This window comes from Pradoshia sp. Z4_20 (genome assembly GCF_058216035.1).
Map to the genome: position 1 here is coordinate 57,672 of NZ_JBZAJD010000009.1, position 55,905 is coordinate 113,576.

Sequence of the window (55,905 nt, forward strand, 5' to 3'; positions counted from 1 at the left end):
CTATGTTAAACAAGAGCATTGGAAGGAATGGCTATCCAAATACGGATTAGAGCTCACTGAAGACCTTAAGTTAAGGATGAAATGGCATGTGCTTGCACAGGTTATACAAAATATAGTCTTGCACAAACGAAAAAACCGGTTGCATGAAATGAACCGGTATATCGAATATTTAAAATTTGCTCAGGAATATTGATCAATGTCTCGAACCCAGCCAGAGAGTTGCTGCTGGTGTGCTTCTATATGACTTTCCAGGTTGGCGGCATGTATACCGCTTTGGCTGTATTGGTAAATCTCATCAAGTACAGCTTTTGTATTTACATCAAGACCGGGTTGAACCATCAGGGATTTAACAGTTCTCTCAAGCTGTTCAACTTCTGATTGTGAACCGCAGCAATCTTCTTGATGATTATTTAAAATATCTTTTACTAACATCCAATGATGATTTTGTGATAATGGCAAATTATCCACAACCCTTCTCTTCATATTCAATTTTAGGTTGTGAAAGTTTAGCCAAATTTATTCATATTTAACCGGCATATGCCGGTTTTTATTATGTTTTAACTAATAAGCATGGTATTTTATGAAATGTTATGCTACTCTTTTTTTACGTATTTTAGCGGAGGTGCACAAATTTGAGACAACGTTATAAACCATGGGCTAAGGATAAGCTAATGGCCAATCCTTATTATTGCATTCAGGAGCCGACTACTAAAAAGGGTTCATGGAATGAAGTGTTTGGGAATAATAATCCGATTCATATAGAAGTAGGTACTGGTAAAGGACAATTTATTAATGGTATGGCTGCACAAAATCCGGATATTAATTATATCGGTATTGAATTGGCAGAGCGTGTGATTGTTACAGCACTTGATCGATTGCTGGAATCTAATCTTCCAAATGTGAAGTTGCTGAATGTGAATGCCGAAGAGCTTCCAAATATTTTTGCAGAGGGAGAAGTTTCCCGTGTTTATCTGAATTTCTCTGATCCATGGCCTAAGAAACGTCATGAAAAGAGAAGATTGACGTATAAGACATTCCTTGATCTATATAAAGGAATTTTGCCGGAGCATGGCGAAATTCATTTTAAGACAGATAACAGAGGATTATTTGAATACTCACTTGTAAGCTTCTCGCATTATGGGATGACATTAAATGAAGTGAGCTTGGATTTACACAACAGTGATATGGAAGGCAATATTATGACTGAATATGAACAAAAATTTTCAGCAAAGGGCAATCCAATTTATCGTTGTGAAGTCTCCTTTTAATCCTATGGTTTTTTGATCTGTCAACACACTTATAAAAAGGGGCTTATAGATTATGGAAACTTTGCAATTTGGTAAGTTTACATTAACCTGGTTGAATGGCGGAGATACTCATATGGATGGTGGAGCCATGTTTGGAGTGGTTCCGAAACCATTATGGTCAAAACGTTATCCTGTTAATGAATTGAACCAAATAGAGTTAAGGTCGGACCCCATCTTAGTACAGACAGATCATAAAAATTATTTAATCGAAGCTGGCCTCGGCAAAGGGAAGCTGTCGGAAAAACAAATTAGAAATTATGGTGTCAGTGAAGAGTCCAAGCTCGAGGAATCCTTGAGCAGGCTCGGAATGACCTATTCGGATATCGATGCAATTCTGATGACTCATATGCATTTTGATCATGCCTGTGGGCTGACTGGTTATCAGGAAGGCGAATTGATCAGCCTATTTCCTGAGGCAACGATTTATACCTCGAAAATTGAATGGGAAGAACTTCAGAATCCCAATATTCGTTCCCGTAATACCTACTGGGAAGAAAATTGGAAGCCAATTGTTACACAGGTCGAAACATTTGAAGGTGAAGTATTAATCACTGAAGGACTGAGGATGATTCATACAGGCGGCCACAGTGACGGTCACAGCATTATCGTGCTCGAGGACAATAATCAACAATTAATTCATATGGGAGACCTTATGCCAACGCATGCCCATCAGAATCCTCTATGGGTGCTGGCTTATGATGATTACCCGATGGATTCCATACATGCAAAAGAGAAATGGATTAAACAAGGAATTGAAAATAAAGCATGGTTCACTTTTTATCATGATTATGCTTACCGTGCCATCAAATGGGATGCAGACGGAAAAGGAATAATCGAAAAAGTTGAGCGAAATCGACCAGAATAAAGGCTGTCCGGTAGGTCACTTGTTGGTGACTTATCGGCGCTTTTTTTTACGGGCTATTAGTTTAATGTGGTGGTATGCTGCGGTTATGAGGCATCCAATATCTAAAATTCCCGCTCAATCAATATCTTTTTCGCTCATAAGAGGGGAAATTCGCTCGATAAATTCTGCTTTCGCGCATAAAATAGGGGAAATCGCTCAATAAACCTTGCTTTCGCTCATAAAAAGGGGAAATCGCTCAATAATTCCTGATTTCGCGCATAAAATAGGGAAAACATATAATTCTCCTTCAAAATTACTACTATCTTATTGAAACGCCTAATGAAATAAAAAAATAGAAGGGGGAAAAGTGATTTTCCTCCTTCTACCATTTTTAATTAATGTACTTGTTCGTAAAAATCGATGATTGTTCCTGTTGTTGCATCCGCTATAAATTCATACTGCGTAGATTCAAGGCCTTCTTGCTTTGTAAGCCCACCTTTGTATACATCATAATCCAATTCATTTTTTGTATACTTTTCAGGCTTCATCATAATCCATGAGCCTCTGATGGTCTCTCCGCCTTGTCCAAGTGTACTTTTAATAGTGGACAAAATCTTTTCAGGAGAAGTAATATTGCTTTGATTTGTTAATTCTTTAACGACATAACCTGCTGCAAATCCTGCTGCAACACCTGAAATAAATGTTTTCCAATTCACTTATATTCCTCCAATCAAATGGGTAATAGCTGTTATTTAACATTTGCTTGGTTAATCTATTCCCGTTCATTATACATTTTAAGCTTAAATAGTGCCATCTTTTAACCAACAAACTCCATGTATGTGGTATTTGGAAGTATGATTCTGTAGAATGAGAATAGAGATTATAGAAAATAACATGGTAAAGGGGATACATATATGAAGCAATCTACTCTAGATTTATTTAAGACTCTTACCGAGATTCCAGGAGCACCTGGATTTGAACATGAAGTTCGTTCGTTTATGAAAAAGGAATTATCCAAATACACAGATGAAATCATTCAGGACGGCCTTGGCAGTATTTTTGGTGTGAAACGCGGAAATGACCAAGGACCAAAAATTATGGTTGCCGGACATATGGATGAGGTTGGTTTTATGGTAACCTCTATTACTCCTGAGGGGTTACTTCGTTTTCAAACGCTTGGAGGCTGGTGGGGTCAGGTGTTGCTGGCACAAAGAGTGCAGGTATATACTGAATCAGGCCCTATTATCGGTGTTGTCAGTTCGATTCCGCCACATTTGCTGAGTGAGGCCCAAAGGTCCAAACCTATGGAAATCGGTAATATGCTGATTGATATTGGTGCTGATGATAAAGAGGATGCAATTGCAATGGGAGTGAAACCAGGTCAGCAAATCATCCCATATAGTGAATTCACTCAAATGGCCAATCCTAAAAAAATTCTGGCAAAAGCATGGGACAATCGGTATGGCTGCGGATTGGCGATTGAACTACTGGAAGAGCTTCAAAATGAGACATTGCCTAATATCCTATACAGCGGTGCTACTGTTATGGAAGAAGTCGGTACGAGAGGCGCGGGTACAGCGGCGACGATGATTGATCCTGATATCTTCTTTGCATGTGATGCAAGTCCTGCAAATGATATGTCAGGCAGTAAATCTGTATTCGGTTATCTCGGAAATGGTCCATTACTTAGAATATATGACCGTACAATGGTCATGCATAAAGGGATGAGAGAATTTATCTTGGATACTGCGGAATCGAATCATATTCCATATCAATATTTTGTTGCTCCAAATGGGGGGACAGATGCAGGGAAAGTACATATTACAAATCGCGGTATACCAAGTGCCGTAATTGGTATATGTTCACGGTATATCCATACGCATGCCTCCATTATTCATATTGATGACTATGCTGCAGCAAAAGAATTATTGGTTAAATTAGTTAGAAGCTGTGATAAAACAACCGTTGAAACGATTAAACAAAACGGTTAATAAAAGAGTTGAGAAGGCAGAGGCATCTATCTGTCTTCTTTTTTAAAGAAAGGATGCAGATTAATGGTTAAAATTGCTTTGGGCACTAAAAATCCGGCGAAAATTAAGGCTGGAGAATTAGCGGGCCGGGAGTTATCAGCTGAGCTTGTTCCGGTTAATGTATCATCTGAGGTAAATGAACAGCCATTCTCGGATGAAGAAACAATTGAGGGTGCTTTAAATAGAGCAAGAAATGCGATGAAGGAAGTTCAGGCTGAATTTGGGCTGGGTCTTGAAGGCGGAGTGGTGAAAACGCCTTATGGATTGTTTATATGCAATTGGGGAGCACTAGTCACGAAAGAAGGCAAAAGCTTTGTCAGTGGCGGTGCACGTATCAAATTACCGGAAAGTATTGCTGAGGAGTTATACTCGGGCAGAGAGCTTGGGCCGGTTATGGATGAATATACAAAGAAACAGGATATCAGGAAGTCAGAAGGAGCTGTTGGTGTATTCTCAAACGGCCGTATAACAAGAGATCGTATGTTTGAGCACATTATTGAATTATTAGTTGGTCAGTATGAGTATCATTTAACAGTAAAGAAGTCGTGATGAGGAGAGTTTAGGAGTCTTAGTATTTTTCATCTTCTGATAGACGCTGAATTTCTTCATGTTTCTTTATTTTGGAAGAGAAGAGCTTCGAAATAATAAACCCGACGAGGGAGATAATACTATTTTTCATGTAATTTCTCACCTTTATCTATGATTTTACTAGTATGATAACATAGGTGATAAAAAAATACTGCTAAAAACGTTGAGGACTGCCGAATTTTGTCAAATAAGGGTAGTTGCTTGTTTTTATCCTTTCTAAGGGCTATTAAGAGCTGGGAATATACTATATGATCTCTCATAGCTACTAAGAGTCAAAAGCCAAATCACCTTTTGATTGAAGAAGGTGATTCTACAACTCAGCGGGCTTTCGCATGATTGCTGCTCCTGGATAAAAGTTACGGATGTACAGCCACTTCCTTTCTGGAGGCAGTTGTTTCCATATAAATCCTTACGAAAACAGCCATATAAAAAGAGGAGAGATAATTTCTCCTCTTTTCTTGTCTTATGTTTTCTCAATTACAATTAAACAGGTGCTGTCCGGTAGCGGTACAATCTCTTTTTTTTCATTCATAATTTTTACTTTAGGTAAAAGAAATTCTTCGTATCCGTTTTGTAAATAATGATGAAGTTTTATAATTTTTGCCTCTTGACCTAAAGATACATGAATAACTTCTTCATATTCACTTGGAGTAAAATACCCAAATTGTTCTTGTACCTCATGTGGATAAGCCTCTTCTCCCCAAGTATACGTATAGAGGAATTCCATTAAATCATTAACAGGCAGTTTGATAAGAAGACTCTCCAGTCTTTCATAATTGATAGTCCTTCCCCTAAAGTCATGAACATATCTCATAAAGAAGTCCATGCCCTTTGGGTCTTCAAATTCGAGTAGTCTCCATTGGTCTATAGGCTCAGTCATAATTCCGTCTCGAATAATGATTCTTCCGCCTTTGTTTAATACTTCAAAAGAACTTTTCAGTGCTTGGATAACTACATCTCGATTGAATTTCCTGCCTTTGTACGGAATATAAGAATACATTTCATGTAAGATAGAAGAAAACACAATGGTATCCACGCTTCCTGGCTCATAATAGTCTTTTAATTCCAAGGCGTTTGCCTGTTTTACGTGCCATGATTTATTTTCCCTGAATTTTCGCCTGTTTAATTCCTCTACTACATTAATTGAGATATCAATTCCGATTACAGTTGCTTCTGGGTGATTTTCAGATAGGATATCAAGCATCACACCGCCGCCGGCTCCAATGTCCAGCATTACCTTCCCTACAGCAAAATCAGATATGACCTTTTTATGATCTTGACCATTATTCATATCGGTTAAATAGTTTTCTTCATTCTGCAAGCGATCAAAGGCATCTTTCCTGAAACCAAAAAAGTCATAAAGTAAGATAATTGCTCTTTCATAGATCGGAGACTTTTCGGCTTCCTGGCAAAATTCAATTAATTTCTGACCGGCACTTGAATAACTAAAATAAACCCCTACAATTTGACCTAGTAAGTCTGAGGGTTCAATTTGAATTTGAACGTGTTCGTTTACAGGCATCTTTCCTTTTAGTAAATCATCAATTGTAAACTCATTCAGGAATGTCTCGATAATTCTTTTTTTGTATAGATTGATTACTTTTTGCCCCTTGTAATCATAGTAAATATCCATCATAAAAGACTCAAAGCTAACCTGTTGTATAGTAAGGGGATTAATTTTCTGGAATATCAATAAGAAAATTTTCAAAAACTCTTCTAAAGAAAACTCTTGTAAAGCAGATTCAAGATACCACATATCTATTTTACTGAAGAACAACTCTATGTATCTCTCTAATTGTTTGTTTTCAAAATACTGATTGTATAAATCATCGAAGTTTTCCCCGCGCTGGATTGAAGATCTTCTTAATCTTCTCATCCGCTCTTTTAGGGGAAGCTCTTTTGCCTGTTCACCTTTGTTTATCCAGGATAGTACTTCTTCTACTTCCTTATGGACGTTGTTCCACAACTGATCTGAAACCGCTTGAATAACACACTGATTTAGGGAATAGAGAATCCTTTCTATGTTATATTCTAAGTTTTTATGTTCCTCAATCCAATAAATTAAGGGACGGAATTGAGAATAATGGATTTCTCCTCTGATAAATTGACCGGCTAACCCATGTGTTAATATGAGAAGATAAACAAGTTCCTCTCTATCTAAATTGCGGGAGTGTAACGGCAGGTTCATTTGTTCATCAGCATAAATTTGAGCTGAGCCAATATTATGAATGGCCAATTGGAATCCTTTTTTCTCCCACTCTCTACGTTTGTGCTTCAACCCGCCTTTTGATACCTCAGACCAAATCAAGACATCTTCAATAATTGACCTTTCATTAATGGGAAGATTCATCTCGTTCAATAACCAAAGGGTTCGTTCTACATAGGATAGAACCGGATTTGGCGGCAATTTCTCTAAAGATTCTACTTGCTCTAAATTTACGTGTTGTTCTTTTGTAAGGTAGAGAAAGTGTATCCACTTATGATTTCTTAATACCTTTGTATTTCCTATCTTTACTTCTTGAATACATTTTAGTGAGTTTAACAAATAAATCCGCCTTTCTAATAAAGCAGAATAATGGGGTGAAAACCATTCTGTTAGGATTATATCTTTATGCATGTTGTAGTTACTTCCATATTAATTCTTCAATGAACGGTGTATATCCTTTTCAGAATGGAAGATATTTGTGGTGAGGATAAAGGGGATTTCTTTATAAATTATAACTATTTTTCTCCCAGCTTATTTGTATTCAATAGCCGTTTATCCTATTAGAGAATGTCTATTGGATGTTTTCGTAAAGATTGTTGCTAATGCCATAAAAAGAGGCAGTGTTTTTGCTATCTCGGATATTCAACTAAAACCCCCTTAGTCAATAAGAACTAACTTCTCTTTCTCAACAATAAATAGAATATAAATCCACTAAGAGTAAATATAACCGTACCAACAAACACCTTTACTAATGAGACACCTATTTGAACAGTATCATCAGTTGCGTGTTTTATCACATTTACTGTCCACCAGTTATAAATTGAAGATTCATATATAGCGAAGTATAGCCACAATAAATAACAGAAGAAAACAAATAAAAAAACACGGATTTTTCTATTCATAACATTCCCCTTCTACAATAAATGTCTTTATAAAACATTAACACTGCCCTTAGTTAAGAAGCTATCTTTATTCTGGCGATATCACAGAATGGTGATTAACTTATTTATTCAGGAGGAACAATCTATGAGATAACAGCCTTGTAGAATCAAAGAGACTTAGACGAGTATTATTCTTTAGAAAATAATTTAAATAGTTGTTTACACCTGTCAAGACAGAAGTTAATATACAAATTAGAGATTTCATTTTAATAGTTTTCATTGAGATTGTGATGGGGAGGGTCAATGAATGGGGAAGGGAAAGGTAAAAGAACGGAAACTATTGGGGATTGCCGGGGTCGCTTGGCTATTCGATGCTATGGATGTTGGAATGCTTTCGTTTATTATCGCGGCTCTGCAGAAGGAGTGGAATTTAACCTCAGAACAAATGGGGTGGATAGGAAGTGTGAACTCTATCGGCATGGCAGTAGGTGCTTTAGTGTTTGGGATTTGGGCTGATCGTATCGGCCGAAAAAATGTATTAATTATTACGCTATTATTATTTTCCTTAGGAAGCGGATTTTCTGCTTTGACGACAAGCTTATCTATTTTTCTGGTTTTCAGATTTTTAATTGGAATGGGGCTTGGCGGTGAATTGCCAGTTGCTTCTACGTTGGTGTCGGAAAGTGTGCCTGCAGAGAGAAGAGGCAGAGTCGTAGTGCTGCTTGAAAGTTTTTGGGCTGCAGGCTGGCTGATTGCGGCGCTTATTTCATACTTTGTCATTCCAACTTATGGCTGGCAAATTGCTTTACTAATCAGTGCACTTCCTGCTTTTTATGCGATTTATTTAAGAATACATCTACCTGATTCTGAGAAGTTTCAAATGGTTAAGGAAAAGAAATCCATCTCAATCGTAAATTCGCTTAAGACACTATGGACTAAAGATTATGCGGTAAAGACTTTGATGCTCTGGATTCTGTGGTTCTGTGTTGTCTTTTCCTATTACGGGATGTTTCTGTGGCTTCCCAGTGTTATGATTTTGAAAGGTTTTACACTCATAAAAAGTTTCCAATATGTTGTTATGATGACCTTGGCGCAATTGCCTGGGTATTTCACGGCTGCCTGGTTTATAGAGAAATTTGGACGTAAATTTGTATTGGTTACATATTTGTTTGGAACAGCTGTAAGTGCTTATTTCTTCGGTAATGCAGAAACATTAACAGCCTTAATGATTTCAGGGTGTTTTCTTTCCTTTTTTAACCTGGGAGCTTGGGGAGCGCTCTATGCCTACTCGCCTGAACAATATCCGACTATTATAAGAGGGACTGGCACAGGAATGGCAGCAGCTGTGGGGAGAATAGGAGGTATCCTTGGCCCGCTTGCCGTCGGAAACTTACTGGCTTCTCATACATCTATTGATAAAATCTTCTTACTTTTTAGCATTGCCATTATAATTGGGATGCTGTCTGTATTGATTCTTGGCAAGGAAACTAAAAATGTGACGTTAGAATAGCAATCCTCTGTAGATTTGGGTATGATAACTCATACAAGAGGCTACTCGAGAGGATGATTTTGATATGAAAAAATTAGAAAGTATGGAACATTATAATGAATTGATGTCAAATGGGAAAGTGATGCTTTTATTTTCTGCAAATTGGTGCCCGGATTGCAGATTCATCGAACCATTTATAGGTGACATTGAGGCCGCAAATAAAGAGTATACCTTTATCTATGTGGACCGCGATCAATTTCTTGATCTGTGCATAAAGCTGGATGTCTTTGGAATACCGAGCTTTATTGCATTTGAAGATGGAAAAGAGCTCGGCCGATATGTAAATAAGGACCGGAAGACTCAAGAGCAAATTGAAGATTTCATTGCTTCATTATGATAAACTATTATACTCCCCCCTATTCGGGGGATTTTTTTATTCCGTTCTTACTTCAAAAAAAGCAGAAAAAAGAACGATTAAGTGGAGATAATCGCCCGTATGAACCCGATTGACTCCGTTGGTGCTCTTTGGAATGAAGGAACCCAACCAACAAAGTTACACTTTATTTAGCAGCATGAGTTTAATTAAGCTATAGTAATGTTAAGGAGGAATCCCTATGAAAATGACGACTACTAAAATGAAATCTTTACTTATGGAAAGCTTAGCTGATACAAATTCAAAATTTAATTATAATCGTGATAAAGAGGAATTAAGAATTGAAAATGAAGAAACTGGCAAGGGAATAACAATTGGATTGGCGCCGCTTGTATCGAAGTATGAGCAATCTGGTCAAAAAGCGATTGATGAAGTCCTTTATTATATAAAAGAATCAACGAAAGTAATGGGTACGGAACAATCTTTGAAGGGAAATGAAAAATTAATTTACCCTGTTATCCGTTCGACTTCCTTCCCAATGGAGTCCCGTGAAAATACACCGTTTATTACAGATGAGCATACAGCCGAAACGAGAGTTTATTATGCTCTTGATTTGGGTAATACGTATAGGTTGATTGATGAGGAGCTAATGAGGAAAGAAGGCTGGGATCAAGATTCCATACGTTCAATGGCTATGTTTAATGTCAGGTCATTGCCGATTAAGTCTAAAAAAGACAGTGTACGCGGAAATGACTTTTATTTTATTAATCATAACGATGGATACGATGCTTCAAGAGTCCTGATTGATTCACAAATGAAAACATGGAAGGAAGATATGAAAGGGACAATGGCAGTGGCCATTCCACATCAGGATGTCTTAATCATTGCAGACATACAAAATGATGCAGGTTATGACATTTTAGCACAAATGAATATGCACTTTTTTACAAATGGAAATGTTCCGGTCACCGCTCTGCCATTCCTTTATGAAAATGGAGAATTGGAGCCAATCTTTATTTTAGCAAAGAATCGACCGGTAGAAGACCAATAATATAATAGGAAATTGATACCATTTACAAGGAATATGTCTTAAATGAGTAAATTTTTTGATAAAATAGATACTTGTAATACTAATTTATAACAACCATAGAAAGTGTGAGGAAGGCTATGAGCTTTTTCAAAAAAATCATTGATTGGTTCTATGAGGATGTAGAAGAGGAAGTAGAAGTAGAACCTCGTAATAGCCATGAAAACATTCAAAAAGTACCTAAACAAGTAAAAAGACAAAAAGAAAATCAAATTGAAATTGAAGCAAGAATTCAATATAGATACCCAAAGGATAATTTCAAATTCCCATTAATCTCAGATGAAGAGTTAATAAGATTAAAAGAACAAAAAAAGAAGCAAAATGAGTTGGGTGTGAAGAAGGAAGTGCACGTGAGGAGATTTGAGAAATCCCCGGCTGCTGTTCCTAAATTGAAAGTGTCTAATCAAAGAATAATACCTAAGCCAGAACCAAAACAGAACGAAGTTGTTCCGAATAAAAAGCCGTTTAGAAGAACAGAAATACCTTCGCCTATTTATGGATTTCAAAATCGACAGACCGGCACTAAAAATCAAAAAATAGTCGAATACGAATTACCACCTGAAACGACCTTAGATTCCGTTCTTGCTTTAATGCATGGAAAGAAAGTGAATCCACCGAGTGTCAATCAAGAACCATCATTTGAAATGGAAAGACAGAATGAGTTGCCGCTGAATTCCGATTTTAAGCATTCAGATGAAGAGATAAAAGAGGAACAGCAAAAAGTCTCGACTAATGATGGAAATAGACATACGGAGGATATCGAGAGTGTGATTGCTCCGCTATTACCTGATACTGTTTCAGCAGAAGATACAGAGGTTGCAGCCACAAGTGAAATAGCATGGAATCCAGTCAGCGAGAATCAGATAATTGAGGAAATGAATGAAGCAATTTTGAACGCTGATTACGAAGATGAAATAACTCAAGAAGAAGGAATCGTGGAAAAAGATACGCTGATCATGCACTCTGGCTCACAGATGGAGCAGGAGGAATTTCAGTCGATTCCAATGATTCATCAGAATCTTGACGAACAAGCTGATGATGAAAATCTGGAGAACAACTTTGGATTACAACCGGAGGAACCAGTTGAAGATTACTACCATTCCCCTTCAGGCAGTGAGGTATATGAGGATATTGAGGAAGCTGATTCTGATATGGAGGAAGACCAACCATACAAGAGAGATGAAATTCAGCAAGCTCATGATTTAATCACGCAGACCCATGAATCTGCAATGAATATAGAAGAAAATCATCAGGTAAGCGGAAATGATGAGAAAAATATAGACATCAGTCACAATGAGAAAAATGGGCAGGATATCATTTTGCTTGACGGAACTGAGGATGAGTTTTCAATCAAGGACATTCAAACGAATGAGCCAGTTTCGAATGAATCTATAGCTTCGTTCGAAACGCAGTCAATCGATCGAACTAATGGTTTGGAGAAATCCGCGCAACTGGATGATACGGAGAACCATATAGATAGAGAAGTCTCTTTATCAGAGCCGAACAGTCCAATGGAAGCAACAGTGACAAGCGATGCTATGGATGAAGAAGAGAGACGAAAAATAGAAAGAGAAAAGCGCATTAGGGAGCGCAGAAAACACATTCCTTTTAACGTTTTAATGCTTAAGAATGATAAAGATCATATTGCAGCAAATCGCAATCAAAAAACGATTGCCGGCAAAGAGGAAAAGCCTTCGGAGCAACCTAAAAAAAAACTGAATGATTCCTATCAATATCCGGATATTTCAATTTTGAAGCCACGAGTGGACATTAGAGAAGATGCTGATTGGCTTGCAGAACAAGCAGCATTGCTAGATGATACACTTGAACAATTCAATGTTAAGGCTAGAGTACATACGTATTCTCAAGGACCTTCTGTAACAAGATTTGAGGTTCAGCCAGATCCTGGTGTTAAGGTTAGTAAAATCACAAATTTAAATGATGATCTAAAACTAAGCCTGGCTGCTAAAGATATTCGTATAGAAGCACCGATTCCCGGGAAACGAATGATTGGAATTGAAATTCCCAATATAAATACACGTCCTGTTTATCTGCGTGAGGTTTTGGAGGAAAAAGTTTTTGCTGAGAATACCTCACCGCTTTCAGTGGCAGTTGGGTTGGACATTTCAGGAAACCCGATTGTAACAGATTTAAAGAAAATGCCGCATGGTTTGGTGGCAGGCTCTACAGGTTCTGGAAAAAGTGTATTTATTAACTCTGTTTTAATCAGTTTATTATATAAATCACACCCATCTGATGTCAGACTCTTATTAATTGATCCGAAAATGGTTGAACTTGCGCCATATAACAATATTCCGCATTTGGCAGCACCGGTTATTACTGATGTAAAAGCTGCAACAGCTGCACTGAAATGGGCAGTAGAAGAGATGGAACGGAGATATGAGTTGTTTGCCCATTCAGGAGTGAGAGATATTGTCAGATATAATGAAAAGGCACTATCATCCGGGCAAATGGAGCATAAGCTGCCTTATTTAGTTATCGTGATTGATGAGCTGGCTGATTTAATGATGATGTCTCCTGCTGACGTAGAGGAAGCGATCTGCCGTATTGCGCAGAAAGCCAGAGCATGCGGGATTCATTTACTGGTGGCAACACAAAGACCATCTGTAGATGTCATTACCGGGTTAATCAAAGCAAATATTCCTACAAGAATTGCTTTTTCCGTTTCTTCACAGGTAGATTCACGTACGATTTTGGACCAAAGTGGAGCTGAAAAATTACTTGGACGGGGAGATATGCTGTTTTTGGAAAATGGAACTTCTAAAACAGTTCGCCTGCAGGGAACTTTTGTAACTGATGATGAGATTGAGGATGTCGTAAAACATGTAATGGCTCAGGCTAAACCGTCCTTTATGTTTGAGCCAAATGAATTGGTAAAAACAAGTGAACATATAGAAGAAAAGGATGAACTCTATTACGAAGTGTGTGAATTTGCGGTTGAGATGGGAGGAGCATCCATATCCAGTCTGCAAAGGCGCTTTAGGATTGGTTATAACAGGGCAGCGAGGCTGATTGATATGCTGGAGAAAGAAGGTATTTTATCAGAATCAAAAGGAAGTAAACCTCGTGATGTGCTTATATCTGAATCTGATTTAGAGGCTATACATGAATCTCAATCCCCTTTTTGAACAGAGGAAAAATTTTTGTATAATAATTTAATTATGAGTATTTCCCAGAAAAGGTAATACTATATTTATGAGAAAATCAGTTAGAAAAATTGTACGAAATCGATTTATAGGTTTATAATCATACAAGTTATATCTTTAACGCAATGAAGATATTGATTGCATGTGCTCGTTATAATAGTAATCTAACTGGTTTTAAATACTTATATTGTTTCAATTAGTAAAGCCTAAACAGGCATAGCAGGCAAATTGCAATTAGCAAAAAAAAGAGACCGTCATATACTGTTTTACAGCATTGACGTATGTTGGAGGTTCATTCTATGACAGTTTATCACTTCGTAGGTATAAAAGGATCCGGGATGAGCGCGTTAGCCCAAATCCTAAATGATATGGGATATCAGGTACAGGGTTCAGATTATGAAAAAAGATTTTTTACCCAAATCGCACTTGAAAATGCCGGTATAAAAATATTGCCATTTAATAAAGAAAATATTAAACCAGGTATGACAATCATTGCAGGAAATGCTTTTCCTGATAGTCATGATGAGATTGTTCAAGCTTTAGAACTTGGTTTGCCAGTCATTCGCTATCCACGATTTCTTGGAGATTTCCTTAAAAAGTTCGTGAGCATAGCTGTTACAGGCGCGCATGGAAAAACATCGACTACCGGCTTAATGTCTCATGTAATCAGCGGAGCTGAGCCAACGTCATTTTTAATTGGAGATGGAACGGGTAAGGGAGAAGCAGATTCTAAATACTTTGTATTCGAAGCTTGCGAATACCGAAGACACTTTTTATCCTACGATCCGGATTATGCCATTATGACCAATATTGATTTTGACCATCCGGATTATTTTGCAAATCTTGATGATGTGTTCTCTGCCTTTCAAGAGATGGCACTGCAAGTAAATAAAGGAATTATTGCCTGTGGTGATGATGAGCAGCTACAAAAAATCCAGGCGAAAGTACCGGTCATATTTTATGGGTTTAACGAAGAAAATGATTTCCAGGCTAAAAATATTGTCACTTCAGAAGCTGGAACTACATTCGATGTGCATGTAAGAAATAATTATTATGAGACATTTACGATTCCAATGTTTGGGCGCCATACAGTTTTAAATGCGCTAGCTGTTATTGCACTTTGTCAATATGAGGATATTGATGTGGAGATCATTAAGGAACGCCTAATGTCATTTACTGGCGTTAAGAGACGTTTCTCTGAAAAACAACTTGATCATCAAATCTTAATTGATGATTATGCCCATCATCCAACAGAGATAAAGGCAACAATTGATTCAGCTCGACAAAAGTATCCTGATCGGGAGATTGTAGCTGTATTTCAGCCGCATACCTTCTCTAGAACTCAGAAGTTTTTGGATGATTTTGCTGAAAGCTTAAAAGAAGCAGATAAAGTATACTTATGTGAAATTTTCGGATCAGCAAGAGAGTTGAATGGGAAATTAACAGTTAAAGATCTTTGTAATAAGGTGGACGGTGCTCAAATTATTCAGGAGGAAGATCCGTCTATCCTTAAAAATCATCACAATGGTGTATTATTATTTATGGGTGCTGGAGATATTCAAAAAGTGCAAGCAGCCTATGAGAGCTTTATAACGAAATAAATGCACATAAAGACCCTTCGAGAGTAATCAGTAAGTACTCTTGAAGGGTTTTTTATTTATTTTAGATTTTCAGGATTTAATTTCTCTAATTCTGGGAGAACGAATCTGCCGTCTTTTCTAATTAGTCGATCATCAAAATATATTTCGCCGCCTCCATAATCTTTACGTTGGATATTAACCAAATCCCAATGAATGCTGGAGTGATTACCATTTGGCGCCTCATCATAGCTTTGACCCGGTGTAAAGTGAAAGCTTCCATCAATTTTTTCATCAAATAGAATATCCTGCATTGGATTGGTTATATATGGATTAACCCCTATCGCAAATTCGCCGATATAACGTGCGCCTTCATCACTATCAAATACCTTATTGATTCTTTCTGTGTCATTCGCTGTTGCCTTAACGATTTTTCCGTTTTCGAATGTTAGACATACATTTTCATATGTAAATCAAATCCCTGATATGGAGATGGGGTATTATACGTAATGGTGCCATTTACAGAATCACGTACAGGTGCGGTATACACTTCACCATCTGGGATATTACGCTCCCCTGCACATTTAATGGCAGGAATGCCTTTAATAGAAAAATGTAAATCTGTTCCTGGACCTGTAATGCGTACTTTGTCCGTTTGATTCATTAACTCGACTAGGCTGTCCATCGCCTCAGACATTTTGGCATAATCAAGATTACATACATTAAAATAAAAATCTTCAAATCCTTCTGTACTCATTTTTGCCAGCTGAGCCATTGAATTGGTTGGGTAACGAAGGACCACCCATTTCGTTTTTGGAACTCGGATGTCTCTATGTACTTTATTTTGTACGGTCTGTCCATAGATTTTCATTTTATTAGCAGGGACATCAGAATGTTCTGAAATATTATCGCCTGCACGAAGACCTATGTATGCATCCATTTTACTCATAACCTGTGATTCAAATTCGGCGATTAATCTATAGTGTTCTTCAGTTGCACCTAATAGTAACTGTCTTTCAATGGTTTGATCCTTTGTTGAAACGAATGGATATCCACCTGCCTCATATGCTTCACTTACCAATGCTTTAACCAATTCTGGTTGTATACCGAAATTTTCTATAAGTACTTTTTCACCTTTTTGTAATTTTACAGAATAGTTAATTAGATTATGAGCTAATTGCTGAATTCTTGGATCCCTCATAAAAAAAATCTCCTTTCATCTCTAAACTTTAATTTAATTGTATCTTACTTTAGTAATAATATTAAGGTGGAAGGAACATTGTGGATCAGAATAAATTCCTATATAGTTTAAATAAGGAGATAAAGGGTAAAAACTAATTATAATTTAGAGATGGAGTGAAGACGATGGAAATTATCTTATATTTAAGCGTGGCATTGATTGCCATAGCGTTCCTGGTTCTTGTTATTTATCTTTCAAGAACATTAAAATCCCTTCAAACAACAATGGAGAGTGTATCTAGCACATTAACAGGCCTAGAAACTCAGATGCAAGGTATAACAACCGAGACAACACTGCTGCTACATAAGACGAATGCTTTGGCTGAAGATATTCAGCATAAATCTGAGAATCTAAATACGGTTGTTGATGCAGTTAAAGGTGTGGGAGGATCGATTCAACGTGTGAATCAAACCATTGACCAGATTACAAACCGAGTTCAATTAGCAGCGAGTCAAAATGACGAAAAAATTACCCAAGTAGTTCAATGGGGAAATGCATGCATTGAGCTTGTGAATAAGTGGAAAAAGCATAAAGCTGAACAGAGTACAGCAATCTATACCGAATCTGAAGCAGGCAGAGATGTTACTTTACCTTCACAAGAAACCAGATATCAACGTTCTCAATCTTAATCAACCATAAAAAAGGAGATGTTTAAGAATGAATAATAAAAATGATAATTTTAATCAAGATAATGGTATGTCAACAAAAGATTTTGTAGTAGGAGCAATAGTAGGCGGGCTTGTTGGAGCAGCTACTGCACTGTTTTTAGCACCTAAGTCCGGTAAAGAACTTCGTCATGATTTATCTGAACAAGGCAGCGTTTTAATGGAAAAAGGAACTCCATTGATTGAAAAGGGTTCTGCTTTAAAACAAACGGCTACAGAAAAGGGATCTGCTTTAAAACAAACAGCCACTGAAAAAGGAATTGCTCTAAAACAAACAGCTCAAGAAAAAGGAACAGAATGGATTTCTGTCGCAAGAGAAAAAGGTGCACCATTAACAGAAGCGGTTAAGAAAAAGTTTGGAAGCACGACAAATGAAGAAAGCAACAGTCAATCATCTGATACAAAGGAAAATCAAACAGATAAGAAGATGGATAGTAATGTTGTAGTTGATTCCCCAGATGACGTTTATGTTGGAGAAGAAAACATAGACAGTAAAAATACTGCTAAAGAAGAAACGTATGCTTCTGAAAAAACTGGTTTCAATTCTACAGCCAGCGGAAATACATCTTCAGGTAAAACACCGTCCAATAGCTCGAATAATACAATAAAAGTTGATTTAGGTTCTAATTCTTCTAATTCAACTGGAAATAAAAATAATTCAGCAACCAATTCGAAAAACACAACGAATAAAAAATAAAAGTGGTTTGGAATAAACACAAATGGGGGGATATGGATGAAAAAGATTACTAACGAAGAGGAATTACAGCAACTTTTAGAGCATGATGTTTTTCTGCTTCTGAAGCATAGCCTTACATGTCCAATTAGTGGTGCAGCTTTTGATGAGTATTCCCAGTTTGTCGCTGAGCATCCTGCTATAGCTACAGCTTATCTAGCTGTACAGGAAGCCAAACCACTATCAGAGCATGTTCGAGATTTAACCGGAATTAAACATGAGTCACCGCAAGCTATATTATTTAAAAATAGTGAGGCTGTGTGGAATACATCTCATGGAAGAATTACAGCACAAAATCTAGAACAGGCACTTAAAGAATATATCTAAATAGAAACCGGTAAGGAATTTAATTCCTTACCGGTTTACTTTGGTCGGATAATTCTGTGAGTTGAACCAAACAATTTCAAGTTGATCACCATCTTGGATTTCATTGTAAAATGTGACTTCCTGTTTATTCCGCATAAGGTGAAAGCCGCCCGGATTATTCTTGGGAAGTTCTATTTCTATGTACCGAAATAGATCCTGGAATATAAAAGCGGATTCTTTATTAAAGTTTATTTTTAGTTGCTCCCCGTTAAAAAGGATATCTGTATCACTTAAGGACTTATCTTCTCGATAGACTGTATAGCTGTTATTTGTCAACGTAAGTGGTTGACCATTAAACGTAACAGATATTTGATTAATCTCTTCAGCCTTATAGACACCTATTAAATCTTTGACTGTGATTGCTTTTCTACGAACTAAGGTGAGGCGATCATGATCGGCTATCCGATGGTTAAAAGATACACCTTTTCCGTTAACATATATGGCACCTGAAAACGAGACGAAGCTTTCCAGCCGGCCATTGATAACTAGATTAAACGGGACAAGTTCGTCCAGTATAGAATTCAAGCCAGCGAACAATAGTGCATCCTGCACAGTCTCTGGCATTTTAAAAGCAATCCGATCACCATCATGAATATCTTCGTGGCCATCAGCAGGAAAACCATTCATAAATAGGGTACAAGGAATTTCATATTTCTCTTCGTTTATATAAATCTCCCTCATAGGCAGTTCATCAAGTAATTCTCTTAATATCACAGATGTTTCAGAACCGTCTTTTCCCTTATCTATCCATAGCTGATCTCCAGGGGTTAATGGGGAATCAAGAGAGCAAGACACATTATTTCTTTTGATTTGCGGAGGCTCTCCGTGTGTACCTGGTATGGTAATATTTCTGCCGTTAATACTAACAATCTTCGCATTTCCAGGTTTACCGTATAGCTTTGTTAAATGAAGTCCTGCTGCAAGCAAGGCATCTCCTATAGTCAGTTGCTTAAGATCAAATAAACGAACTGGGGTCCCATTTACTTCAACAGAAACATAATGAATTGGATTAACATCTGATGAAATGGCTATTCCAATGGGCGTAACGAGTTCGGGCCCTTTAATGTAATCTGACTCAATCACTAAATTTTTGATAGCGTCTATTCCGCGTATAGCAACTCTATTGGCAGGCAGATTTAATTTCTTTGCCAAAATATCTGGTAAGCGCGGTGTTAAGCTACCTCCGCCAATAAGCATAACGGCTTGCGGAGGCTTAGCATTATTCAGTTGCAAAATTTCTCGGCTAATGGAATCTGCTAATTTTTCAATGGCGGGATAGATGGCTGTAATCATTTCTTCTTTTGGGATCTCTGATTCGAAACCAAGAATATCACTGATTTTGACAAACTCCTGTTCATTTATGGATCTCTTGGTATCTTCCGCATTCGGGAAATCAAGTAAATACTGATCACTGATTTCCTCTGTTATCTCATCTCCAGCAACAGGGACCATTCCGTAGGCAATAACGGTTCGTTCATCTGTAATCGCTATATCAGAAGTACCAGCTCCAATGTCAACAAGGCATACGTTGAGCCTTCTCATAGAGGGTGGAATAAGGACATGAATTGCAGCAATTGGTTCAAGAGTAAGTGCTTCTAGCTCAAGATTTACTCTTTTGAGTGCAGCAAACAGTGATTCAACGACCACTCGCGGCAGAAAAGTAGCGATAATTTCTGCTTCTGCTTCATCCCCTTTTTGGTCAAGTAAATTTCCGATTTCCTGGCCATCAAGATAGTAATGGAGAACAGAATAGCCTACACAATAATAATGATAATTACTTTGGATGTCTTCTTTTTCAGCTACCTGAAACTGTGCTTGTTGTACAGCAGCTAATTCCAGATGAATGCGGTCATCGGCAGACAGGAGAGGCTTGCCGGATATGGGAATAGATGATCTCCCAATCTCTGTACGCAAAGCACGTCCTGCAGCTGCTACACATACTTTAGTAAGAGGACCGTGCTTTTTTTCAAGTGTAAGCTTAATATCGAGTATAACGTTGGAAACAGCTACGACATCATGAATCTGGCCATCCAGCATGGCACGCTCAGTATGTTCTCTAATGATGACGTCTGTAACGACATATTGATCGAGGCGTATTTCTAATATGATTCCTACAACTGAGCGAGTGCCAATATCGAGAGCAAAAATTTTTTTGGTCAAGAATTCGTCTCTCCTTTTATGCTTTAACACTTAAAAGCGGTTTATTGATAAAGGTTTAATAGTGACAATACCGAATTAATCCGTTATAATAGTTTCAATTATATACTGAAATGTAAAATATTTTACTAAGTGATTTAGAAATTTTTAAAATATATGAAACCCAGGCTAAAACATGCAATGCAGAACAGAGAGGATGAGTGATATTGAGTAATATGGAACTGGATGTATTAAGAGAACAACTGGATAATTTGAATTTGCAATTATTAAAGCTTATTAACGAACGAGGAAAAGTTGTACAACAAATCGGTGAATTAAAAGGTAAGCAAAGCCAGTATCGTTTTGATCCTGTTAGAGAAAGAGAAATGCTTAATACACTTATCCAAAATAATGATGGTCCATTTGAAAAATCAACCATTGAACATATTTTCAAGGAAATATTTAAAGCAAGCCTTGAACTACAGGAAGATGATCATCGTAAAGCATTGCTTGTTTCCCGTAAAAAGCATCCTGATGATACTATAATTGATTTGAAGGGTGAGAAAGTGGGAAATGGACAACCGTCCTTTGTGTTTGGCCCATGTGCGGTAGAATCCTATGAACAAGTAGCGACTGTAGCAAAAGCTGTTAAGGATAAAGGATATAAATTACTTCGAGGCGGAGCTTATAAACCGAGAACATCCCCTTATGATTTCCAAGGGTTGGGTGAAGAAGGATTAAAAATCCTGAAAAGGGTTGCTGATGAATTCGATTTGGCTGTTATAAGCGAAATTGTAAACCCGGCGGATATTGAGACTGCGGTTAAGTATATTGATGTGATCCAGATTGGTGCTCGTAATATGCAGAACTTTGAGTTGTTAAAAGCAGCGGGAGCGGTCAATAAACCCGTTCTGCTAAAAAGAGGGCTGGCAGCGACAATTGAAGAGTTCATTAACGCAGCTGAATATATAATGGCGCAGGGAAATGGAAATATCATATTATGTGAACGCGGAATTCGTACGTATGAAAAAGCTACACGGAATACATTGGATATTTCAGCTGTACCTATACTGAAAAAGGAAACGCATTTACCGGTAATGGTGGATGTTACGCATTCGACTGGCCGAAGAGATCTGCTAATTCCAACTGCTAAAGCTGCATTGGCAATCGGTGCTGATGGGGTTATGGCTGAAGTTCATCCGGATCCGGCAGTTGCTCTTTCCGATTCCGCACAACAGATGGATCTAAACCAATTTGATACGTTTGTAAACGAGATTAATCAATTTACCAAGCAGACAGGTATCAGAATTTAATAAATATGGAGTTGCTATTTGGCAACTCTTTTTCATTTTTCTCCAATAGATTAACGAATCAATAGTCCCTGAATTTTTCAGTGGAATTTTTATAATTTATTATTCAAATGCTATCATTTTAAAGAAGTACTGAGTTAGTCTTAGTGAAAATTGGATTTGTTATGTATACAATAGTAAGAAAATAGATAAAGTGTTTATTTGCACGAATTTAGAGGGTAGAGTATTATTATAATAACATACTAAATGGTACTTAATTGAATACTATTAGGATTAGAATAGAGAAATTTGGGCGGTGTAAAAAATGAATATTACAATTTATGATGTAGCTCGTGAAGCAAATGTTTCCATGGCAACTGTATCACGTGTTGTCAATGGTAATCCAAACGTTAAACCGGCAACACGTAAAAAAGTAAATGAAGTAATTGAAAGACTTGGCTACAGACCGAATGCTGTGGCACGCGGATTAGCAAGTAAGAAAACAACAACAGTCGGAGTTATTATCCCAGATATCTCCAGTATCTTCTATGCTGAATTAGCAAGAGGGATTGAAGATATTGCCACCATGTATAAATATAATATTATTTTAAGTAACTCGGATTCAAATGAAGAAAAAGAAAGCCGACTAATCCAAACGATGCTTGGCAAACAAGTCGATGGACTTGTCTTTATGAGTTCAAATATTACGGATGAGCATATTGAAGAATTCAAGAAATCACCGGTTCCTGTTGTATTGGCAGGTACAATTGAAGATTCTGCTCAAATTCCATCTGTGAATATTGATTATGAACAAGCAGTGATGGATGCGATTAAATCTTTTGCTGATCGTGGACATAAGAATATTGCCATGGTATCAGGATCTTTTCAAAATGCAATTATAGAGAAAAAAATGGTGCCGGGATACCGAAAAGCATTGGAGGCAGCTAATATTCCTTATAATGAAGAATATCTAGTAGAAACAGATGCATCCTATGATGACGGAATCGAAGCCTTGAACCAGCTAATGGAATTGGATAATAAACCGACAGCTATTTTTGTATGTTCAGATGAGGCAGCTCTTGGTATCATTCATGCAGCACAAGATAAAGGTATCTCCATACCGGAGGATCTTGAAGTAATCAGTTCGGATAGCACGAGATTATCTTTAATGGTGCGACCTCGCCTAACGTCGGTTGTTCAGCCATTATATGATATTGGTGCTGTTTCCATGCGCTTGCTGACAAAGCTTATGAACAAAGAAGAGGTAGATGAATCCTCCGTAATTCTGCCGTACAGAATTGAAGAGAGAGATTCAACAAAATAAAAAATAAAAAAAGCTGAGCCATTTTGTGAATAGTTCTACAAATGGTTCAGCTTTTTATTTTAGTAAAACAGGTAGTATACATTATATCCAGTCCTCATCTTTTTAGTGTGTAACTTGGTGTCTGTGACCAGTTATATAAGAAATTTAAATAATCAGGTATTTGAAATTCAGCAGATTCATAGGGTTAGGATAGAATCGTGTATAATGCCTTTTCTAGAGTTTTTGCATTTTTTTCAGTAATCTCAGCCTTACGTGGGATGGGCTTGTACATATCAGGTGGATCTTCCCATGTAGTGGGTAATGTAACGGGTGCTAATGCTGACCAATGATTGACCCAATCAACAGGCAACTCACCTGAACAATTCGAATTATTAGTCATTTCTAGCCATATTAGGGACCAGGCACGCGGAACCACTCTCCAGATATCATATCCACCGCCACCAACTGCTATCCACTTACCTTGACAGTACTGGTGTGCAAGCTTATGGGCCAGTTTTGGGATGGATTGATAGATTGCAGTGGTAGCAGAAAGGTGCGTTAATGGATCATAGTAATGAGCGTCAGCGCCGTTTTGAGTTAAAATAACGTCTGGGCGAAAAAATTCTATGACAGATTTAAAGGATTTTTCATAGCACTCGAGCCATGATTCATCCTCCGTAAAGGCATCGAGGGGGATATTAAATGAATAACCATATCCTTTTCCATTTCCACGTTCAGTAATATTGCCAGTTCCAGGGAATAGGTAGCGACCTGTTTCGTGAATGGACAGTGTACAAACAGAAGGATCATCATAAAAAGTCCACTGAACACCATCTCCATGATGGGCATCCGTATCTACGTAGAGAACTCTGGCATTATATTTTTTTTGCATATATTTAATGGCAACAGAGCTGTCATTATAGATACAGAATCCGGAGGCTTTCCCTCTAAAGCCATGATGCAAACCACCGCCCAGGTTTATGGCATGCTGAGCACGCCCTTCCATTACTTCATCAACGGCAGACAATGTTCCTCCCACAAGCCAGGCGCTTGCCTCATGCATTCCAGAGAAAATGGGGGTGTCTTCGGTCCCAATTCCATAATTTAATGCTTTATCCTGGTCAAGCTTTCCTTGTCCGGCTAATCTAATCGCACTGATGTAATCGGGATCATGCACCAGGCTTAATTCCTCATCTGTTGCCATTCGTGGTTTGATGCAGTCATCCTCTTTCAGGGCATTCATTTTATTTAATAAGTCTACTGTTATTTGCAGCCGTTTTTGGTTAAAAGGATGGTTATCATTAAATTTGTAGGAAAGTAGATCGGTTGAATAAACAAATGAGGCTTCCTTCATAGAGTGCTCTCCGGTATATCTGGCCATAATACCTCATATCCGGATGACCGTAGGTCCTGTACGATTTTCAGCGGGTTCATTGTTTGAATCCTTAGTACCAAGACTTTAAATGCCGGGTCTTCTTTATATGGATAAATGAAAATGCTATTTACATTGGAATTGTGGCCTTTGATGACTTCGGCTATTTCACTGAGCGTACCTGATTTATTAGTGACCTTTACCTCTATTTGGGATGCAGGCTGATTTGAGCCAGTAAGTTCTATATATGTATGCAGAAGATCTGTTTCAGTAATAATCCCGACTAATATGTTGTCGCTGATCACAGGCATACAAGATATCTTTTGTTCATAGAATACAAATGCAATCTCTTCAACGAAATCAAGTGGGTGTGCTGTATAAATATCGGTAATCATGATATCGCTTATTGGCTTTAGAAGGTCTTCCTTATATTCATCAAGATGGAAGATAGATGGAGTTGCAGAGCGGATATCGACATCACATAACAGGCCGATTAACCGTTGTTCATCATCTACTATTGGTATATGCCTGATTTTTTTTTGTTTTACTAAATCAATTGCCTGCTGGAGTGTAGCATTTTTTTGAAGCGTAATAACATCCTTGATCATGATATCCTCAATAATCACAAGTAGCCCTCCTCAAAAATCAGTTCGTTCAATACATATATCGATTCATGAATCGTAATTGATCGAATTTTTGAATACTCTCTTTTTTAACGTTTTTCCCGATTCTGGCCATTAAACAATTGGCTGGATGGGAGCAAATTTCAGGGTCATCAGTGGCATACCATTCCAAGCCACCGGCACTCATCATTTTCTCCATCATTTTTCGATATTCCCATACATTTAATCCGCTGCCTTTTAAATCCCAATGCCAATAATATTCTGTGGTAATAATAATGTAATTTTCCATCCACTCATCCATCATAGCCACGCGGATCAAGTTTTTCCCGACCGCACATCCGCGATATTCACGGATTACTTCAATAGCACCCAATTCCAGTAAGTCATCCATTTTCCCTTCAGACCATCTTTCAAGAGGATCTGGGTATAAATAAGTGACATATCCGACAATGACATCGCCGGCCCTCGCAATAATAATTCGGCCTTCAGGAAGGCTGCTGATTTGAATTAAAGCCTTATGCTGCTTCTCAGGAACCCTAAAGGCAACGAGACCCTCATGAAATTCAAGATTTTCTAATTGATCTCGAGATACCGGGCCCTCGATAACTAACGGCCCACATGGGGTTTGCAATTCCTTCAAATTATACGTTTTTTTATGCTCCATCCATACACCACCCAGGTCACATTTTAAAGCTATTATACAGCACTTTAAATCCATAAATGCTTCATGATATGAACTTTTTAAGTCATATGTAGTGGAAATTAAGAAGCTTACTGGCATAATTCTCTTAAACACTTAATGGGGATGTTATCTTAAAAACACTACAATTATAAAAATTGTAACATATTAGCGTAACTTATTAAATATTTTAAAAATTGAGATAAAGTGGATTTTGTACTATACTATCAATATATTATCTTTGATCAGGGGGGAATAATTATGAAACTGGAAGCGCTTTCTGTTGTGCAAGGGGATTATAATTTAGCAAACTATGAGGAAATCTACAGATCATTTGACTGGAAGGATGTAGAGCAGGAATTCTCTTGGAATGAAACGGGTAAAGTGAATGCGGCATACGAATGTATTGACAGGCATACTGAAAATTTCAGGCGCAATAAGGTAGCATTATATTATAAGGACCCTAATCGCTATGAGAAGTATACATATAGTGATATGAAAGATTTATCGAATAAAGCAGGAAATGTTCTGAAGGAATATGGGAATGTAACAAAAGGTGACAGGGTATTTATTTTTATGCCTAGATCACCGGAATTGTATTTCACAGTGCTGGGTGCGATAAAATTGGGAGCTATTGTCGGCCCGTTATTTGAGGCATTTATGGAAGGGGCGGTTAAGGATCGATTGGAAGATAGTGAAGCCAGTGTAATCGTCACTACCCCTGAATTATTGTCTAGAATTCCTGCAGATGACCTGCCAGCATTGAAACATATTTTTGTAGTAGGAGATAATGTAGAGGAAACTGGTAAATATATAGATTTTAACAGCAAATATGAAAATGCATCTAAAAAATTAGATATAGAATGGGTAGATCGGGAAGACGGTCTGATTCTACATTATACTTCCGGTTCAACCGGTAAGCCAAAGGGTGTTCTGCATGCGCATAATTCAATGATTCAGCATCTGAAAACCGGACAATGGGTACTCGACCTAAAAGAAGAGGATGTATATTGGTGTACAGCGGATCCAGGCTGGGTCACAGGAACGTCTTATGGGATATTTGCTCCGTGGCTAAATGGAGCCTCTTCTGTGGTCACAGGTGGACGATTTAGCCCGGAAGCTTGGTATCAAACCATTGAAGATTTCCATGTAACCGTGTGGTACAGTGCCCCTACTGCATTCCGTATGCTGATGGGTGCAGGGGATGAGGTAGTAAAACAATTTGATTTATCCAGCCTTCGCCACTTACTAAGTGTAGGTGAACCTTTAAATCCTGAAGTTATTAAATGGGGACAAAAAGTATTCTCCAAACGTATCCATGATACATGGTGGATGACAGAGACCGGTGCACAACTAATCTGTAACTATCCAAGTATGGAGATTAAACCGGGTTCTATGGGTAAGCCAATTCCTGGAGTCGAGGCTGCCATCGTAGATGACCAAGGGAATGAAGTACCGCCTTATCGTATGGGCAATTTAGCAATTAAAAAAGGATGGCCATCCATGATGAGGCAAATCTGGAATAATCCACAAAAGTATGAATCCTATTTTATGCCATCAGGATGGTATGTTTCAGGCGATTCAGCTTATATGGATGAAGATGGGTACTTCTGGTTCCAGGGCAGAATTGATGATGTTATTATGACATCCGGAGAACGGGTAGGACCTTTTGAGGTTGAAAGCAAGCTGGTAGAACATCCGGCGGTTGCTGAAGCGGGTGTAATAGGCAAACCGGATCCTGTACGGGGTGAAATCATTAAAGCATTTATTGCCCTCAGGTCTGGATACGAGCCTTCGGATGAGCTGAAAGAGGATATCAGGCTATTTGTTAAACAAGGGCTTGCTGCACATGCTTCACCAAGAGAGATTGAGTTCAAGGATAAACTGCCGAAAACGCGCAGTGGTAAAATTATGCGCAGGGTATTAAAAGCTTGGGAGCTTGAATTGCCAACAGGCGACTTATCAACGATGGAAGATTAAAACAGGGGTGTTTATAAGGTGATTTAACCCTTATAAACACCCCTTTTTTTGGTTTTTACAAAGGATATGAGCAAATGGAATACATATCATTCCATTTAGCAGGAAGAGTGGGGGAAATGAAGAATATTAACCTAATGAAGTTTCAAGAAACCGATTTTAAGGATTATTATAGTTTGGTAAGTAATGAGAAGGTTATGGCCCAAATAACAGAACGGGCTCTGCCTTTAGAGGAGGCAAGGTTGAACTATCAAAAGATATTGCAACGTAATAAGAAACATGAAAACTTTGGGACTTTTAAAATTTTTGATGCTTCCGTTCAGAGATTCATTGGACTCGGATCTTTAATTTTAAATGAAAAACTTACTGACGAAGCTGAAATTGGCTATATGATTCTACCTGAACATTGGGGGCAACGGTATGGGACAGATATTGCCGAAGTATTAATTGGAAAAGTGAGGAAATCGGAATTGAAGAAATTAGTGGCGATAATAGACCCTAATAATATTCCTTCGAGAAAAATATTAGCTAATCTTGGATTCAAATCTGAAAAGGTCTGTGCGATAGATGGGTTACCAGGGGAAATTATGAGTAAACTTTTATAAAAAATCATTTACCAATTACATAAGTTTTTCAATTTTAATAGGATAGTAAAAATAGATAAATTGATAATTGATTAGCCAGAAAAGAAATGGAGTGATGCCGATGAAACTATTGAACAAATTACCTAAAAGCAATTGCATATAAATTGTTGAGTTATTTTTATTAAATGATGAAGAAAAGTAACATCATTTTGCTATATAGAAATTAAAGATTGTAGTTTAAAAGGGGCTTGATAAAGTGAAAGAATGGTTTGGTTCTTCAGGTCTATGTATCAATGACAATGGTCAATTGTTAATGGTTCTGCAGGGGAAACCTGAAGAGAAAAATTATGGTCTATTCCATCGGGCGGTAAAGAAGTAGATGAAAGTTTTGAACAGTGCTGTACTAGAGAGATGGAAGAAGAAACGGGATATTTAACAGAAATTGTTGAAGAAGTTAAGGTAAAAAGGGTAATATATGAAACACACTATATTACTGCTGAAGTTCGCTACTATATAGTGAGGATTATGGGTGGTGAAAGAAATATTCGGAATCCGGACGGTCTTATTTATGATATTGCCTGGAAAGACCTTGAGGAATTAAAAACACTGAAGTTAACATATCCTGAGGACAGAGATTTTCTTATTCAATATATAAAAAGGGATTCAAGTAATCCTATATATATTGGGGATTGCAAAAAAAGTTGTTTGATAGATATAGAGAAAGGCTGTTCCGATAGTCGAGTGTGATACCGACCTGGAACAGCCTCTTTTTTATTCCTCTGTATTTTCATCATGCTCTTGTTCTTCGGCATGAACTGGTTTTTCATCTTCTTTTGGATCTTTCTTCTCTTCTTTTTTATCTTCTATGTCTTCTTTTTTATCTTCTGCCTTCTCTTTTTTTACTTCTTTAGGCTTAGGTTCCGGCTTAGGAGCTGGTTTATATTCGATAATAGAGGATGGAGCAGATTCATTACCAGCTATATCCACTGCAGTAATGTAGTACTTTCCATTTCCATCTGTTTTAAAGCTGAGTGTATTGTCAGCTTTGATACTGGCTACTTTAGCACCATTTCTATAAACACGATATCCAACTATGTCAGAGTCACCAGAAGATTTCCAGTTGATGACTTTCTCCTTTGAAGTAACTGCCGGTGCTCCAGGTACTTTCCCGTTATCATTCATTTTCGAAGCTCCGATAGCTGCCCCTTCAAATTCAGAGCCTTTTGGCGTAATAGATGATTTATCAATAAGGTATTTTGCTCCTGTAATGTTAGAAAAGTCGGCATTGATCACAAGACCGGTTTCTGTGAATTCCTCTGGAGTAGACCCCAGTGCCACATATTTCTTACCATTTATGAACACATATCTTTCGCTTGATGTTGCCAAATTGCCGTTCTCAGATGAAGGAAGATATTTGGCATTGAAATAATCGGATTTTGCGAGTCCTGCATCTATACATGATTTGGATGCCAGGGAACCGGTCAATGTGCAATAGGATCTGGATACAATTCCACCTGGCATTTGGTGTCGCTTCGAAGTCCCGACTAAGTTTGGTGCAACATCATAAGCTGAATTAATTAATTGTGCCCATAATGTTTGATTTCGCTGTGAATAACTCATTCCATATGTATCCACAGATGCATTTGAATCATATCCCATCCAAACTCCAAATGTGACATTTGGATTGGTCGCGACCATCCAGGCATCATGAAAGTTCTGGCTAGTGCCGGTTTTGCCGGCCCAGTCGGCTGAAAACTTCAATTTACTGTTTAAACCTGCTGCTGTTCCAGAGGTGATGACATCCCTCATCATATCAATTGTTAAATAAGCTGTTTGTGGACTGAATACATCCGTCTTCGCTTTTTTATGTTGGTAAATGGTCTTTCCATTAGAATCTACTATTTTTTCGATCATATAGCTATCTACGAATTGTCCACCATTTGCAAATGTTGCATAGGCATTCGTATTCTCTTCTACGGTTACGCCTCTGGCTAATGCACCCAAAGACGTGGAAAGGTTTGTATAATCTTGCTTTTCTAAAGAGGTGAAGCCCATTTTTTCAAGATATTTTACTGGGTTGCGATTTATAATTTCCGCATATTGAACCGCTGCCGGTATATTATAGGATCTCTTTAATGCTTCACGTGCAGAGGTTATACCGGTAATTCCGCCGCCAGCATAGTTTCCTGGACTCCAACCGCGAATGTTCACAGGTGCATTGACCAAAGTTTTGCCTGGATAGGAAACTCCGTACTCCATTGCTGGTGCATATACAAGTAGTGGCTTCATTGTTGAACCATTTGAACGTACAGCTGATGTAGCATGATTAAGCTGCTCCCGTTTAAAATCACGGCCTCCAACGAAGCTGAGTATTTTTCCGGTAGAGTTTTCAATTAGCATGGCGCCAACTTCAATTGGTTCATTCTCTATATAGGTTTCTCCTGTATCCGGATTCTTTTTCTCCACCTGGCGGGTACCCTGATAATAAGGGTAATTTTTAGTGACTTTTTGCATATTGTCATACATTTTTTTGTTTATGGTTGTATGAATTTGATAGCCATTTTGTCGGATGGCCTGATCAGCCAGAGTATAGTATTGCTTATATAGGTCATCGTCTTTTTCTAAATCCTTGCTTGAAAGCCCATCGTTCTTTGCCAATATTGGCATCATGATTTCAATTGCTCTTTTTTCTACTTCATATGTTAAGTATGGATACTTTTCAGTAGGATATGTTTGTTTCTTTGCAAGGTCTTTCTTAATATCATATTTTAATGCTTTGTCATATTCTTCCTTTGTAATGGCATCGTTGGTATACATTCTTTTAAGAACTGTTTTCATACGATTGATACCTGGGGAAAGGTCCTCCTTCACTTCACCGGATTGTGTAAATGGTGTATAAAGGTATGGATTCTTTGGTAATCCCGCAATAAAGGCAGCCTGTGGCAGAGTTAAATCTTTGGCATCTACCCCGAAAATGCCATCCGCTGCAGCCTGGACACCGGCAATATTACGGCCGGAGGAATTTCTGCCAAACGGTGAGACATTCAGATAAGCTTCTAAAATCTCATCTTTTTTCATGAATTTTTCAAGGCGTAATGCCAGCAGGATTTCCTTCGCCTTACGATCAAAGGAAACCTCATTCGTTAAGATTTGTTGTTTTATTAATTGTTGTGTCAGTGTGCTTCCTCCTGATTGGACAGAAGAATTTGTCACTTCCTGAAGTAAAGCTCGAATGATGGCTTTTGGTACAACACCCTTATGCTCATAAAAATAGGAATCTTCTGTGGAAATTAATGCTGTCTTAACGTAATCCGAAACATTTTCCAGTTTCACTGCTTTACGTTCAAGATCAGAACGCATTTTCCCCATATATACATTGCTTGCAAAATAAATCTCAGATGTTTCTTCATAACTGGACACACTTGATTTAAGCTGTTCCTTGCTCCTGATTGGTTCGTCTTTTACCATAGATGCAAAGTAACCAGCTCCAACTCCGCCAGCAAATGCCATCCCGATGACAGATACAATTAAGAAGATTAATAGATTATTCCAGATAACCTGATAGGAAATACGTGCTCTTCGCTGTACAACGGGTTTGTTTACAAAGTCCCACAATGGCGCAAGCCTTTCTTTAAGTTTTATAAAAATATCTTTCATTCATTCACTCCCCCAACAAATCACATACATTATAGCATAAGCAAGTGTTTCAGGTAGGTATAGTTTCTCTATATTAGCGAAACAATACAATTATTGGGTTTGACAAACAGTTTGTTATTATGGTAAAAAAAAGCATAACCAATATTATATATTTGATGCGATAACAGGATTTCAGTAGTTAGTTCGCCAATGTTTAAGAGAGCCGGTGGGTGGTGTAAACCGGTACAAGCGAAATGATGAATTACCTCCTCGAGCAGCATTCGGGAATGCTTTATGTAAAGCTGTGTAGCGAATGCCGGAACCTTTCCGTTAAAAGGATAAGCGGCGAGACAGTTATATGTTTCGCAAGTTGGGTGGTACCGCGATAGTAATCGTCCCTTCATTTAGATGAAGGGGCGTTTTTTATTTTAATCTAATCTAAATAGTAAGAGGTGGAGAAGGATGAATATTTTAGATGATTTACGTTTTAGAGGTCTCGTGAATCAATTTACAGATGAAGAGGGATTGGAAAAATTATTACAGGAAGAAAGCGTGAAACTATATGCTGGCTTCGATCCCACTGCCGATAGCTTGCATATTGGCCACTTGTTACCTATTTTAATCCTGAAACGATTCCAGTTAGCAGGACATCAGCCAATCCCATTAGTCGGCGGAGCGACAGGTATGATAGGAGACCCAAGTGGTAAAAAAGCTGAGCGGACGTTAAATACAGAGGATGTTGTTCACCAATGGACTGCACGTATTAAAGATCAGCTTTCCCGTTTCCTCGACTTCGAAACTGGTGAGAATAAAGCAATCATGGCTAATAACTATGACTGGATTGGCAACATGAACTTAATTACGTTCCTTCGGGATATTGGGAAACATTTTGGACTCAACTACATGCTTGCTAAAGATTCTGTACAATCCCGTATTGAGTCTGGTATCTCGTTTACTGAATTCAGTTACATGATCATGCAATCTCTTGATTTCCTGAAGTTATACGAAACTCAAGGCTGCCGTTTACAAATCGGCGGAAGTGATCAATGGGGAAATATTACCGCAGGTCTGGAATTAATTCGTAAAACGAAGGAAGATGCAAAAGCCTTTGGTTTAACGGTTCCATTAGTTACAAAATCAGATGGAACTAAGTTTGGTAAAACAGAAGGCGGAGCGGTATGGTTAGATCGTGAAAAAACGTCTCCATATGAGTTCTACCAGTTCTGGATTAATACAGATGACCGTGATGTTATTAAATACATTAAATACTTTACATTCTTAAGCAAAGAAGAAATCGAAGCGCTTGAGAAAGAGGTTGCTGAAGCTCCGGAAAAACGGGCAGCTCAGAAGGCGCTTGCTGAGGAAGTAACGAAACTTGTTCATGGTAAAGAAGCTTTACAACAAGCAATCAATATTTCTAAAGCTTTATTCAGCGGTGATATTAAGCAATTATCTGTAGAAGAAATTCGCCAGGGCTTCAAGGATGTACCAAGCTTTGAAGTGGGCAGCAATGAGGAACTGCTCTTGGTAGATTTACTAGTAAATGCAAAAATTTCTCCTTCTAAACGTCAGGCGCGTGAGGATATCACAAATGGTGCGATCTACATCAACGGTGAAAGAGTCACAGACCTCGCTCATACGATGACAGAGGATGATAAGCTAGAAGGACAATTCACGGTAATTCGCCGCGGTAAAAAGAAATACACGCTTATTAAGTACGCATGATAGAAAGAAGAAAGGGCTGTCTCGGTTAGGCAGCCCTTTTAATGTATAGTAAGATATTTTTCTTATTGTGCTTTATTATAAATGGTTGAAAGAAATAAAATTGAAATGAATATTAAGTATTTTTACTTACTGTTTTAAAAATAATTGTGTCCAATAATGTTTCCATGAACCACCTTCGGCATACCCAATTCCGATATGGGTATAACGTGCATCGAGAATATTCGCTTTGTGCCCTGGGCTATTCATCCAACTGTTCACTACAGATGCAGGAGTAATTTGTCCAGCTGCAATATTTTCACCAAGCATCGTGAAAGAAATATTGGATTTTTTTACCATTTCTCCCGGAGACCCGTATGTGGGGCTTGTATGATTGAAATAATTGTTATCACGCATATCTTTTGATTTAACTTCGGCAACTTTCGAAAGACTATTTAAATTTTTCAAAGGTGCTATATTTACTTTTGCGCGTTCTTGGTTAACCAATCGAAGAACCTCGGTTGCATAATTAGATGCTTTAGTTTCTTTAGTACCTACTTTAATAAATTGATTCACTGCTTTTTTTGTTACTTTAGACGATATTTTTTTTGTGCTAATTAGCTTTCCATTTTTAAACGTTTTCTTGTATATGATCGTTTGATTTCCGTTGCTTCCTTTTTGGACGACTTTCGTAGTGCCTTTTGCTAAAGTATTGTCATTTTGTTTAATTGTTTTATATTTTATTGCTGCTTTTGAAGTTGTTGTAACTGTCTTCGAATCTTTCACTTTAGATTTTAAAATCCATCCCGTTTTTCCACCGTACTTTGCTTTGGCATATTTATCGGAAGTAGTTGAATAAACAATTATTGTTGCCTCTTTGTTAATCGTTTTCAGCGTGCCGGAGTTATTTTTTGCTAGCTTTTTCAGGGTTGTTTTTTCAGTAGTGTACATTGTTTTATTTGTTACGGGAGCCTTGGATGTTAAATAATTTATTGATACCCATCCATTTTTTTTGTTAACTTTGACATATCCCCAGTTACCGCTCTTTTTAGTTACAATCAATTTTGTATTTTTCTTTACGGCCGTAATAATTTTTGACGATGATGATGCTTTCTCCCTCACATTTAAATTGTCTGCAGTTACGTACATCGTTTTGGAAGCAGCCTCAACCTGATTACTATTCGTTAAAAATAGTACAGTAAAACTTAAGAAAACAGTTAAAATTCCAGCAATATATTTTTTCATCTTAGTTGTTGGTATTCCTCATTAAAATTAAGAAGCCAACAAATTCCCCTCCTCTTTGTTAGTAATAATTTACACAATTCACTATATTATCACAATTTTTGATTAGTTTGTTAATGAAATATTAAATAAACTATTATATTTTTTCTGATTTTTATTTTTTTCATTTTTCATTTTCTCGCCTACTACAATATGTATAGATTGGTATAAGTATCAGTTACTCTAATAGTTGGGATAGTCTTGAAATGAAGGAGGTAACAAACCGTTATTCTACTGTACTGTCTAATAAGTGAATGATAAATTTGATCCACAATATAGTTCTTTTATAATACATCTGAAGAGGTGACTAATTTCTATTTGTAGATAAAGTTAGAGGGGATTTAATTTCCGATTTTTAGTGAGTTTGATGCTGGCTTTTACTTTAGGTGATTGAAAAGTATTCCAAAAGAAATTGATTTAATAGATATGTCCACAGCTATGTTAAGTACACCAAAACAGATCTTGTTAGGATGAAAAACCTAAGATCCGTTTTTGGTTTGGAGTCCCGTTTAATGGTGTTTACAGATGATGTCATGGTAAATTTTTAAGGTATTGCCTGGTCTTCGTTTTTCCAAAAACAAAGAGAGAATTAAGTGTCATTTGCTTCATAATTCCTATAAATAATATTTCGAGTCTGATTATAAGTTTAGTAATTATATTTTCTACACAAATAAAAACCCTGGAAACAAGGTTTCCAGGGTTTTTGAATACGCTATTTACAAAGCGTATTAATTAACGAGAGTAGAACTCAACGATAAGAGCTTCGTTAATTTCAGCTGGTAATTCAGAACGCTCAGGTAAGCGAGTGAATGTACCTTCTAACTTGTCAGCATCGAAAGTTAGGTAGTCAGGTACGAAGTTGTTTACTTCCATAGCTTCCTTGATGATATCAAGGTTACGGGATTTTTCACGTACTCCGATTACTTGACCAGGAGCTAAACGGTAAGATGGGATGTCAACGCGACGTCCATCAACCAAGATGTGTCCGTGGTTTACAAGCTGACGAGCTTGACGACGAGTACGAGCTAAACCTAAACGGTAAACAATGTTATCAAGGCGAGAATCAAGAAGAATCATGAAGTTTTCACCTTGTTTACCAGGCATTTTAGCAGCACGATCGAACATTGTGCGGAATTGACGTTCGTTCACACCGTACATGTGACGAAGTTTTTGTTTTTCTTGCAATTGCAAACCGTATTCGGAAAGCTTTTTGCGTTGGTTAGGACCGTGTTGTCCTGGTGCGTAAGGACGCTTTTCTAATTCTTTACCTGTACCGCTTAGGGAAATTCCTAAACGACGGGATAGTTTCCAGCTTGGACCTGTATAACGAGCCATAAGAAGACTCCTCCTTGAATGTTTTTATTTTTGTAAAATAAAAACTGATGTTTACAAACATTACTGCCATTTCATTTTCATGTACCTTCGCCCTAGCAGCAGCGGGTTACAAGATACACCTCATGGTAGAGGAATGAAATGAACGAATAAAGATGTGAACATAAGCTGCGATATTTTACACAAAGAATATTGTATAATTTATTGTTACATAAGTCAAGGGATTCTCTTAAATGGAATCGTTACAATATGATGCTTCCTTCACAGGTTTAAATAAAAAATGTAATTATATTGAAAGAAAGTAATGATTATTTTAGCATATATTGGTAAAATGCAGGTATAAAGTATTATTTTTTTTAAAATCAATCTAAATTTATAAAAAATACGAAATAAAATATGACAACAGGTGTTGATTAATGTGATGGTAGATAATCAATTAAATCTGAGCTGGGAAACAAATTTAAAAAGTCTATTTGTTGAATGTATGATTAAAGATGATAATGAACTCTTTTTAGATAGATTTACAGATAAAATGGTCGACTTCTTATTGGAATTATTAAGGGTGGATGAGATTGCCTGTTATTATAATGATCCTTGGAAACAAAAGCTCTATCTGGAAAAAGCGGCTTCGAAAACAGAACTCCAAAATCAGTTTGCTAGCACCATTTCACTTGATGCTTTACTAAACTCCTCAATGAAAGATTTATGTACGGAAGCCTGTGTATCATTAACTGATACATTATACCCCTTGGGAATTCCTTTATATCATGAAGGAGAATTACTGGGACTATTTGTAGTTCTTTCTGAAAATAAAGAGTTGAAAAATGATAATAGAATTGATTTATCTGAATTGAGGACAGTGATAGGAGAATTACTGCACAAGGCAATTGCAATTTCAGAACGAAAAAAGGAAGAGAAACGATATAAACTATTGCAACGGATTACGACAGAGTTTCATTCCTCTATGAATATGCATTCCGTTTTGGCGGAGGTAATAGAAACCCTGCGTGAAGTATATCCGTCCTTTGTTTACTATTTGCTAATGTCTCAGGATAGCGATAACACATTAAATCTTCCAATTAAAAGTTTGGAAATGGATGGGGAAAATTTATCTGCCATGCAGGCATATGTTTCCGGTCGTGTTCAATTTGAGGATTCAATGGAAGTGAAAAATTCTGTGTTGTATGCGCCTTTATTAGGCAAGCAGGGTGTTTATGGGGTTTTACAAGTTATTGCACCTGAAGCAGTCATATTTCCTGATACGGAAATCGAATTCATCTCTCTCCTCGCGAATACGGCAGGCGGGGCACTGGAGAATGCCCAATTATATGAACAATCCAAACGCTTAATTGCGGATTTACGTCTGATTAATGAAACATCGCATCGTCTAAATTCTACCTTGAGGCTTAGTGAAACAGTTAGTTATATGAAGCAACAAATAAATAAATCATTCCTCGCAGACGAAGTAGGCTTTTTTATGATTAGGAATGGACAGACAAAACTTGTCCCGGGAAGTTCACCTTTTTTCACTGAAGAGACATCTAAACACTACATCCAATATGTCAAAGGCAGCTTAGAGCAGGATCGGGAGGCTTTATATATTGGGGATATGGATTCGGATAAAGTCGGGCAGGATGGCCCTTATAAATCCCTTATGGCTTTCCCTATGATACATAGTGGAAAGATGGATGGTTTTTGTATTGTTCTTCATCGAGTACCGTATCATTTTACATTTGATATGTTTAAATTAATGCAGTCTCTTATTCATCATTCTTCGATGGCATTTGTGAACTCAATATTAAGAGAAGAGCTTGAAAAGATGGTCATAACTGATTATTTAACAGGTCTATATTCGAGAAATTATCTTGAAGGAAGAATGCTTGAACTGATAAATTCTGAAACTGAGGGAACGTTTATATTAATAGATATAGATAATTTCAAGCTGACAAATGATACATATGGGCACCAAAAGGGAGACGAGGTCCTTATTCAGGTAGCTGATTTAATTAAAAATAGTATTAGAGACACCGATATAGGTACAAGGTGGGGCGGGGAAGAACTGGCTATTTTCCTTCCAAAGGCACCGATAGAGGCTGGTAAAGCAGTTGCGGAAAGACTTGTTGAAAAAGTAAGAAAAGAAACAAATCCTCCGGTTACCATTTCTTGCGGTGTATCGTATTGGGAATCCAATCAGAAAAATAACAATACGATTAAAAACCTTTTCAAGCGGGCAGATGATGCCCTGTATACAGCTAAGCGATCAGGTAAAAATCAGATGATTGTATCCTGTTAATACAAAAGGGCTAAGCTCATTTTTGGCTTAGCCTTTTGTTTTTTAAATTGATTGGACAAGTATATCAACAAATTGTTTTAATCCATGTTCATCTTCTTTGTCAAAACGATTCTTTGATGGACTGTCTATATCAAGTACACCAATCAGACGGCCATCCTTCAGAATCGGCAAAACGATTTCTGATTGAGTGGCAGCATCACAGGCGATGTGTCCAGGGAATTGATGTACGTCCATTACCCTGATTATTTCTCTTTTTTCTGCCGCTGTTCCGCATACTCCCTTGCCTAAAGGAATTCGAATGCAGGCTGGGAGACCTTGAAATGGTCCAAGTATCAGTTGCTCCTCTTCATATAGGTAGAATCCTACCCAGTTCACGTCGTCCAAAAATTGATTTAAAAGGGCAGAAGCATTGCTCAAATTGGCAATTAAATTTGTTTCACCATCTATTAGGGCTTCCAGCTGTTTGCTAACCATTTGATAGTTTTCTGGTTTCGTTTTTTTATATTTTCCGACTTGAAACATCATCATTCTCCTTTCATTGTTACCCTCAATAGAGAATAACCTCTAACCATAGTCAGTACTGTCTTTTTTGTCGAGAAGTTATAGAAGGATAAGTCTCTAAAAAGAAGAACTACTTCATGTATAAGAGAAAATCCATGTGAACGCACAGCTTATGCTAGAACGGCTTTTATTCCTTTCAAATTAGCACGAAGACTTCACTTCTATTACGGTTCTGTGTAGGTCTTAGCGCAATATCCCCGATTGGTTCAACGAATACTCGGTGTTGGATGAAAGAACTCCCCGCCGAGCAAGGTTTCACTTTGTCATCTGACATTCCTAGAGAATGTTAATCATAAAGGGGGAAGATAAATTTATGGATAAACTATCGAATAAAAAAGATGATATTTTTGAAGCTGCTGTCTATTTATTCTATATGAAAGGTTATTCAGCAACTTCAATCAGAGATATCGCTGGCCGTGCCGGAGGTAATTCAGCAAATATAGCTTATCACTTTCAGCATAAGCAAGGTCTCCTTGAATATTGTTTTACAGATTTCTTCGAAGGCTATATAAGCGGTATTGAAAATATCGCTGAACAACTCCCACTCATTGGTCCGAAAGAATGTGTCTTAAAGTATACCAAATTTTGCTTGCATTATTACAGAGAAAAGTTCCTATTAACACGTCTTGTATTAAGAGAAATATCAGTAGACTCAAGCCTGAACAGAGAAATCTATACAACCTATTTATCGAAAGAAAAATTTTATATTAATTTATTCCTTGATGCTGGTATGGATTGCGGTGAATTAAAAAAGATTAATCCATCTATGTTTGTCATGAAGCTAAAAGCATTACTGAATGAACCCTTTATTCAGGCCCAATACTTCAGTGAGGTTTGGCAATTATTTACGAACGAATTGTATTTTATAAACAAGTATCAGTTAGAGATTGAACGATTTCTTAATGACTGCTTATTTGAGGAGCGTGTTTGCCCTGTCCCCATCTGACTGGATGCTAAGCGATTATTCGTTTGTTAAGATTTTTGTTTTTAGTACATCTAATCCTCTTCCAAGATCTTCCGGATGATGAGCATCAGATCCATAACAGAGAGGGATCCCCATTTTTATGGCTGCCTGAATAAAGGGGATGGGAGGGTACGTCTCACCGCACAAGGGTTTAAAAAGGCCGGCCGTGTTTAAATCCAGTTCATACCCACGTTCTTTTATTAATGAAAGTATTGGTAGTAAATAGGATTCTAATGGGGCATTGCTTGGATACTTTTTCTGGAATTTTGTAATTAGAGAAATATGGCCTACCCGTTTGGGCTTAAATGTCCCCAAATCACTTATAATCGATTTTTGAAGGGTATGGTAATAAGCCTTATATAGTTGATCAACAGATTGGTATTGTTCTATCATATGACCGAATTCTGTTTCACTATAATCCAGGCAATACCAGTCGTTTTGATTCTTTAAAAAGTGAACCGACAGAATCGAGTCATCCAAATAAGGGCCAATTTCATTCAGGAATTCTGTTGTTTCCTGTTCCCAGCCATCTATATAATCCACTTCCAAACCAATATTAATAGCAACCTTCGCCTTATACTTCTCTTTACAACGCCTTATTTCCTCTATATATGTGAATAACTGATCCATTTGTATGGAACTATCCCGTGTTGGAGCCGGATCAATAAACCCTTTTGGTAAAGGAGCGTGTTCGGTAAAGGTGATTTCTTCGTACCCCAGCGCTATCGCTTTTTCAATATAAGCAAAAACGGGTTCATCTGTTCCGTGCGGACAATATGGGGTATGTACATGTCCGTCCTTAAATTTCATCGAGAAAGCCTCCTTTTCGACAAATATTTTAAATAAAATATATTTTCTGGACATTAAAAGAGGGCATTGAATAATTTTTTGTAGAAAAAGTAGATTTTATTAGTTAAAAATACTTTATACCATGTTATCATTAAATCATTGATATTGAACTTATTTATATATATTATCTGTCTCGTTTTGAATAGGAGGCTTCATATGGAGTATGTAATAGGGATATTGGTGATTATCTTTATTGCCTTTATTATTGGAATATTGGCAAGGAAGAAACACTACAAAGAAATAGATAGACTTGCAGAGAAAAAAATTGACATCATGAACAGGCCGATAGCAGAAGAATTAGCCAGGGTAAAAAGTTTGAATATGACTGGTCAAACAGAGAGAATGTTTGAAAGATGGCGTAACGAATGGGATACAATCCAAACGGATCGCCTTGCCGATGTTGAGACCCTGCTGTTTGATGCAGAAGAATATGCTGACAAGTACCGATTTAATAAATCAGTGCAGGTTCAAAAGAAGATTGAGCATATTATTGAAGAAATCGAAATTACACTTTCAGCGATGCTGCATGAATTAAATGAATTGGTGGGCAGCGAGGAGCAAAATAAAAAATTAGTTGAAGAGCTTTTATTAGCTTATCGTGAACAGAAGAAACGTTTATTGGCACACCGTCATTCATTTGGTGAAGCTGCGGGTAAATTGGAAGAGGAATTTGATAAGCTTGCTCTGGATTTTGACACATTCAATAACCAAACAGAATCAGGTGATTACTTAGAGGCTAGAGAGCAAGTACTGGGCATCCAGGCTAAATTGCAAAACCTGAAAGAAAAATTGGATTTGATTCCTGATTTAATTGGGCATTGCCAAATACATATACCGGGACTTTTGCATGAACTTAAAATGGGATATGCGGAAATGTGTGAGCAAGGATATCCGTTAAGTCATATGTTTTTTGAAAATGAAATTGAAAAAATGGAAGAAAATCTAGAAAAATATAAGGAATATATTGTTGACATAAACACCGAAGAAGCTGCAAAAGGAATCGAGGAATTAAACGAATCCATTCAATCCTATTATGATTTGTTGGAAAAAGAGGTTGTGGCACGTCAGTATGTTTTATCAGTTAAGGATTTGTATCAGCAAAAGCTAGATAAATCAATTGATCAGCTTGAGAGACTAGATGAAGAGACAGAATTGGTGAAACAAATCTATCAAATGCCGGAGAAGGAACTTGATGCACGTTCTAATCTTGATAAAACACTGATTACATTGAAATCAAAATGGGAAATGCTTAAAGAGAAAATATACGAAAGAGAGACAGCTTATACGGTATTAAAAGAGGACATCGTTGAGCTTGAATCCAAATTGGATGAACTGAAAGACTTACAAAAAGAATTTGAAGAGAAATTAAATACTCTGCGTAAGGATGAATTGGAATCAAGAGAAACGATAAGGAAGTTGCATCAAAGCATGACGGAATCCTTACGAATCATCAAAGGAAGCAATTTACCTGGTCTTCCAACTTCTTATGAATTAATGGTTATACAAGCAAAAGAAAGCATTGAAGAAGTAAAAGAGAAATTGGAAGAAAAACCATTGAATATGAATGCAGTCATGCACCATCTGGATATTGCAAGTGTTGCGGTTAGTCGTGTTCAGGAGGCTACTGTTGAATTGACTGAACAAGTAATGATGGCCGAGAAGGTTATTCAATACGGCAATCGATATAGAAGCAAATTCCCTTCAGTTGCTATTGCCCTGACCGAAGCAGAAAAGCAATTCCGCAATTATCAATACCAAGATGCTTTAGAGCATGCAGCTGAGGCAATTGAAAAAGTTGAACCGGGTTCGTTAAAAAAAATCCAAGAGTATCTTGAACATAGCAATGTATAGACCAGTCTGGACTTACCAGTCTGGTTTTTTTCTTTGTTCAATCCAGCATAAGATAGAGGCATAAGAGAAAATTACTTTATAAACAGGACAGGATATGCTACATTTTCTTATTGATAGGAAGGGGAAAAAGCATGATTTATTTAGATAATAGCGCGACAACAAAACCCTATAAGGAAGTGATTGATTCCTTCGCAAAGGTTACTGCCGATTTCTGGGGGAATCCATCCTCTTTACATGGCTTCGGAGGGAAGTCAGAAAAACTGTTAGCACAGGCTAGAGAACAGGTCGCGGGTCTTCTGGGAGTAAAGGCTACAGAGATTATCTTTACTTCAGGAGGGTCTGAAAGCAATAATCTGGCCATAAAAGGAATAGCAGAAAATTATCGAAACAGAGGGAAGCATATTATTACCACCTCAATCGAGCATCCTTCCGTAAAAAGACCGTTTGAACAGTTAAAGGAACTTGGCTATGACGTAACCTACTTGCCTGTTAATCAAGATGGCAGAGTTGAAATTGAGCAAGTTAAGGAAGCAATCCGAGAAGATACAATATTGGTGTCAGTTATGCATGTTAATAACGAAGTGGGAACTGTACAACCAATTTATGAAATAGGACATTTTTTGAAGAGTTATCCTAAAATACATTTTCATGTAGATGGGGTTCAGGGCTTTGGTAAAGTCGAACTCTCTTTACGTGATGCTCATATCGATTTATATTCTTTATCAGGACATAAATTCCATGGATTAAAAGGCACCGGAATTCTATTTGCCAGAGAGGGAATTACACTTTCACCGTTAATTGCCGGGGGGAACCAAGAAAGAGGCATGCGCAGTGGGACGGAAAGCTTGGCTGGGGCCGTATCTTTGGCAAAAGCAATGAGATTGGCAATCGAAAAGAGCAGGGACGGCAGTAGAAGAATGAACGAGTACCGTACTCTGATACTTCAAGAGCTATCCAAAATGGAGAATGTTGTCATCAATTCACCTATAGAACATGCAGCTCCACATATTATTAATTTTTCAATTCCGGGACTTAAATCAGAGACATTCGTTCATACTTTGGGTGAGTTTGGAATCTATGTCTCAACAAACAGTGCTTGTTCATCAAAGAAAAAAACGGTTAGCCAAACACTTCTCGCTATGGGAAAAAATGAGCAAATAGCCGGCAGTTCCATACGAATAAGCTTAGATTATGATCATTCGAAGGAAGAAATAGAGCAGGCACTTAAGGAAATTGAAAGAGCAATCCAAATGTTAAGTGAGGTAAGAAAGAAATGATAAGATTTGATCATATCGTAATCCGCTATGGTGAGATTACATTGAAGAAAAGGAATCGTAAAGGCTTTATTGTTCAATTACGTAAAAATATAAAAAAAGCATTGTCAGATTATCCGGAGGTTCGTATTGAGGCGCAGCACGAGAGAATGTATGTTCACTTACAAGGTGCAGATTACAAGCCGATTATGGATATTCTCAAAAAAATATATGGCATTTCTTCGATAAGTCCGGCTTTAAAGGTTGATAAAGAAATCTCAGCCATTCAGGAATCAGCTTTGTTTTATATAAATCATCTAACAACAAAAATTCGTACGTTTAAAATTGATGCTAAGCGTGCTGATAAAACCTATCCCTATTCAACATATGATTTAAATGGCTTGGTAGGGGGATATTGCTTGCAGCATGTAGACGGTTTAACGGTCGATGTTCACAATCCAGATTTGAAATTGAGAGTCGAAGTACGCCAGGATGCTACTTATATTACGGGTGAAAAAATTATTGGAGCTGGCGGATTGCCAATAGGAAGCAGCGGCTCAGCAATGCTCATGCTTTCTGGAGGGATTGATAGCCCGGTTGCGGGATATTTAACGATGAAAAGGGGAGTAGAGATTGAATGTGTACATTTCTACAGTCCTCCCTTCACAAGCGAACGCTCGAAACAAAAGGTAATTGATTTAGCGAATAAGCTGGCAGAAGTCAATGGACGTATGGTACTGCATGTTGTGCCATTTACCGAAATTCAAAAATTGATTCAAAAGCAAATACCTGATAACTACACAATGACAACCACACGCAGATTGATGCTGCGAATTACTGATGCAATCAGAGAAAAACAAAATGCGCTCGCGATTGTGACTGGTGAAAGTTTAGGCCAAGTAGCCAGCCAGACGATGGAAAGCATGTTTACAATTAATGAGGTTACAAATACACCAATTCTGAGGCCGCTTATAGCAATGGATAAAACAGATATTATTGAAATTGCAGAGAAAATTGATACTCATGAGATATCCATACGTCCTTTTGAGGATTGCTGTACGGTGTTTACACCAGCTAATCCCAAAACTAAGCCAAAAAGAGAAAAAGTCGGTCATTATGAGAGCTATGTCGATTTTGAACCTTTAATTAAAGAGGCATTGGATAAAACAGAAATGTTAGTTTTCACAGGTAAGGAGAAAGAATCGGAAACAGAGGATTTATTCTAAATTTATTTGTGAACAATTACCATTTTAAATCCGGAATGAAGATATGTGTTTTTACACACTCTATTATCACAAGGAGGTGAAAAACACATGTCAAATAACTCAAACAATCTTTTGGTACCAGGAGTTGAACAAGCTCTTGACCAAATGAAATATGAAATCGCTTCTGAGTTCGGTGTACAACTTGGAGCAGAAACAACTTCTCGTGCTAACGGTTCTGTTGGAGGAGAGATTACTAAGCGTCTTGTTCAAATGGCTGAACAACAATTGGGTGGAGGATTCTCCAGATAATTAAATAACATGGCTACAAGAAAGCGGATTTTTAGTCCGCTTTCTTTTTTTTGTATGTTGAAAGCCATTGTAAGAGCCAATCTTTTTCCACTCTCTTAATCCATTATTTGTAAAACAATGTATAATAGAGTTTGATTAACATTATTTGTTTTAAGGGAGGAGAAGGATATGAATCAACAGAACCTGATCGCACCAGAACAATATAATCTAGTCAGCGAGGTAGAAAATAACAGTAAGAACGAAACCAAAATCGCTTTGATTTGGGAAAATGAATACGGGGAAACACAAAAAATTACGTATGGAGAATTGATTAAAAGGGTGAATAGAGTTGGCAATATTTTGTTAGAGGAAGGGTTGAGGGAGGGGGATAAAATTCTCGTCATGATTCCTCGCTTTATTGAAGCGTATGTGATTTACTTAGCTGCTTTAAAAATAGGTACAGTGGTCATACCATGTTCTGAAATGCTTCGAGAAAAAGATCTTGTTTATCGAAGCAAGCATGCAGAAGCAAAAGCGGTAATTGTTCATAAGCCTCATACCTCTTTATTTACAGAAATTATATCGGAGGATTCACTGAAATCATTTGTTATAAATGGAAATGAAGATGGGTGGATTCAACTGGATGAACGAATGAAAGACGCTTCAGAAGAGTTACAAATGGTGAAAACCATGGGAGATGATATGGCCTTTTTATCCTATACTTCAGGTACAACAGGGCAACCAAAGGGAGTTGTCCACACTCATAGCTGGGCCTATGCACATCTCAGAACAGCTGCCTCAAACTGGTTATCAATAGGTGAAGATGATGTTGTATGGGCTACAGCCGGACCTGGATGGCAAAAGTGGATTTGGAGTCCCTTTTTATCTGTTCTTGGATCGGGAGCTACTGGGTTTGTATATCACGGAAAGTTTGAAGCAGAGAAATATTTAAAATTAATTGATCAGCATTCAATTACTGTTTTATGCTGTACCCCTACGGAATATCGATTGATGGCGAAGGTAGACAGCCTCGATCAATATAGCCTGGGAAGCCTACATAGTGCCGTTTCAGCAGGTGAGCCGCTTAATAGAGAAGTGATCGATACGTTTCAAAACTATTTCGGGGTCACCGTTCGTGATGGATACGGGCAAACAGAAAATACCCTTCTGGTCGGTATCATGAAGGGGATGGATGTGAAGCCGGGTTCCATGGGGAAACCAACCCCTGGAAATAACGTAGAAATTATTAATGAGGAGGGGCAGATTTGCCAACCTGGCGAAGTAGGCGATATAGCTGTCCACATTAAAACTCCCGCGTTGTTTAAAAATTACTATAAGGATCCGGAACGGACAGCAATGCAGTTTAGAGGCGATTTTTATATTACAGGAGATAAAGCTAAAAAAGATGAGGACGGGTATTTTTGGTTTGAAGGACGCGGTGACGATATTATTATCAGTTCGGGTTATACCATTGGGCCATTTGAAGTGGAGGATGCACTTGTTAAACATCCATATGTGAAGGAGTGCGCTGTAGTAGGGAGTCCGGATGAGGTAAGAGGGCAAATCGTAAAAGCGTTCGTAGTCTTACAAGATAGCGTTGATGTCAATGATCCTCAATTGGTGCAAACCTTGCAGAACCATGTTAAAGAGCTTACAGCCCCATATAAATATCCAAGAAAAATTACTTTTGTGGAAGATTTGCCGAAAACAATCAGCGGCAAAATAATGCGTGTCGAATTAAGAAATAAGGAGAAAGAAGTATATAAGGCGTAAACAAAATCCTCTTTCGTCAAAAAAAGATGATTCCGACCAGCGGAATCATCTTTTTTGTTTCCTTCGTATGAAAATTTAAAGGAATGTCCTGTGGACTTTTTCCCAAAAAGAATTATTACGTAACTTTACCGTCTTGATATATCTTCCGCTCAGTTTAATATCCAATCGTTCGGTAAGATGAATACTCATCGCTTCATTATCCATCCCGATAATCGGGTAATCGTTTTCATTATCTAATACTTGAAGAGAAAGAGTACGATCTGGAGCCAAAATAAATGAAGCACCAAGCGTACGATAATGATTATTATTCATCGATGCTATTTCGCTCACCTGCATACAGTCAAGCAAAGGGTCTACAACTGCACCGTTGACCGATTTGTTGTAGGCAGTACTTCCAGTAGGTGTAGAAATTATCATCCCATCCCCACGGAATGTTTCAAATAATATGTCATCAATGTGAACATCGATAGCCATTGTTTTAATTAAAGCAGAACGGAATGTGCATTCATTTAAGCAATCAAAACTTATTTGGTTATCAACCGTTACTTCAATTGTAGGATATTTTCTTACTTCAATGACGGGCTTTGTGACTGCTTCCACCATATTTTCCGTATCATTTATGTAGAAATCACAATACATATTTAATTGCTTGTTTAATGAAATGCCTGCATACAGGCAATCCTCTCTGAAGCCTGTCTTACGTACTGCCTGAAGAAATGTTCCGTCATCTCCTACACTAACGATAATATTAGCATCTTTATGTTCATCTACAAGTTCGAATCCGTAGTTGCTTGCATTATCCTTTAATTTATTGACCTGATCCACCATTTCTTGACCTTGCTTGTAATAAAAAAAGATATTTCTGCGTTCCCCCATTTTGTTCCCTCCTTGTAGGTTAGTATTGGTACTCCTGATTATAGGTTTACCAAAATAAGGTGCTATAATAATTCTATCATGAATAATAAGAACATTAAAACTACTTAAAGCGTGATTGGGGGACAATTTGTATGAGTAAAAAAAGATGGTTGGCACTTGGAATAGCAGCGGTGATATTTTTTGTATCCGTTCTTATGAATGCTATCTCAACATTTTCAAGTGAAGAGTCTGCTATGACAAATTTGTTTGAGGATACATTATTTGAGGAGGATATCATTGAAGAAGGGGATGTGAACAGTCAAATTGTTGTCATGGATGTAGAAGGAGTCATTCAGGACACAGGTGAGGAAGAAAGTTATTTTACGGCTGAAGCCTATAATCACCGATCCTTTATGGAAAGATTGAATGCCATTAAGGACAATGATACGGTCAAAGGAATTATTTTACGCGTCAACAGCCCAGGTGGCGGTGTCGTAGAAAGTGCGGAAATACATAATAAGTTAATGCAAATTAAAAAGGAAACAAAGAAACCAATATATGTATCAATGGGTTCACAGGCTGCATCTGGAGGTTATTATATTTCAACACCGGCCGACAAGATATTTGCCAGTCCGGAAACAATGACAGGGTCACTCGGAGTCATTATGCAAAGCTATAACTTTGAAGGGTTAGCTGAAAAGTATGGAATCGACATGGTCACTATTAAAAGCGGTAAATTTAAGGATCTTATGAATCCATTTAGAGAAGTGACAGAGGATGAAAAGGAAATTCTTCAATCGATGGTTACCAGCTCCTATGATCAATTCGTGAAGGTCATTGCGGAAGGGCGCAGTATGCCTGAGGATGAAGTAAGAAAAATTGCTGATGGGCGTATCTACGATGGCCGTCAAGCAAAGGAGATTAATTTAATTGATGAGCTTGGTTATTTAGAGGATGTAATTGCCGATATGAAAAAAAGTGAAAATCTAAAAGGTGCACAAGTGGTTCGTTTAGTTGGATCAGATAGCCTAAGCTCATTATTTTCGATGAAAATGCAGCAATGGGCAGGCGTGAATGATGAGGTAAGCACGATCAAAAGCCTAATGACTGAAAATCAATCGCCACGGATGATGTATCTATATTCTGCGAATTAAGGAGGGTGGAAAATGGAAGATTATCAAGAAGAACTGACTTTAGACGAACAGATACAGCCTCCTGACTCTATTCCAAACCATCTGCGTGCAGGATTTTGGATGAGATTCTGGGCTTATCTCATCGATCTTATAGTAATTGGCAGCATAAGTCGATTATTTATCAATCCGATATTCAGACTGTTTGATATTTCTATGGATAATACGGGTATCTTCTCAGCTTATACCATAGTTGATTCGATAGTATTTTTCGGGTATTTCATTCTTACTTCCAAATTTTTAGCCCAATCTCTAGGAAAAATGATTATGGGTCTTAGAGTGGTATCATTGGATGGAACGCCTTTGGATTGGAAAACAGTAATTTTTAGAGAATGGATTGGCCGATATATCTCCGCTGTACTTATGCTCGGTTATATCGTTATTGCATTTAATCCAAAGAAACAGGGCTTTCATGATATGTTCAGTGATACAGTTGTTGTGTTGGAAGAGCGCGGTAAATAAATACAGGTTATAAAGGACTCCTTCTGTTAGAAGGGGTCTTTTTGCTATCTCGACGTTAAAAAAGTCAATGAGAAGTTTAGATTCAGTTATGATTGACCATACTGTTTGTTTGATGACGTACTCGGGAGGATATAAACGATGAAGCTTTTATTACTGATTTGTATAGTTGTGCTAATCCTTATATCCGTCTTTTTGCTTTCGAAAGTAACGATACATATTGAATATCATCACACTCAGGAAAAGAATAAGGCAATTATAAAGATTCAATTATGGAGAGGCCTTATCCACTATTCTAAAGTAGTACAGCTGTCTGACGAAAAATATCAGCCTTCTTCTTATCGAGAAAGTACTTATCGACAACAAAATCAATCAAACCAAAGTGAATCCTCTGCTGATGAATCTTTATCTATGGATGGTGTTCAAGCTGCCTTTCAGAATCTGAAGGAAATGCTTTCACAATTTAGAAGTTATCAAGAAACTGTAAAAAAATTCACCTCTAAAATACAAATGACAGATTTGCAAATGGAAATTCATTACGGTACAGGTGAAGCATCAACAACAGCAGTGGCAACCGGAGCATTATGGGGGTTAACTGGCGGAGCTATTGGTATCATCAGTCAGTATTTTTCATTAATGATACCTCCTAAAATCGATATTATCCCATATTTCTCAGTCAAGAAACCATTTGAAACGAAAATCGAATGCATAGCCCGTGTCCGAATGGCAAAAACTATAGTTGCAGGATGGAAGCTAGCGCGTTTAATGCTAAGGGAATAGGAAATGAAAATTTGAAATAAGCAAAACTATGCAGGAGGTTATAAAATGTCCAATCATCCAATTGAAGGTCTTATGAATTCAGCAATGGAAAACTTAAAAAGTATGATTGATGTTAATACGATTATTGGTGATCCCGTAGAAACTCCTGATGGCAGTGTGATAATGACTGTGTCAAAGGTTGGATTTGGCTATGCAGCTGGAGGCAGTGACTATCAAATTAGCCGAGGAGGAAGCCAGGGTACTGGCGAGGAGAAGCGTCATCCATTCGGTGGAGGAGCTGCAGGTGGTGTTTCAATCACACCGATTGCGTTTCTAATTGTTAATGCTCATGGTGTAAAAATGCTTCATCTTAATGAGAGTACACATCTAATCGAAAAAATTCTTGATTCAGCTCCGATTGCTATGGATAAGGTAGAATCAATGATTTCGAAGGTAGGGAAAAACAATAAAAAAAATAACTCTAATTCTCAGGATGCTTCAGATTCCTCTTCCAATGAATCAGGGAATAGCTTTATGTGATTGTTAGTAAAGTTTTATCATAACCACATTCCATGCGAATGTGGTTATTTTTTTACAAAGAGTATGTATATCTCTATACTTAAGAATGTAGAGAATATATCGGAATATAAGGAGGAATTGGTGTGGCAACAGTAACATTTAAAGGTAATCCGGTTACATTGATTGGTAAGGAAGTAAAAGTAGGTGACACTGCACCTGATTTTACAGTGTTGGCTAATGATTTATCCCCAGTAACATTGAAAGATACAGATGGAAAAGTAAGAATTATTAGTGTCGTACCTTCTTTGGATACAGGCGTTTGTGATACTCAAACAAGAAAATTCAATGAAGAGGCAGCAAAAGCAGGGGATGTTGTTGTAATGACAGTAAGTATGGATCTTCCTTTTGCTCAAAAACGCTGGTGTGCAGCAGCAAGTTTAGAAAACGTCATAACGGTTTCTGATCACCGAGACGCTTCTTTTGGAGAGGCTTACGGAGTACTAATGAAAGAATTACGTTTATTGGCACGTGCTGTTTTTGTAGTTGACAGCAATAATAAAGTGACATATGTGGAATATGTACCGGAAGGCACTACGCATCCGCAATATGAAGCAGCGCTTGAAGCAGCAAAAGCTGCAAAGTAAAAAGCTCTATATAAAGTTTCTGCCCCTTAAAGTTAGACAGGCTTTTCTAACGTTTAAGGGGCGTTTTTAATGAACGTATTTTTTTTGAATGATTAGACTTGTCCTTTATGAAACGTAATACTACAATGGGGAAAGTAAAATGCACAAAAGCTGGAGGAACTTAAAATGATCACAACAAATGTTGAATCTATATACGAATTGATAACATCTACTGCAACTATAATACAGGACGAACTAGGGATTACAGAGTTGGAAGCCATCGCTGAAACAGGAGAAAATTGGTTCCATAATGCCGTGCTTCAGGAAGAATTGAGTGAACTGGCAGTCAAACGTTTGAAAAACAGCTATCAGGATAAACCTTTGGAGCAGTTTAGTAAAGAAGATATCCGTAAAGGTTGGCAATTGGCAGTATTGAAATCCAGCAGATCTAATGTTCAGGCAAATCATCAAATGACTCCGGATGCCTTGGGATTTCTATTTGCTTATCTGCTCGAAAAATTCACCAAAAATCAAGATACGTTAACGATTACTGATTTGGCAGTCGGAACAGGTAACCTTCTGTTTTCTATTTTAAATTCACTGGATAAAAAGGAGCTAGATGCTACAGGTGTTGAGGTCGATGAAACTTTAATTCGACTCGCCTATTGTGGAGCTAATCTCATCGGCCATCCTATCCAATTTTTACATCAGGATAGCCTGCAGCCGTTGTTTATTAACCCTGCAGATGCAGTAGTTTGTGATTTACCGGTAGGCTATTATCCAAACGATCAGAGAGCGGCCGATTTTAAAGTGAAATCTGAAAATGGTATGTCATATGCCCATCATTTATTAATTGAACAAAGCTTCACGTATTCAAAAGAAGGGGCATATCTATTTTTCCTGATTCCTAATGATCTTTTCAACACAGTTGAAGCAAAGGCTCTTCATCAATTTATTAACGAAGAGGGATATATTCAGGGGATGATTCAGCTGCCTGAAAGTTTATTCCAATCGAAGCAATCGGCTAAAAGTATTCTTATCCTGCAGAAAAAAGGGAAAGATATAAAAGCACCAAAGCAGGTTTTGCTCGTCAATATGCCGAAGCTATCTGACAGGGCAGCTACAGCTTCCATGTTAAGTAAAATTGATGCATGGATAGAAGAAGAAAAGTAAAAGAAAGTTTTATTACCGTTATATAAATTTTTTGACAAGTTAGAATTGTTTAAATAAAATAATATTATTGTGAAAACGGTAACAAAGTAATTTCGGCTTGCGAGAACGCTTGTTCAATGTTTTAATTGGAATCGAGAACATATAAAATAAGCAGTTACCGTGTAACATCGATGCTATTCATAAATGTAAGGAGCAGAGAATATATGTCAAAAATAATCGCGATTAATGCTGGGAGTTCCTCTTTGAAATTTCAATTATTTGAGATGCCTGAGGAAACTGTAATCACTAAAGGGATTGTAGAAAGAATCGGACTTCAAGACTCCATTTTTACAATTACAGTAAATGGAGAAAAGAAAACGATGGTTACAGAAATACCTGACCATTCCGTTGCTGTAAAGCTTTTGCTTGAAAAGCTTACTGAATATAAAATCATCAATTCCCTTGAAGAAATTGAAGGAATTGGACACAGAATCGTACATGGCGGAGAAATCTTTAAGGATTCTGCTGTTATTACGGATGAAGTATTGGAGCAAATTGAAGACTTGGCTGAATTAGCGCCGCTTCACAATCGTGCGAACGCAACTGGTATCAGAGCTTTTCGTGAAGTATTGCCAAACGTACCAGCGGTTGCTGTTTTCGATACAGCATTCCACCAAACAATGCCTGAAAGCTCTTATCTGTACAGCTTGCCATACGACTATTATAAAGAATACGGAATCCGTAAATATGGTTTCCACGGAACTTCTCATAAATATGTATCTGAGCGTGCAGCTGAGCTATTAAAACGTCCTCTTGAGCAATTGCGTTTAATCTCCTGCCACTTAGGTAATGGAGCAAGTATTACCGCAATTGAAGGCGGAAAATCTATCGATACAACTATGGGATTCACTCCATTGGAAGGTTTAACAATGGGAACAAGATCCGGAAGCTTAGACCCTGCCTTAATCCCATTCTTAATGGCTAAAACAGGTAAAACAGCTGATGATGTAATCAATATTCTTAATAAAAAATCCGGTATGCTTGGTGTTTCCGGTTTCTCCAGCGACTTACGTGATATTGAACAAGCGGCTGAAGAAGGTAACGAGCGCGCTGAATTGGCTATCTCTAAATTTGCTGATGGTATTCACAAATATATTGGATCCTACGCAGCGAAAATGAACGGGGTAGATGCAATTATCTTCACAGCTGGTATTGGTGAAAATAGTTCTGAAATCCGTGCGCGTGTATTAAAAGGTTTAGAATTCATGGGCGTATATTGGGATCCAGCTTTAAACAATGTACGTGGAAAAGAGCAATTTGTGAACCATCCATATTCACCAGTTAAAGTTATCATTATCCCAACTGATGAAGAAGTAATGATTGCCCGTGATGTGGTACGTTTAACACATTAATAACTTGCATAATTTTAGTTTAATGATAAAAGGAATTCGGACTAGAGCTTTATAGCTCCTAGTCTGAATTCCTTTTTTGTGTTTAGTGCTATTAAATTCACTCAGGAGTATTCAAATGGATGATGTTATCTTACGTTATTCTTATATCTGTTCATTCATAGGACTTCTGTACAGCTATTTTCGAGAATATAGGAATTGGTACGATATGTGATATACTTTTTGTATCAGACCATTTAAAGAGGTGATCATTATATGGCGTTGACGAAACGGGATCAGGAAATTTGGATGGAAATAAAAGAGTGGGAAGCGGAGATGAAGGCAAGTGAGCCAACCGATTTTGAAACATATTATGATCGGTGGATAGAGAATATGTTCACGCTGTTGCCGGAGAGTACACAACAGGAGTTTTTCTCGAAAATGGATAATTGGTTATTTCACCTGCACTCCATGATTCATGAGTCTCAATTCCAACTTGATGCAAGGAATCGTATACTTACAAATGCCCGCGTTTTTGATGAAAATATATCAACACTAAAAGACTTAAAAGAGCTTTCCATTGATCAGTTGGCCTATATCGCTGAACAGCAAGTGGCCAGACATCGGATGTATTCTCTCGTTCAGGGAGGTATTTCGGCTGTAAATGGAGGGGTGGCTTTAGCAGCGGATTTGCCGGCTCAAATGGTGATCAATTTAAGGAGTATTCAGCTGATTGGAATTTCATATGGTTTTGAAATGAACACCCCATATGAAATTATGCTTTCACTAAAGGTATTCCATGCTGGTACAATGCCAGAACGTATGCAAAAGTATTTCTGGGAGACCTTAATGGAGGATTTGGATCATTCACCTTCTTATTTCTATGAAGGGGAAGATGAGTTGAGCAATGTTTTTTGGTTTGATCAGCCTATTAAACAAATGATGAAGGTGATGGCTATATATTTCTTTAGGAAAAAGGTATTTAAGGGAATACCAATTCTAAGCATGGCTATCGGTTCAGGTGCTAATTATCGTCTAACAAAAAAAGTTACGGATTTTGCAGATAAATTTTATAAATATCGTTACTTAAGTGAAAAAGAGAACCTTTGATAGATGTATCAACCGTGTGTAGCTACATATAGGGAGTAAGCTCTCGAATGGATATGGTTGTAACTGATATAGGTCTTCAGCAGATTTCAACTGATTTATTTAGGCTGTTTTCGTATAGATTGTTGCTTTCTTGCCCATACTTTTAAAGGTTATAATGGGGTTTAGGGAGGCGTTCGGATATGTGGACAGATGTGTATGAAGACTTCAGCGAATTAACTAAATCAGAGCAAATGGCGTTGTTTAACGCTATGAAGCAGGACTTGTTTCCAGATGAACCAGATAAAATTACGAGACTACTTAAAAGCATTCGTGAAGCCCGATTTGCGTCTGGTTTGGGTTGTGTTCAT

Annotated in this window: 48 protein-coding genes, 2 pseudogenes and 1 other annotated feature (1 of these 51 cut by a window edge); of the genes and pseudogenes, 36 read left to right on the top strand and 14 right to left on the bottom strand. The window is 37.5% G+C overall.

The genetic code is table 11. The annotated features are described in order from the left end of the window. Positions 1 to 193 carry the 3' portion of a phosphotransferase gene (locus tag AC4BHP_RS16465; RefSeq protein ID WP_490553424.1) on the top strand. It extends 584 nt beyond the left edge of the window, so 193 of the gene's 777 nt are visible here — the last part of the coding sequence; its start codon lies beyond the left edge, outside the window; its stop codon occupies positions 191 to 193. On the opposite strand, the gene AC4BHP_RS16470 is transcribed toward AC4BHP_RS16465, so the two are convergent. Next, entirely contained in the window at positions 181 to 459 is a 279-nt protein-coding gene (locus AC4BHP_RS16470) for a YtzH-like family protein (protein ID WP_257469191.1), read from the bottom strand. The two genes, AC4BHP_RS16465 and AC4BHP_RS16470, sit on opposite strands and share 13 nt — an antisense overlap. A 173-nt stretch (positions 460 to 632) precedes the next feature. Between AC4BHP_RS16470 and trmB the strand changes: the two genes are divergently transcribed. Together trmB and AC4BHP_RS16480 are read left to right on the top strand one after the other, a co-directional pair. Continuing rightward, positions 633 to 1,268, top strand: a complete 636-nt coding sequence (trmB, locus tag AC4BHP_RS16475; protein WP_066109099.1) for a tRNA (guanosine(46)-N7)-methyltransferase TrmB — start codon at positions 633 to 635, stop codon at positions 1,266 to 1,268. A gap of 52 nt (positions 1,269 to 1,320) precedes the next feature. Next, positions 1,321 to 2,172, top strand: coding sequence for a YtnP family quorum-quenching lactonase (locus AC4BHP_RS16480; RefSeq protein ID WP_066109096.1), 852 nt, complete (start codon positions 1,321 to 1,323; stop codon positions 2,170 to 2,172). A 374-nt stretch (positions 2,173 to 2,546) separates the two neighbouring features. Here AC4BHP_RS16480 and AC4BHP_RS16485 read toward each other — a convergent pair whose 3' ends face one another. Next, the gene (locus AC4BHP_RS16485; protein WP_139892783.1) at positions 2,547 to 2,867 is read right to left on the bottom strand and encodes a hypothetical protein; all 321 of its coding nucleotides are present in this window, start codon (positions 2,865 to 2,867) and stop codon (positions 2,547 to 2,549) included. Positions 2,868 to 3,065: 198 nt separating this feature from the next. Between AC4BHP_RS16485 and AC4BHP_RS16490 the strand changes: the two genes are divergently transcribed. Then, positions 3,066 to 4,142 carry a M42 family metallopeptidase gene (locus AC4BHP_RS16490; RefSeq protein ID WP_490553427.1) on the top strand — a complete coding sequence of 359 codons (1,077 nt, stop codon included), beginning with the start codon at positions 3,066 to 3,068 and terminating at the stop codon, positions 4,140 to 4,142. Positions 4,143 to 4,205: 63 nt separating this feature from the next. Then, positions 4,206 to 4,730 carry a DUF84 family protein gene (locus AC4BHP_RS16495; RefSeq protein WP_066109087.1) on the top strand — a complete coding sequence of 175 codons (525 nt, stop codon included), beginning with the start codon at positions 4,206 to 4,208 and terminating at the stop codon, positions 4,728 to 4,730. 502 nt (positions 4,731 to 5,232) lie between these two features. Here the strand turns inward: AC4BHP_RS16495 and AC4BHP_RS16500 are convergent. After that, complete coding sequence (locus AC4BHP_RS16500; RefSeq protein WP_490553429.1) at positions 5,233 to 7,314, bottom strand: class I SAM-dependent methyltransferase; 2,082 nt, start codon at positions 7,312 to 7,314, stop codon at positions 5,233 to 5,235. Between the two features lie 849 nt (positions 7,315 to 8,163). Here AC4BHP_RS16500 and AC4BHP_RS16505 point away from each other — a divergent pair. The 5 genes from AC4BHP_RS16505 (at position 8,164) to murC (ending at position 15,573) form a co-directional block, all read left to right on the top strand. Continuing rightward, positions 8,164 to 9,366, top strand: coding sequence for an MFS transporter (locus AC4BHP_RS16505; protein ID WP_139892784.1), 1,203 nt, complete (start codon positions 8,164 to 8,166; stop codon positions 9,364 to 9,366). 64 nt (positions 9,367 to 9,430) lie between these two features. Beyond that, entirely contained in the window at positions 9,431 to 9,742 is a 312-nt protein-coding gene (locus AC4BHP_RS16510; RefSeq protein WP_066109075.1) for a thioredoxin family protein, read from the top strand. Positions 9,743 to 9,959: 217 nt separating this feature from the next. Further along, a complete protein-coding gene (locus tag AC4BHP_RS16515) occupies positions 9,960 to 10,769 on the top strand; it encodes a DUF1444 domain-containing protein (protein ID WP_066109073.1) in 810 nt (269 codons plus the stop codon). 116 nt (positions 10,770 to 10,885) lie between these two features. Beyond that, complete coding sequence (locus AC4BHP_RS16520) at positions 10,886 to 13,954, top strand: DNA translocase FtsK (RefSeq protein WP_148631027.1); 3,069 nt, start codon at positions 10,886 to 10,888, stop codon at positions 13,952 to 13,954. A gap of 317 nt (positions 13,955 to 14,271) precedes the next feature. Further along, positions 14,272 to 15,573, top strand: a complete 1,302-nt coding sequence (murC, locus tag AC4BHP_RS16525) for a UDP-N-acetylmuramate--L-alanine ligase (protein ID WP_066109068.1) — start codon at positions 14,272 to 14,274, stop codon at positions 15,571 to 15,573. A gap of 56 nt (positions 15,574 to 15,629) precedes the next feature. On the opposite strand, the pseudogene AC4BHP_RS16530 reads toward murC, so the two are convergent. Further along, positions 15,630 to 16,750: pseudogene (locus tag AC4BHP_RS16530) on the bottom strand (aminopeptidase). Between the two features lie 164 nt (positions 16,751 to 16,914). On the opposite strand from AC4BHP_RS16530, the gene AC4BHP_RS16535 reads away from it, so the two are divergent. From AC4BHP_RS16535 to ytxJ, 3 genes are read left to right on the top strand one after another with little or no spacing between them, the layout of a single operon-like run. Next, complete coding sequence (locus AC4BHP_RS16535; RefSeq protein ID WP_066109062.1) at positions 16,915 to 17,418, top strand: DUF948 domain-containing protein; 504 nt, start codon at positions 16,915 to 16,917, stop codon at positions 17,416 to 17,418. Between the two features lie 28 nt (positions 17,419 to 17,446). After that, positions 17,447 to 18,151 (top strand): YtxH domain-containing protein, encoded by a 705-nt coding sequence (locus tag AC4BHP_RS16540; protein ID WP_066109059.1) that lies wholly within the window; start codon positions 17,447 to 17,449, stop codon positions 18,149 to 18,151. Between the two features lie 36 nt (positions 18,152 to 18,187). After that, on the top strand, positions 18,188 to 18,514 hold the full coding sequence (ytxJ, locus tag AC4BHP_RS16545) for a bacillithiol system redox-active protein YtxJ (protein WP_066109056.1): 327 nt from the start codon (positions 18,188 to 18,190) through the stop codon (positions 18,512 to 18,514). A 27-nt stretch (positions 18,515 to 18,541) separates the two neighbouring features. Here the strand turns inward: ytxJ and AC4BHP_RS16550 are convergent, their stop codons facing one another. Then, a complete protein-coding gene (locus tag AC4BHP_RS16550; RefSeq protein WP_077248183.1) occupies positions 18,542 to 20,713 on the bottom strand; it encodes a cell division protein FtsA in 2,172 nt (723 codons plus the stop codon). Between the two features lie 203 nt (positions 20,714 to 20,916). On the opposite strand from AC4BHP_RS16550, the gene AC4BHP_RS16555 reads away from it, so the two are divergent. Both AC4BHP_RS16555 and ccpA read left to right on the top strand, forming a co-directional pair. Beyond that, a complete protein-coding gene (locus AC4BHP_RS16555) occupies positions 20,917 to 22,002 on the top strand; it encodes a bifunctional 3-deoxy-7-phosphoheptulonate synthase/chorismate mutase (RefSeq protein ID WP_066109050.1) in 1,086 nt (361 codons plus the stop codon). 301 nt (positions 22,003 to 22,303) lie between these two features. Continuing rightward, positions 22,304 to 23,302, top strand: a complete 999-nt coding sequence (gene ccpA, locus AC4BHP_RS16560) for a catabolite control protein A (protein ID WP_066109047.1) — start codon at positions 22,304 to 22,306, stop codon at positions 23,300 to 23,302. 184 nt (positions 23,303 to 23,486) lie between these two features. Here ccpA and AC4BHP_RS16565 read toward each other — a convergent pair whose 3' ends face one another. From AC4BHP_RS16565 to AC4BHP_RS16575, 3 genes are read right to left on the bottom strand one after another with little or no spacing between them, the layout of a single operon-like run. Next, the gene (locus tag AC4BHP_RS16565; protein ID WP_139892786.1) at positions 23,487 to 24,635 is read right to left on the bottom strand and encodes an acetoin utilization protein AcuC; all 1,149 of its coding nucleotides are present in this window, start codon (positions 24,633 to 24,635) and stop codon (positions 23,487 to 23,489) included. Then, positions 24,632 to 25,279: an acetoin utilization AcuB family protein gene (locus AC4BHP_RS16570; protein WP_490553435.1), complete on the bottom strand. Its 648-nt coding sequence runs from the start codon at positions 25,277 to 25,279 to the stop codon at positions 24,632 to 24,634. Before AC4BHP_RS16570 ends, AC4BHP_RS16565 begins: the two co-directional genes overlap by 4 nt. Positions 25,280 to 25,307: 28 nt before the next feature. Then, entirely contained in the window at positions 25,308 to 25,940 is a 633-nt protein-coding gene (locus AC4BHP_RS16575) for a GNAT family N-acetyltransferase (RefSeq protein ID WP_066109036.1), read from the bottom strand. Positions 25,941 to 26,216: 276 nt separating this feature from the next. Here AC4BHP_RS16575 and acsA point away from each other — a divergent pair, with 276 nt between their 5' ends. From acsA to AC4BHP_RS16595, 4 genes are all read left to right on the top strand, one after another. Beyond that, on the top strand, positions 26,217 to 27,935 hold the full coding sequence (acsA, locus tag AC4BHP_RS16580; protein WP_066109033.1) for an acetate--CoA ligase: 1,719 nt from the start codon (positions 26,217 to 26,219) through the stop codon (positions 27,933 to 27,935). A 116-nt stretch (positions 27,936 to 28,051) separates the two neighbouring features. Then, the gene (locus AC4BHP_RS16585; protein WP_139892788.1) at positions 28,052 to 28,537 is read left to right on the top strand and encodes a GNAT family N-acetyltransferase; all 486 of its coding nucleotides are present in this window, start codon (positions 28,052 to 28,054) and stop codon (positions 28,535 to 28,537) included. Between the two features lie 235 nt (positions 28,538 to 28,772). Beyond that, positions 28,773 to 28,895 carry a hypothetical protein gene (locus tag AC4BHP_RS16590; protein ID WP_257469196.1) on the top strand — a complete coding sequence of 41 codons (123 nt, stop codon included), beginning with the start codon at positions 28,773 to 28,775 and terminating at the stop codon, positions 28,893 to 28,895. Then, positions 28,871 to 29,263 (top strand): NUDIX domain-containing protein, encoded by a 393-nt coding sequence (locus AC4BHP_RS16595; protein WP_490553452.1) that lies wholly within the window; start codon positions 28,871 to 28,873, stop codon positions 29,261 to 29,263. Before AC4BHP_RS16590 ends, AC4BHP_RS16595 begins: the two co-directional genes overlap by 25 nt. Positions 29,264 to 29,287: 24 nt before the next feature. Here AC4BHP_RS16595 and AC4BHP_RS16600 read toward each other — a convergent pair whose 3' ends face one another. After that, positions 29,288 to 32,173: a transglycosylase domain-containing protein gene (locus tag AC4BHP_RS16600; protein ID WP_490553439.1), complete on the bottom strand. Its 2,886-nt coding sequence runs from the start codon at positions 32,171 to 32,173 to the stop codon at positions 29,288 to 29,290. 151 nt (positions 32,174 to 32,324) lie between these two features. Next, positions 32,325 to 32,555, top strand: a binding site (T-box leader). Between the two features lie 59 nt (positions 32,556 to 32,614). Here AC4BHP_RS16600 and tyrS point away from each other — a divergent pair. Then, complete coding sequence (tyrS, locus tag AC4BHP_RS16605) at positions 32,615 to 33,877, top strand: tyrosine--tRNA ligase (protein ID WP_139892790.1); 1,263 nt, start codon at positions 32,615 to 32,617, stop codon at positions 33,875 to 33,877. 126 nt (positions 33,878 to 34,003) lie between these two features. Here the strand turns inward: tyrS and AC4BHP_RS16610 are convergent, their stop codons facing one another. Both AC4BHP_RS16610 and rpsD read right to left on the bottom strand, forming a co-directional pair. After that, complete coding sequence (locus AC4BHP_RS16610; RefSeq protein ID WP_490553441.1) at positions 34,004 to 35,098, bottom strand: CAP domain-containing protein; 1,095 nt, start codon at positions 35,096 to 35,098, stop codon at positions 34,004 to 34,006. Positions 35,099 to 35,866: 768 nt separating this feature from the next. Then, positions 35,867 to 36,469, bottom strand: a complete 603-nt coding sequence (gene rpsD / locus AC4BHP_RS16615) for a 30S ribosomal protein S4 (RefSeq protein WP_066109019.1) — start codon at positions 36,467 to 36,469, stop codon at positions 35,867 to 35,869. 418 nt (positions 36,470 to 36,887) lie between these two features. On the opposite strand from rpsD, the gene AC4BHP_RS16620 reads away from it, so the two are divergent. Then, on the top strand, positions 36,888 to 38,759 hold the full coding sequence (locus AC4BHP_RS16620) for a sensor domain-containing diguanylate cyclase (RefSeq protein ID WP_066109259.1): 1,872 nt from the start codon (positions 36,888 to 36,890) through the stop codon (positions 38,757 to 38,759). A gap of 42 nt (positions 38,760 to 38,801) precedes the next feature. Here the strand turns inward: AC4BHP_RS16620 and AC4BHP_RS16625 are convergent, their stop codons facing one another. Further along, positions 38,802 to 39,281, bottom strand: a complete 480-nt coding sequence (locus tag AC4BHP_RS16625; protein WP_066109018.1) for a GAF domain-containing protein — start codon at positions 39,279 to 39,281, stop codon at positions 38,802 to 38,804. A 352-nt stretch (positions 39,282 to 39,633) separates the two neighbouring features. On the opposite strand from AC4BHP_RS16625, the gene refZ reads away from it, so the two are divergent. Next, a complete protein-coding gene (refZ, locus tag AC4BHP_RS16630; protein ID WP_066109013.1) occupies positions 39,634 to 40,266 on the top strand; it encodes a forespore capture DNA-binding protein RefZ in 633 nt (210 codons plus the stop codon). A gap of 15 nt (positions 40,267 to 40,281) precedes the next feature. On the opposite strand, the gene hisJ is transcribed toward refZ, so the two are convergent. After that, a complete protein-coding gene (gene hisJ / locus AC4BHP_RS16635; protein ID WP_139892792.1) occupies positions 40,282 to 41,094 on the bottom strand; it encodes a histidinol-phosphatase HisJ in 813 nt (270 codons plus the stop codon). A gap of 195 nt (positions 41,095 to 41,289) precedes the next feature. On the opposite strand from hisJ, the gene ezrA reads away from it, so the two are divergent. The 5 genes from ezrA to mbcS all read left to right on the top strand — a co-directional run bounded on the left by ezrA (position 41,290) and on the right by mbcS (position 47,503). Further along, positions 41,290 to 42,984: a septation ring formation regulator EzrA gene (gene ezrA, locus AC4BHP_RS16640; RefSeq protein WP_148631012.1), complete on the top strand. Its 1,695-nt coding sequence runs from the start codon at positions 41,290 to 41,292 to the stop codon at positions 42,982 to 42,984. A gap of 131 nt (positions 42,985 to 43,115) precedes the next feature. Then, a complete protein-coding gene (locus AC4BHP_RS16645) occupies positions 43,116 to 44,261 on the top strand; it encodes a cysteine desulfurase family protein (protein ID WP_066109005.1) in 1,146 nt (381 codons plus the stop codon). Then, a complete protein-coding gene (gene thiI / locus AC4BHP_RS16650) occupies positions 44,261 to 45,463 on the top strand; it encodes a tRNA uracil 4-sulfurtransferase ThiI (RefSeq protein WP_490553455.1) in 1,203 nt (400 codons plus the stop codon). The genes AC4BHP_RS16645 and thiI overlap by 1 nt, the downstream gene beginning before the upstream one ends. Before the next feature lie 87 nt (positions 45,464 to 45,550). Further along, the gene (locus AC4BHP_RS16655; protein ID WP_066109002.1) at positions 45,551 to 45,751 is read left to right on the top strand and encodes an alpha/beta-type small acid-soluble spore protein; all 201 of its coding nucleotides are present in this window, start codon (positions 45,551 to 45,553) and stop codon (positions 45,749 to 45,751) included. Positions 45,752 to 45,919: 168 nt separating this feature from the next. Further along, positions 45,920 to 47,503, top strand: coding sequence for an acyl-CoA synthetase MbcS (gene mbcS / locus AC4BHP_RS16660; protein ID WP_066108997.1), 1,584 nt, complete (start codon positions 45,920 to 45,922; stop codon positions 47,501 to 47,503). Positions 47,504 to 47,578: 75 nt separating this feature from the next. On the opposite strand, the gene AC4BHP_RS16665 is transcribed toward mbcS, so the two are convergent. Continuing rightward, positions 47,579 to 48,379 carry an NAD kinase gene (locus AC4BHP_RS16665; RefSeq protein WP_066108994.1) on the bottom strand — a complete coding sequence of 267 codons (801 nt, stop codon included), beginning with the start codon at positions 48,377 to 48,379 and terminating at the stop codon, positions 47,579 to 47,581. Positions 48,380 to 48,510: 131 nt separating this feature from the next. Between AC4BHP_RS16665 and sppA the strand changes: the two genes are divergently transcribed. The 9 genes and pseudogenes from sppA to AC4BHP_RS16710 all read left to right on the top strand — a co-directional run. Continuing rightward, entirely contained in the window at positions 48,511 to 49,512 is a 1,002-nt protein-coding gene (gene sppA / locus AC4BHP_RS16670) for a signal peptide peptidase SppA (RefSeq protein WP_066108993.1), read from the top strand. Between the two features lie 12 nt (positions 49,513 to 49,524). Then, complete coding sequence (locus AC4BHP_RS16675) at positions 49,525 to 50,010, top strand: RDD family protein (RefSeq protein ID WP_077248180.1); 486 nt, start codon at positions 49,525 to 49,527, stop codon at positions 50,008 to 50,010. A gap of 138 nt (positions 50,011 to 50,148) precedes the next feature. Then, on the top strand, positions 50,149 to 50,787 hold the full coding sequence (locus AC4BHP_RS16680; protein WP_139892795.1) for a DUF2953 domain-containing protein: 639 nt from the start codon (positions 50,149 to 50,151) through the stop codon (positions 50,785 to 50,787). Positions 50,788 to 50,832: 45 nt separating this feature from the next. Then, the gene (ytfJ, locus tag AC4BHP_RS16685; protein WP_066108985.1) at positions 50,833 to 51,306 is read left to right on the top strand and encodes a GerW family sporulation protein; all 474 of its coding nucleotides are present in this window, start codon (positions 50,833 to 50,835) and stop codon (positions 51,304 to 51,306) included. A gap of 122 nt (positions 51,307 to 51,428) precedes the next feature. Beyond that, positions 51,429 to 51,929 carry a thiol peroxidase gene (gene tpx, locus AC4BHP_RS16690; RefSeq protein ID WP_490553448.1) on the top strand — a complete coding sequence of 167 codons (501 nt, stop codon included), beginning with the start codon at positions 51,429 to 51,431 and terminating at the stop codon, positions 51,927 to 51,929. A gap of 165 nt (positions 51,930 to 52,094) precedes the next feature. Beyond that, the gene (locus AC4BHP_RS16695; RefSeq protein ID WP_139892796.1) at positions 52,095 to 53,081 is read left to right on the top strand and encodes a class I SAM-dependent methyltransferase; all 987 of its coding nucleotides are present in this window, start codon (positions 52,095 to 52,097) and stop codon (positions 53,079 to 53,081) included. A 203-nt stretch (positions 53,082 to 53,284) separates the two neighbouring features. Then, positions 53,285 to 54,472 carry an acetate kinase gene (locus AC4BHP_RS16700; protein WP_066108974.1) on the top strand — a complete coding sequence of 396 codons (1,188 nt, stop codon included), beginning with the start codon at positions 53,285 to 53,287 and terminating at the stop codon, positions 54,470 to 54,472. 252 nt (positions 54,473 to 54,724) lie between these two features. Beyond that, positions 54,725 to 55,558 carry an EcsC family protein gene (locus tag AC4BHP_RS16705; RefSeq protein ID WP_066108971.1) on the top strand — a complete coding sequence of 278 codons (834 nt, stop codon included), beginning with the start codon at positions 54,725 to 54,727 and terminating at the stop codon, positions 55,556 to 55,558. Between the two features lie 179 nt (positions 55,559 to 55,737). After that, positions 55,738 to 55,905: pseudogene (locus AC4BHP_RS16710) on the top strand (IS1595 family transposase); the annotation flags it as partial.

Excerpts from the sequence above, each read along its gene's own strand:
- murC (WP_066109068.1), top strand. The coding sequence starts at position 14,272 with ATGACAGTTTATCACTTCGTAGGTATAAAAGGATCCGGGATGAGCGCG.
- AC4BHP_RS16585 (WP_139892788.1), top strand. The coding sequence starts at position 28,052 with ATGAAGAATATTAACCTAATGAAGTTTCAAGAAACCGATTTTAAGGAT.
- AC4BHP_RS16600 (WP_490553439.1), bottom strand. The coding sequence starts at position 32,173 with ATGAAAGATATTTTTATAAAACTTAAAGAAAGGCTTGCGCCATTGTGG.
- AC4BHP_RS16565 (WP_139892786.1), bottom strand. The coding sequence starts at position 24,635 with ATGAAGGAAGCCTCATTTGTTTATTCAACCGATCTACTTTCCTACAAA.
- ezrA (WP_148631012.1), top strand. The coding sequence starts at position 41,290 with ATGGAGTATGTAATAGGGATATTGGTGATTATCTTTATTGCCTTTATT.
- AC4BHP_RS16610 (WP_490553441.1), bottom strand. The coding sequence starts at position 35,098 with ATGAAAAAATATATTGCTGGAATTTTAACTGTTTTCTTAAGTTTTACT.
- hisJ (WP_139892792.1), bottom strand. The coding sequence starts at position 41,094 with ATGAAATTTAAGGACGGACATGTACATACCCCATATTGTCCGCACGGA.
- rpsD (WP_066109019.1), bottom strand. The coding sequence starts at position 36,469 with ATGGCTCGTTATACAGGTCCAAGCTGGAAACTATCCCGTCGTTTAGGA.
- AC4BHP_RS16540 (WP_066109059.1), top strand. The coding sequence starts at position 17,447 with ATGAATAATAAAAATGATAATTTTAATCAAGATAATGGTATGTCAACA.
- AC4BHP_RS16505 (WP_139892784.1), top strand. The coding sequence starts at position 8,164 with ATGGGGAAGGGAAAGGTAAAAGAACGGAAACTATTGGGGATTGCCGGG.
- AC4BHP_RS16520 (WP_148631027.1), top strand. The coding sequence starts at position 10,886 with ATGAGCTTTTTCAAAAAAATCATTGATTGGTTCTATGAGGATGTAGAA.
- AC4BHP_RS16705 (WP_066108971.1), top strand. The coding sequence starts at position 54,725 with ATGGCGTTGACGAAACGGGATCAGGAAATTTGGATGGAAATAAAAGAG.
- AC4BHP_RS16695 (WP_139892796.1), top strand. The coding sequence starts at position 52,095 with ATGATCACAACAAATGTTGAATCTATATACGAATTGATAACATCTACT.
- AC4BHP_RS16680 (WP_139892795.1), top strand. The coding sequence starts at position 50,149 with ATGAAGCTTTTATTACTGATTTGTATAGTTGTGCTAATCCTTATATCC.
- AC4BHP_RS16655 (WP_066109002.1), top strand. The coding sequence starts at position 45,551 with ATGTCAAATAACTCAAACAATCTTTTGGTACCAGGAGTTGAACAAGCT.
- AC4BHP_RS16675 (WP_077248180.1), top strand. The coding sequence starts at position 49,525 with ATGGAAGATTATCAAGAAGAACTGACTTTAGACGAACAGATACAGCCT.
- AC4BHP_RS16625 (WP_066109018.1), bottom strand. The coding sequence starts at position 39,281 with ATGTTTCAAGTCGGAAAATATAAAAAAACGAAACCAGAAAACTATCAA.
- AC4BHP_RS16490 (WP_490553427.1), top strand. The coding sequence starts at position 3,066 with ATGAAGCAATCTACTCTAGATTTATTTAAGACTCTTACCGAGATTCCA.
- ccpA (WP_066109047.1), top strand. The coding sequence starts at position 22,304 with ATGAATATTACAATTTATGATGTAGCTCGTGAAGCAAATGTTTCCATG.
- ytfJ (WP_066108985.1), top strand. The coding sequence starts at position 50,833 with ATGTCCAATCATCCAATTGAAGGTCTTATGAATTCAGCAATGGAAAAC.
- AC4BHP_RS16515 (WP_066109073.1), top strand. The coding sequence starts at position 9,960 with ATGAAAATGACGACTACTAAAATGAAATCTTTACTTATGGAAAGCTTA.
- AC4BHP_RS16495 (WP_066109087.1), top strand. The coding sequence starts at position 4,206 with ATGGTTAAAATTGCTTTGGGCACTAAAAATCCGGCGAAAATTAAGGCT.
- AC4BHP_RS16510 (WP_066109075.1), top strand. The coding sequence starts at position 9,431 with ATGAAAAAATTAGAAAGTATGGAACATTATAATGAATTGATGTCAAAT.
- AC4BHP_RS16620 (WP_066109259.1), top strand. The coding sequence starts at position 36,888 with ATGGTAGATAATCAATTAAATCTGAGCTGGGAAACAAATTTAAAAAGT.
- AC4BHP_RS16535 (WP_066109062.1), top strand. The coding sequence starts at position 16,915 with ATGGAAATTATCTTATATTTAAGCGTGGCATTGATTGCCATAGCGTTC.
- AC4BHP_RS16665 (WP_066108994.1), bottom strand. The coding sequence starts at position 48,379 with ATGGGGGAACGCAGAAATATCTTTTTTTATTACAAGCAAGGTCAAGAA.
- tyrS (WP_139892790.1), top strand. The coding sequence starts at position 32,615 with ATGAATATTTTAGATGATTTACGTTTTAGAGGTCTCGTGAATCAATTT.
- ytxJ (WP_066109056.1), top strand. The coding sequence starts at position 18,188 with ATGAAAAAGATTACTAACGAAGAGGAATTACAGCAACTTTTAGAGCAT.
- refZ (WP_066109013.1), top strand. The coding sequence starts at position 39,634 with ATGGATAAACTATCGAATAAAAAAGATGATATTTTTGAAGCTGCTGTC.
- sppA (WP_066108993.1), top strand. The coding sequence starts at position 48,511 with ATGAGTAAAAAAAGATGGTTGGCACTTGGAATAGCAGCGGTGATATTT.
- AC4BHP_RS16645 (WP_066109005.1), top strand. The coding sequence starts at position 43,116 with ATGATTTATTTAGATAATAGCGCGACAACAAAACCCTATAAGGAAGTG.
- mbcS (WP_066108997.1), top strand. The coding sequence starts at position 45,920 with ATGAATCAACAGAACCTGATCGCACCAGAACAATATAATCTAGTCAGC.
- AC4BHP_RS16480 (WP_066109096.1), top strand. The coding sequence starts at position 1,321 with ATGGAAACTTTGCAATTTGGTAAGTTTACATTAACCTGGTTGAATGGC.
- AC4BHP_RS16575 (WP_066109036.1), bottom strand. The coding sequence starts at position 25,940 with ATGGAGCATAAAAAAACGTATAATTTGAAGGAATTGCAAACCCCATGT.
- acsA (WP_066109033.1), top strand. The coding sequence starts at position 26,217 with ATGAAACTGGAAGCGCTTTCTGTTGTGCAAGGGGATTATAATTTAGCA.
- AC4BHP_RS16700 (WP_066108974.1), top strand. The coding sequence starts at position 53,285 with ATGTCAAAAATAATCGCGATTAATGCTGGGAGTTCCTCTTTGAAATTT.